48 protein-coding genes and 5 pseudogenes (2 of these 53 running past the window's edge) are annotated in these 57,671 nt (G+C 69.7%); 17 read left to right on the forward strand and 36 right to left on the reverse strand.

All coding sequences use genetic code 11. The annotated features are described in order from the left end of the window. The 4 genes and pseudogenes from AC2XR2_RS42425 to AC2XR2_RS42440 form a co-directional block, all read right to left on the reverse strand. Positions 1–41: the beginning of a hypothetical protein gene (locus AC2XR2_RS42425; protein ID WP_491518086.1), read on the reverse strand. 523 nt of this gene lie to the left of the window's left edge; 41 of the gene's 564 nt are visible here — the first part of the coding sequence; its start codon is at positions 39–41; the stop codon falls past the left edge of the window. Between the two features lie 68 nt (positions 42–109). Continuing rightward, a pseudogene (locus tag AC2XR2_RS42430) lies at positions 110–344 on the reverse strand (ATP-binding protein); the annotation flags it as partial. Between the two features lie 4 nt (positions 345–348). Next, positions 349–1,136 (reverse strand): IS5 family transposase gene (locus AC2XR2_RS42435; protein WP_491518598.1). Its coding sequence is split into 2 segments (ribosomal slippage): positions 349–821 and positions 821–1,136, totalling 789 coding nucleotides; the frame shifts between segments, so codons are not numbered across the junction. A gap of 203 nt (positions 1,137–1,339) precedes the next feature. Beyond that, entirely contained in the window at positions 1,340–1,774 is a 435-nt protein-coding gene (locus AC2XR2_RS42440; protein ID WP_033325690.1) for an Rrf2 family transcriptional regulator, read from the reverse strand. Positions 1,775–1,897: 123 nt separating this feature from the next. On the opposite strand from AC2XR2_RS42440, the gene AC2XR2_RS42445 reads away from it, so the two are divergent. Beyond that, on the forward strand, positions 1,898–2,647 hold the full coding sequence (locus AC2XR2_RS42445) for an SDR family NAD(P)-dependent oxidoreductase (RefSeq protein ID WP_491518087.1): 750 nt from the start codon (positions 1,898–1,900) through the stop codon (positions 2,645–2,647). A gap of 245 nt (positions 2,648–2,892) precedes the next feature. On the opposite strand, the pseudogene AC2XR2_RS42450 reads toward AC2XR2_RS42445, so the two are convergent. Both AC2XR2_RS42450 and AC2XR2_RS42455 read right to left on the reverse strand, forming a co-directional pair. Then, positions 2,893–6,001 (reverse strand): annotated as a pseudogene (locus AC2XR2_RS42450) (Tn3 family transposase). A 227-nt stretch (positions 6,002–6,228) separates the two neighbouring features. Beyond that, on the reverse strand, positions 6,229–6,609 hold the full coding sequence (locus AC2XR2_RS42455; protein ID WP_381297553.1) for a winged helix-turn-helix transcriptional regulator: 381 nt from the start codon (positions 6,607–6,609) through the stop codon (positions 6,229–6,231). Positions 6,610–6,754: 145 nt separating this feature from the next. On the opposite strand from AC2XR2_RS42455, the gene AC2XR2_RS42460 reads away from it, so the two are divergent. Further along, entirely contained in the window at positions 6,755–7,162 is a 408-nt protein-coding gene (locus AC2XR2_RS42460) for a RidA family protein (protein ID WP_491518088.1), read from the forward strand. Between the two features lie 393 nt (positions 7,163–7,555). On the opposite strand, the gene AC2XR2_RS42465 is transcribed toward AC2XR2_RS42460, so the two are convergent. Continuing rightward, entirely contained in the window at positions 7,556–8,419 is an 864-nt protein-coding gene (locus AC2XR2_RS42465; RefSeq protein ID WP_491518089.1) for an NAD(P)H-binding protein, read from the reverse strand. After that, positions 8,416–8,847, reverse strand: coding sequence for a nuclear transport factor 2 family protein (locus AC2XR2_RS42470; protein ID WP_491518090.1), 432 nt, complete (start codon positions 8,845–8,847; stop codon positions 8,416–8,418). The genes AC2XR2_RS42465 and AC2XR2_RS42470 overlap by 4 nt, the downstream gene beginning before the upstream one ends. Positions 8,848–8,981: 134 nt before the next feature. Between AC2XR2_RS42470 and AC2XR2_RS42475 the strand changes: the two genes are divergently transcribed. Beyond that, entirely contained in the window at positions 8,982–9,557 is a 576-nt protein-coding gene (locus AC2XR2_RS42475; protein ID WP_491518091.1) for a TetR/AcrR family transcriptional regulator, read from the forward strand. Positions 9,558–9,696: 139 nt separating this feature from the next. On the opposite strand, the gene AC2XR2_RS42480 is transcribed toward AC2XR2_RS42475, so the two are convergent. Together AC2XR2_RS42480 and AC2XR2_RS42485 are read right to left on the reverse strand one after the other, a co-directional pair. Next, positions 9,697–10,404, reverse strand: coding sequence for a SecDF P1 head subdomain-containing protein (locus tag AC2XR2_RS42480; protein WP_491518092.1), 708 nt, complete (start codon positions 10,402–10,404; stop codon positions 9,697–9,699). Further along, positions 10,401–10,946, reverse strand: coding sequence for a SigE family RNA polymerase sigma factor (locus AC2XR2_RS42485; protein WP_381297565.1), 546 nt, complete (start codon positions 10,944–10,946; stop codon positions 10,401–10,403). The genes AC2XR2_RS42480 and AC2XR2_RS42485 overlap by 4 nt, the downstream gene beginning before the upstream one ends. Positions 10,947–11,158: 212 nt before the next feature. On the opposite strand from AC2XR2_RS42485, the gene AC2XR2_RS42490 reads away from it, so the two are divergent. Both AC2XR2_RS42490 and AC2XR2_RS42495 read left to right on the forward strand, forming a co-directional pair. Then, positions 11,159–11,620 (forward strand): hypothetical protein, encoded by a 462-nt coding sequence (locus AC2XR2_RS42490; protein ID WP_491518093.1) that lies wholly within the window; start codon positions 11,159–11,161, stop codon positions 11,618–11,620. A 961-nt stretch (positions 11,621–12,581) separates the two neighbouring features. Next, positions 12,582–13,717 (forward strand): annotated as a pseudogene (locus tag AC2XR2_RS42495) (IS630 family transposase). Between the two features lie 399 nt (positions 13,718–14,116). On the opposite strand, the gene AC2XR2_RS42500 reads toward AC2XR2_RS42495, so the two are convergent. Further along, positions 14,117–14,758 (reverse strand): hypothetical protein, encoded by a 642-nt coding sequence (locus AC2XR2_RS42500; RefSeq protein WP_491518094.1) that lies wholly within the window; start codon positions 14,756–14,758, stop codon positions 14,117–14,119. Positions 14,759–15,122: 364 nt separating this feature from the next. Here AC2XR2_RS42500 and AC2XR2_RS42505 point away from each other — a divergent pair, with 364 nt between their 5' ends. Further along, positions 15,123–15,269, forward strand: coding sequence for a hypothetical protein (locus AC2XR2_RS42505; RefSeq protein WP_491518095.1), 147 nt, complete (start codon positions 15,123–15,125; stop codon positions 15,267–15,269). A gap of 777 nt (positions 15,270–16,046) precedes the next feature. Continuing rightward, positions 16,047–16,712, forward strand: a complete 666-nt coding sequence (locus AC2XR2_RS42510) for a hypothetical protein (RefSeq protein WP_491518096.1) — start codon at positions 16,047–16,049, stop codon at positions 16,710–16,712. Between the two features lie 153 nt (positions 16,713–16,865). Here the strand turns inward: AC2XR2_RS42510 and AC2XR2_RS42515 are convergent, their stop codons facing one another. The 5 genes from AC2XR2_RS42515 to AC2XR2_RS42535 all read right to left on the reverse strand — a co-directional run bounded on the left by AC2XR2_RS42515 (position 16,866) and on the right by AC2XR2_RS42535 (position 25,340). Then, positions 16,866–20,741, reverse strand: coding sequence for an nSTAND1 domain-containing NTPase (locus AC2XR2_RS42515; protein ID WP_491518097.1), 3,876 nt, complete (start codon positions 20,739–20,741; stop codon positions 16,866–16,868). A gap of 123 nt (positions 20,742–20,864) precedes the next feature. Next, the gene (locus AC2XR2_RS42520; RefSeq protein WP_491518098.1) at positions 20,865–22,157 is read right to left on the reverse strand and encodes a hypothetical protein; all 1,293 of its coding nucleotides are present in this window, start codon (positions 22,155–22,157) and stop codon (positions 20,865–20,867) included. A gap of 513 nt (positions 22,158–22,670) precedes the next feature. Then, positions 22,671–23,327 (reverse strand): DUF1707 SHOCT-like domain-containing protein, encoded by a 657-nt coding sequence (locus AC2XR2_RS42525; protein WP_491518599.1) that lies wholly within the window; start codon positions 23,325–23,327, stop codon positions 22,671–22,673. Positions 23,328–23,718: 391 nt separating this feature from the next. Then, positions 23,719–24,300 carry a snapalysin family zinc-dependent metalloprotease gene (locus AC2XR2_RS42530; RefSeq protein WP_491518099.1) on the reverse strand — a complete coding sequence of 194 codons (582 nt, stop codon included), beginning with the start codon at positions 24,298–24,300 and terminating at the stop codon, positions 23,719–23,721. A 305-nt stretch (positions 24,301–24,605) separates the two neighbouring features. Then, the gene (locus tag AC2XR2_RS42535) at positions 24,606–25,340 is read right to left on the reverse strand and encodes a DUF4232 domain-containing protein (protein WP_491518100.1); all 735 of its coding nucleotides are present in this window, start codon (positions 25,338–25,340) and stop codon (positions 24,606–24,608) included. Positions 25,341–25,740: 400 nt separating this feature from the next. Between AC2XR2_RS42535 and AC2XR2_RS42540 the strand changes: the two genes are divergently transcribed. Further along, positions 25,741–27,339, forward strand: a complete 1,599-nt coding sequence (locus AC2XR2_RS42540; protein ID WP_491518600.1) for an MFS transporter — start codon at positions 25,741–25,743, stop codon at positions 27,337–27,339. Positions 27,340–27,364: 25 nt separating this feature from the next. On the opposite strand, the gene AC2XR2_RS42545 is transcribed toward AC2XR2_RS42540, so the two are convergent. The 6 genes and pseudogenes from AC2XR2_RS42545 to AC2XR2_RS42570 all read right to left on the reverse strand — a co-directional run bounded on the left by AC2XR2_RS42545 (position 27,365) and on the right by AC2XR2_RS42570 (position 33,662). Continuing rightward, a complete protein-coding gene (locus AC2XR2_RS42545) occupies positions 27,365–29,581 on the reverse strand; it encodes an FUSC family protein (RefSeq protein WP_491518101.1) in 2,217 nt (738 codons plus the stop codon). A 560-nt stretch (positions 29,582–30,141) separates the two neighbouring features. After that, positions 30,142–30,657, reverse strand: coding sequence for a DUF427 domain-containing protein (locus AC2XR2_RS42550; RefSeq protein WP_491518601.1), 516 nt, complete (start codon positions 30,655–30,657; stop codon positions 30,142–30,144). Then, positions 30,658–30,939, reverse strand: a pseudogene (locus tag AC2XR2_RS42555) (UBP-type zinc finger domain-containing protein); the annotation flags it as partial. It lies immediately after the preceding gene. 773 nt (positions 30,940–31,712) lie between these two features. Next, entirely contained in the window at positions 31,713–32,465 is a 753-nt protein-coding gene (locus AC2XR2_RS42560) for an anti-sigma factor (RefSeq protein WP_491518102.1), read from the reverse strand. Then, positions 32,449–33,009, reverse strand: a complete 561-nt coding sequence (locus tag AC2XR2_RS42565; protein WP_381297584.1) for a sigma-70 family RNA polymerase sigma factor — start codon at positions 33,007–33,009, stop codon at positions 32,449–32,451. Before AC2XR2_RS42565 ends, AC2XR2_RS42560 begins: the two co-directional genes overlap by 17 nt. 47 nt (positions 33,010–33,056) lie before the next feature. Beyond that, positions 33,057–33,662, reverse strand: coding sequence for a class F sortase (locus AC2XR2_RS42570; protein ID WP_491518602.1), 606 nt, complete (start codon positions 33,660–33,662; stop codon positions 33,057–33,059). Between AC2XR2_RS42570 and AC2XR2_RS42575 the strand changes: the two genes are divergently transcribed. Then, positions 33,655–33,822 (forward strand): hypothetical protein, encoded by a 168-nt coding sequence (locus AC2XR2_RS42575; RefSeq protein ID WP_491518615.1) that lies wholly within the window; start codon positions 33,655–33,657, stop codon positions 33,820–33,822. The genes AC2XR2_RS42570 and AC2XR2_RS42575 overlap by 8 nt on opposite strands. On the opposite strand, the gene AC2XR2_RS42580 is transcribed toward AC2XR2_RS42575, so the two are convergent. The 4 genes and pseudogenes from AC2XR2_RS42580 to AC2XR2_RS42595 form a co-directional block, all read right to left on the reverse strand. Next, on the reverse strand, positions 33,819–34,658 hold the full coding sequence (locus AC2XR2_RS42580; protein ID WP_491518103.1) for a DUF4397 domain-containing protein: 840 nt from the start codon (positions 34,656–34,658) through the stop codon (positions 33,819–33,821). The two genes, AC2XR2_RS42575 and AC2XR2_RS42580, sit on opposite strands and share 4 nt — an antisense overlap. Before the next feature lie 622 nt (positions 34,659–35,280). After that, a pseudogene (locus AC2XR2_RS42585) lies at positions 35,281–35,460 on the reverse strand (AMIN-like domain-containing (lipo)protein); the annotation flags it as partial. 18 nt (positions 35,461–35,478) lie between these two features. Next, the gene (locus tag AC2XR2_RS42590) at positions 35,479–35,610 is read right to left on the reverse strand and encodes a hypothetical protein (RefSeq protein ID WP_491518104.1); all 132 of its coding nucleotides are present in this window, start codon (positions 35,608–35,610) and stop codon (positions 35,479–35,481) included. Positions 35,611–35,614: 4 nt separating this feature from the next. Next, positions 35,615–36,265: a TetR/AcrR family transcriptional regulator gene (locus AC2XR2_RS42595; protein ID WP_491518603.1), complete on the reverse strand. Its 651-nt coding sequence runs from the start codon at positions 36,263–36,265 to the stop codon at positions 35,615–35,617. 219 nt (positions 36,266–36,484) lie between these two features. On the opposite strand from AC2XR2_RS42595, the gene AC2XR2_RS42600 reads away from it, so the two are divergent. Beyond that, positions 36,485–37,945 carry an MFS transporter gene (locus AC2XR2_RS42600; RefSeq protein ID WP_491518105.1) on the forward strand — a complete coding sequence of 487 codons (1,461 nt, stop codon included), beginning with the start codon at positions 36,485–36,487 and terminating at the stop codon, positions 37,943–37,945. A 250-nt stretch (positions 37,946–38,195) separates the two neighbouring features. Continuing rightward, positions 38,196–38,732, forward strand: a complete 537-nt coding sequence (locus AC2XR2_RS42605; RefSeq protein ID WP_491518106.1) for a lytic transglycosylase domain-containing protein — start codon at positions 38,196–38,198, stop codon at positions 38,730–38,732. A gap of 151 nt (positions 38,733–38,883) precedes the next feature. On the opposite strand, the gene AC2XR2_RS42610 is transcribed toward AC2XR2_RS42605, so the two are convergent. From AC2XR2_RS42610 to biuH, 6 genes are all read right to left on the reverse strand, one after another. Continuing rightward, positions 38,884–39,267, reverse strand: a complete 384-nt coding sequence (locus AC2XR2_RS42610) for a hypothetical protein (RefSeq protein ID WP_330262257.1) — start codon at positions 39,265–39,267, stop codon at positions 38,884–38,886. Next, positions 39,264–39,470 (reverse strand): hypothetical protein, encoded by a 207-nt coding sequence (locus tag AC2XR2_RS42615; RefSeq protein ID WP_330262256.1) that lies wholly within the window; start codon positions 39,468–39,470, stop codon positions 39,264–39,266. Before AC2XR2_RS42615 ends, AC2XR2_RS42610 begins: the two co-directional genes overlap by 4 nt. 190 nt (positions 39,471–39,660) lie before the next feature. Then, the gene (locus tag AC2XR2_RS42620; RefSeq protein WP_491518107.1) at positions 39,661–40,059 is read right to left on the reverse strand and encodes an AtzH-like domain-containing protein; all 399 of its coding nucleotides are present in this window, start codon (positions 40,057–40,059) and stop codon (positions 39,661–39,663) included. A gap of 106 nt (positions 40,060–40,165) precedes the next feature. Then, complete coding sequence (locus tag AC2XR2_RS42625) at positions 40,166–41,887, reverse strand: regulator (RefSeq protein WP_491518108.1); 1,722 nt, start codon at positions 41,885–41,887, stop codon at positions 40,166–40,168. 144 nt (positions 41,888–42,031) lie between these two features. Then, positions 42,032–42,772 (reverse strand): cysteine hydrolase family protein, encoded by a 741-nt coding sequence (locus AC2XR2_RS42630; RefSeq protein WP_491518109.1) that lies wholly within the window; start codon positions 42,770–42,772, stop codon positions 42,032–42,034. Between the two features lie 122 nt (positions 42,773–42,894). Next, on the reverse strand, positions 42,895–43,629 hold the full coding sequence (gene biuH, locus AC2XR2_RS42635) for a biuret amidohydrolase (RefSeq protein ID WP_491518110.1): 735 nt from the start codon (positions 43,627–43,629) through the stop codon (positions 42,895–42,897). Between the two features lie 606 nt (positions 43,630–44,235). On the opposite strand from biuH, the gene AC2XR2_RS42640 reads away from it, so the two are divergent. The 6 genes from AC2XR2_RS42640 (at position 44,236) to AC2XR2_RS42665 (ending at position 52,580) form a co-directional block, all read left to right on the forward strand. Then, the gene (locus tag AC2XR2_RS42640) at positions 44,236–46,215 is read left to right on the forward strand and encodes an APC family permease (RefSeq protein ID WP_449350630.1); all 1,980 of its coding nucleotides are present in this window, start codon (positions 44,236–44,238) and stop codon (positions 46,213–46,215) included. A 113-nt stretch (positions 46,216–46,328) separates the two neighbouring features. After that, positions 46,329–47,912: an FMN-binding glutamate synthase family protein gene (locus AC2XR2_RS42645; protein WP_491518111.1), complete on the forward strand. Its 1,584-nt coding sequence runs from the start codon at positions 46,329–46,331 to the stop codon at positions 47,910–47,912. Positions 47,913–47,929: 17 nt separating this feature from the next. Further along, positions 47,930–49,693 (forward strand): thiamine pyrophosphate-dependent enzyme, encoded by a 1,764-nt coding sequence (locus AC2XR2_RS42650; RefSeq protein WP_491518112.1) that lies wholly within the window; start codon positions 47,930–47,932, stop codon positions 49,691–49,693. Between the two features lie 123 nt (positions 49,694–49,816). Next, entirely contained in the window at positions 49,817–50,059 is a 243-nt protein-coding gene (locus AC2XR2_RS42655; RefSeq protein ID WP_391192196.1) for a DUF6411 family protein, read from the forward strand. Between the two features lie 62 nt (positions 50,060–50,121). Then, positions 50,122–51,129, forward strand: a complete 1,008-nt coding sequence (gene ppk2 / locus AC2XR2_RS42660) for a polyphosphate kinase 2 (protein ID WP_491518113.1) — start codon at positions 50,122–50,124, stop codon at positions 51,127–51,129. 299 nt (positions 51,130–51,428) lie between these two features. After that, positions 51,429–52,580 carry an acyl-CoA dehydrogenase family protein gene (locus AC2XR2_RS42665; RefSeq protein WP_491518114.1) on the forward strand — a complete coding sequence of 384 codons (1,152 nt, stop codon included), beginning with the start codon at positions 51,429–51,431 and terminating at the stop codon, positions 52,578–52,580. 211 nt (positions 52,581–52,791) lie between these two features. Here the strand turns inward: AC2XR2_RS42665 and AC2XR2_RS42670 are convergent, their stop codons facing one another. The 4 genes in view from AC2XR2_RS42670 to AC2XR2_RS42685 are tightly spaced (at most 43 nt apart) and all read right to left on the reverse strand, a layout consistent with a single transcriptional unit that may run on beyond the window. Further along, positions 52,792–53,307, reverse strand: a complete 516-nt coding sequence (locus tag AC2XR2_RS42670) for a PaaI family thioesterase (RefSeq protein ID WP_491518115.1) — start codon at positions 53,305–53,307, stop codon at positions 52,792–52,794. A 43-nt stretch (positions 53,308–53,350) separates the two neighbouring features. Further along, positions 53,351–54,325, reverse strand: a complete 975-nt coding sequence (locus AC2XR2_RS42675; protein ID WP_449350636.1) for an LLM class flavin-dependent oxidoreductase — start codon at positions 54,323–54,325, stop codon at positions 53,351–53,353. Continuing rightward, positions 54,322–56,751 (reverse strand): bifunctional acetate--CoA ligase family protein/GNAT family N-acetyltransferase, encoded by a 2,430-nt coding sequence (locus AC2XR2_RS42680; protein ID WP_491518116.1) that lies wholly within the window; start codon positions 56,749–56,751, stop codon positions 54,322–54,324. The genes AC2XR2_RS42675 and AC2XR2_RS42680 overlap by 4 nt, the downstream gene beginning before the upstream one ends. Positions 56,752–56,774: 23 nt before the next feature. Next, positions 56,775–57,671, reverse strand: partial view of an amidohydrolase family protein gene (locus AC2XR2_RS42685; protein WP_449350638.1) — the 3' portion only. 183 nt of this gene lie beyond the right edge of the window; 897 of the gene's 1,080 nt are visible here — the last part of the coding sequence; the start codon falls outside the window, past its right edge; it ends in the stop codon at positions 56,775–56,777.

Consider the following 57,671-nt stretch of genomic DNA (forward strand, 5'->3'; position numbering starts at 1 on the left):
CCCGGATAGTGGTGTGTCACCTGGAAGTTGATTGACCGCATCCTTGCAGGGTAGCAGCGTTCGATGATGCGACTTGTGGTTGCGGAACTCATCCTTTGCCCCGCAGACGTCAGTATTGGCGGCGCTTTTTCTGCGTCTGGGCCAGGCGGAAACTATCGGTGTCGGTCTCGACGATGTGTGCGTTGAAGGTGACCCGGTCCACGATCGCCGAGCAGAGCCGGGGGTCGGTGAATGTCTGCTTCCACTCCGAGACCGGAGCGTTCGATGTCCAGGTCGAGATAGCCGAACTCGTCCAGACAGAGCAGGTCAACGCGCCCGTAGCGGGCCAGCGTCCGGTTCAGCTTTGAGCTACAACCACCTGGCCGTAGCTATTACGAGAACAGGGCCGTAAGAGCTCGTAACACGATCATGGGTGAGCCTTCTTGAGCGTCTCCAGCAGATGAGGCTGCAGGTCAACGAGACGAAGGCGTCGTGGAGTTCGGTTCGGCGTTCCCAACGGACGGCAAGGCGTTTGAACTGGTGGAGCAGGGCGAGGGTCTGCTCCACGACGTAACGGAGTTTGCCCAGGCCCCTGATGTTCGGGGCGCCCTTGCGGGAGATGACCGGCAGGACCCGCCGCTTGCGCAACTCCCGGCGGGCGGGGTTGGAGTCGTAGCCCTTGTCACCGAGGAGCGAGTCGGGGCGGCGGCGGACGTCGTTGACGTTGGCCGCGGTGGTGATGACCTTGAGCGGGGTGCCGCGTCCGTCGCAGATCAGGTGGTGTTTGCTGCCCGTCTTGCGGCGGTCGACCGGCGACGGACCGGTGTCGGCGCCCCCTTTTTCGCGCGGATGTGGGAGCCGTCCACGCACGCGCGAGACCAGTCGAGTTCGCCGGCCGCGTTCAGCTCGGCGAGCAGGATGCGGCGCAGTTGGTCGAAGACTCCGGCCTGCTGCCAGCGGTCCAGGCGCCGCCAGCAGGTCTGTCCCGTTCCGAATCCCATCTCCAGCGGCAGGAGTTGCCAGGCTATGTCGTTGTAGAGGACGTACAGGATGCCCTGCAGACACAGCCGGTCCGGTACAGGCCGTGGGCCCGGCGACTTCTCTGGCCAGGGCGGCAGCAGCGGCTCGATCAGCGCCCACAAGTCGTCGTCCACGATCCATGGCCGGGTGCTCACATCCTCCCGAACGGCGGAATCGTCACATCGGTCACGCCGGATCAGGGCACTACAACAAGATCAAGTTACGAGCTCGTAGGACACGGTCTGATACCGCAACGGTCTTCGGCGTGACTGGTTGGCAGGCTGTTCGCCGGCCTGGGCATGGATGGGGGTCTTGGTGATGTCAGGGCGTAATGGGGAGGCTAGCGAGGTGCCGCGAGTACGTCCCGGAGTACGTTCGCGAGAGTGACGCGGGCCAGCTCGTGTCTCAGGGTCTCCTCAATGCCCTCGTAGATGCTCTGCATCGCCGGCTGGATGCCGTGACCCACCACGCATCCCTGGTCCGGGGTGGTGCGGTGCATTGCGAACAGCGGGCCGGGTTCCACTGCCTCGTACACGTCGAGCAGGGTCATCGACTCCAGCTCGCGTGCTAGCGACCAGCCCGCGCCCACGCCCCGCCGGGACTCCACGAGCCCGGCCCTGCGCAGCTCGCCGAGCAGCCGTCTGATCACCACTGGGTTGGTGTTCGCGCTGGTCGCGATCTGCTCGGAGGTGGCGACCTCATGGCCCTGGCGCTGGTAGAGGCCGATCCAGGCCAGCGCGTGGGCGGCGATGGTCAGCCTGCTGTTGGCGCTCATGGACTTCTCCTCTCGGCCGCAACGCTTCATGTTACGGCAGTCGTAACAGTGAAGGTTGCAACAGCCTGTCGTAACAATTAACGTTTCGACTGCCGGGAAGGGTCAATCAACGAGGTGAGAAGAATGAGCAAGCCACTCACGGGCAAGATCGCCCTGGTCACCGGGGGGTCGCGCGGACTTGGAGCCGCGACCGTACGACTGCTGGCCGAGCAGGGCGCCGACGTCGCCTTCACCTACGTCAGCTCCGAGAAACAGGCGCAGGTCGTCGTCGACGAGGTGCACGTCAAGGGAGCCAAGGCCGTCGCCTTCCAGTCCGACCAGGCGGACACGAGCCGGGCGCCGGCGCTGATCGACGACGTGGTCGCGCACTTCGGCGGCCTGGACATCCTCGTCAACAACGCGGCGATCTCCGTGGCTGGCACGGTGGACGACCCGGATGCCGACACCGCCGCACTGGACCGGATGCACGCCACCAACTACCTCGGCGTGATCGCCGTCATCCGGGCCGCCTCCCGGGTGCTGCGCGCGGGCGGCCGCATCATCACAGTGAGTTCCGGACTGGGCTCCCGGGTCGGCGCCCCCGGTCTTGCCGACTACTCGGCGACCAAGTCCGGAATCGAGAGGTACACCATGGGCGTCGCACGCGACCTCGGGCCCCGGAACATCACGGCCAACGTCGTGGAGGCCGGACTGATGGAGGGCGGCATGCAACCGCCGGATGCCGACACCCTCAATGCCCTGGTCAGCTCGCTGTCCCTGCAACGCATGGGGCACCCCGACGAAATCGCCGCGGCGATCGCCTTCCTGGCGAGCCCCGCCGCGTCGTACGTCACGGGCGCAGTGCTGGACGCCCACGGCGGCTACAACGCCTGAACCCGAACCCCTGCCGCGCGCTCCGAAGGACATCCCGCCTTCGGGGCGCGCACCGCCAACGACCCGCATGTGCGCGGACACGCCTTAAGAAGCCCGGATCGTGATCGTGTTACGAACTCTAAGAGCCGGTGCAGCCCACCGAGGCCGCCGTCATCCCGGCGATCGGCCTGCGAAGGCACTCAGCCGCGGGTCGGCGGCGGTCTTGCGGAGGTACGACGACCCGCCCCGGAGGGCGGATGCGCCTGTCACTCCTCGTCCTCCTCGACCGCGTCCGGGTCCCGCAGAGGACGCAGGCCCTGGCCGGGGCCGCTGGCCTTGATATTGAACAGGTAGCGGCCCAGGAAGTTGATGTGCCTGTCCTTGAGCGGGGAGAGCCTGGCGAGGTCCTCGTCCTGGATGTCGAGGCCCTCGGCGCGGAGCTGGGCCACAGCAGCGTCCAGATAGCGGGTGTTCCACAGCACGACGGCGTTGAGAACGAGACCCAGACTGGCCAGCTGATCCTCCTGGCCCTCGCGGTACGCCTGGCGGATCTGGCCCCGGCCGCCGTGGCAGATCGCGCGGGCCAGGCGGTGGCGGGACTCCTGCACGGTCAGCTGCCGGTTCATCAGCCGCCGGTAGGTGTCGTCGACCGGGTCGACCAGGGCGAGCAGGTGCATGGTCTTGTCGATCCGGGCGTACTCGGCGAACGCGGCACCGAGCGGAGTGGGGTGGCCCTCGCGGCCGAACATGCGCAGCAGGTCGTAGGCCCGGACCTGGTTCGTGATGAGCGATCCGGCGACCCGGAGCATGTCCGGCCAGTGCGTCGTGATCCGCTTGAGGTTGACCTTGCTGCAGGCGACGGCCTCCAGCGGCCCGTACCCAGCGGTCGGCGCCTCCCCGTCGTCGGGCAGGTCGGCCCGCCAGTGCCGCTGGTCCTCCAGGTCCCGGAAGCGCGGGGCGAAGCGGAAGCCGAGCATCTTGTACAGGCCGAAGGCCATGTCGGAGTACGAGGCGTTGTCGGTCGCGACCATCTCCGGCTTCACCCCGCCGTCGAGGTTCAGCAGGGTGTCCAGCGTGAACAGGCTGTCGCGCGGCGTGCCGCGCACCACCATTGCGCCGATTTCTGCCATCTGGTCATTTACCGCGTTGAGCCAGGTCACGCCGCGTTTGTAGCCGTAGTACTTGGGCGAGGGGCCGGTGTTGATGCTCTTGACGGGGACGAGGAAACGCAGGCCGTCGACGGAGGCGAGCAGCCCGCCGCCCCACATCTGGGCCAGTTCGATACGGGACTGGGCGGTGATGAGTGCGGCGTTCGCTGCGGCGATGGTGTCGGCGCGCACGTAGTCCTGGTCGACGTGGGACAGGCGCGAGCGGGTCAGCGCCTTGTTCTCGGTGTCGATGACCGGGGTCAGGCCGATGTTGCAGCTCTGCGAGACCAGCAGCGCGACCAGGGAGACGAGCAGATCCTCCATGCGGGTGCGCCGCTCGGAGACGTGGCCGAAGGCGTCGAGGAACCGGTCCAGGAGTGGACCTCGAACAGCAGGTCCGGCAGCTCGATCCGGGGGAGCATCGCCTCCGTGGTGTTCTTCAGCCAGGTCAGCGACTCCGGTTCGCCCACCGCACCCAGCTTGTCCACCGACAGCTTGGCCCTGCCGCCGCCCTCGGGGACGATGACCTCCACCTTCGCCTCGTCACCGGCCTCCGTGAGTCGGTCGGCCATCTGCCGCCACGCGGCATCCAGGCCGCGGATCAGCTGGTCCAGGTGCTCGGCGGCGTCCTCGGACAGGGACAGGCCCGCCAGTACGTCCGCCTTCATCGTCTCCCACCGTGGACCGTCCAGCAGCCTCGCGCGCGGGTCCGCCCAAGGGTTCGACGGTGAGGCGAACACGTCCCGCCGGTTCAGCGCGCGGTGCAGCTGCTCCAGCACGCACCCCACGTACGCGTCCCGGTCGACCGCGCCCTGCGGCAGCTTCGCGTTGGAGAACACCGCTCGCTTCCACATCGCCGGCACGAGTTCGGCGTCGACCTCGCGGGGCAGCAGCGGCCGGTCCTTGACCCGCCGTCGTGACAGCGCGGGCAACCGGCGCACAGCGGCGAGCACCCGCCGTCCGGCTGGAGCCGCGCCGAGCGCGTCCGACTCACCCAGCAGGGACAGGAAGGGACAGGAAGGGCCGGACGGTGTTGTAGCGCAGGGCCAGCTTCTCCCGCATCGCCGCCTCGGCCGACCCGTCGTTCTTCGGAACCAGGGCTTCCACAGCCGCGACCGCCCCCGCGACCGCCGTACGCGGCACAGCCTCCTCCACCGCAGCCCACAACGCGCCGACGTCCAGGTCCGTCCCGGCCTCGGCGACCAGGTCCAGCTCCTCGGTCAGGACCTTCGACGCCTTCGCCAGGATGTGGGCCGCCTTCTCCAGCTGCGGCAGCATCGACAGCCGGTCCCGGTCCGACGCCCGGCGGGCCGGGCTGATCAGCCGGTTCGCCATCAGCACCGCGAACAGGTCCAGCGCGTCATCGACCGCCTGAGCCTCCAGCTGACGCACCACCGCCGTCAACAGCGCGGTCCGCCGCGGCTCCGGCGCCCGCTCGATCGTCTGCGCCTTGCTCAACTGCCCGTACCGGGCCAGCGTGGACAGCCGGTTCACCGGCACCCGGGACGGGTTCACCCGCCCCAGCGCGAACGCCGATATCTCCTCCACCCGCTCCAGGGCCCGCACCATCGCCGTACCCGTCGACTTCGTCGGAGGAGTACGCAGCCGCTCCAGCTCAGAGACCCGCTTGCCCTCCGGCACCACCAGCAGCTCAGCCAACGCCGGGGCGAGCGACGGATCGGCCCGCAACGCGGCGCGGGCCACCGCCTCGTACAAGCGCCGCTCGGCAACCGTCCGGGCCTCCGACACCTGCCGGGCCAACACCGAAACACCGGGCAGCAGCACCCGGTTCTTCCTCAGCCACGTCACCGCGTGGTTGAACAGCGCCACCGGCCCCTCGGCGTGCGTCCACGCCCGTCCATACAGGAAGCCGCGGAACTCCCGGCCCCACTTCCGGTCGGTGAAGTCCCGGTACTTGAACCGATTCTGGATCTCCGCCGCGTGCTCGTACACCGTCGACCGGCGCTCCGGATACCGCTTCACGCACGAGGCGTCGGCGATGCCGAGCTGCCCGGCCAGGTACTCCACGGCCTCCCACGGCACCGCGAGCGGGTCTGCAGATCTGCACGGCCATGCCCAGGCGATGTGCGTCCGTACGGCGCAGGGCGATCAGGTCGCGGTCGTCATCGTCGAGGAAGAGGAACCGCTCCAGCTCCGGGCGGGTAGGCGCTTCGGTGAACGTCCCGTACGCCACGGCCTGCTCATCAGTCAAGAATTCCACCGGCATGCGGCGGACGGTAGCTATGTCCCGACAGCGATCGGGGATCTTCCTCCGAACCCTCGCACCAGGCCGATCACGTGTGCTAGACGGCCATGATCATTCTGGCCGGGATTCCCTGTACCTCAACTACTCGCACCCGTGTTCGGCTACGGCTACGGCTACGAGCACATACGCGCTCCGTGAGACTCCGAGCCCTCCAGCCGGTCGGCCCGCGGCGGCGACCGCGGCAGCCGTCAGGTGTCGAAGCGGCGGCGGGCGGCCTCGATGTGCGCGAAGTACTGGTGGGTCCAGCCGCACATCCCGTCGACCGTCGCGCGCAGGGCTTGACCCGCTTCAGTGAGGGTGTACTCGACCCGGGGCGGGACAGTGGGGTACACGGTGCGCTCGACCAGGCCGTTGCGTTCCAGCATGCGCAGGTTCTGGGTGAGCATCTTGTGGCTGATGCCCTCGATCTCGTTCCGCAGCTCGCTGAAGCGCAGGGTGCGATCACCGAGACCCTCGACGATGAGAAACGCCCACTTGTTGGCAATGTCGGAGAAGATCTCCCGCGCCAAGGAGTCCGCACGCGCCAGGTCCGCATCCTCGGGCGAGCCCGTGAGCTGCGTGGTCACCATAAGGTTCTCCAGTCACTGAAAAGTGCGTTCTTCCATGTCAGCCCTCACTCTCTTACGGTTTCTGAGTAACCACAAGAGAGTGAGTGTCTTGGTCGCCGCAAGCGAACGCGTGCCGCAGACGCTCAGAACCAGGAGACAAGGCACCATGGCCATCACCTTTGTGAACCCCAGCGGACTGCCCAAGGCCGACGTCTATCAGCAGGTGTCGATCGCCTCCGGGACCAGGCTGGTGTTCGTTGCCGGGCAGGTCGCCTGGGACGCCGAGGGAGTCACGATCGGCGAAGGCGACCTGGCCGCCCAGGTCGAGCAGAGCTATCTCAACGTCGGCACCGCCCTGGCCGAGGCCGGTGGCTCCTTCGACGACGTGGCGAAGCTGACCTTCTACGTCGTCGACTGGACGCCCGACAAGATGTCCCCGCTCCTCGAAGGGATCTCCCGGGCCACCGCGAAGCTCGGCATCACCGCGGCGCCGCCGGCCACGCTGATAGGCGTCGCGGCATTGGATGTCCCGGCGCATCTGGTGGAGATCGAGGCCACCGCGGTCCTCGACTGAACAGGCGTACGGGTGTTCCGCCGGCTATTGCGGCACGCCTGAACGCAGCCGGAGTTACTGATCAGCGACCTCATCGTGCCGACCGACCCCACTGTCCAATTCCACGGCGAGGCGCTGCAGTTGGTCGGCCGACAAGGCACCGACGCGGTTCAGCCATGCATCTTGCCCACCTTCGCGGACAGTCCTCGGGGCCTCAGGAACGGTCTCGACCGCGATGCGTCGATGCTCGGGGATCTCCGGAAACTGCCCGCACACGCTGCGGTCCCTGGTCGACTCCACACCGTCCGCGCTCATCTCGAGCTCCTCCCCGACCCGACCAGACCAGACCATCCAGTTCTGATCCGACGCACTGGTCTCGTCATTCCCTGGGTCGGCCCCTCGCCACCGGATCCATCAGGCCAACGCGACCGGATTTGGGCCCAGGTCCGCCAACTCCCGGGCGACCACCGTACGGAGGTCGTGCGGTGCTCGCCCTGTCACGCGCCGGACCACGTCGGTCGTGCGGTCCTCGGCGCCCTCGGCGATGGCGAGGTCCATGCCGGCCAGCAACTCGGCGAACTCCCGCCCCACCAGCGGCGCGAGGCGGCCGCGGAGCTCCTCGTGGGTCAGGTGGCGGTGGACGACGGGGCGGCCGGTGACCTCGGTGACGATCGCGGCGACGTCGTCGTGACTGAGCGCCTGCGGCCCGGTGAGGACCAGATCGGCGTCGGGGGAGCGGGCGTCGGTCAGCGCGTGCGCGGCGACGGCGGCGATGTCCTCGGCGTCGACGAAGCCGACCCGGCCCTTCCCGGCCGCCGTCCGGATGGTGCCGGTGTCACGGATGCCGAGCGCGTGCATATGCGTACCGGTGAAGTTCTGCATGAACCAGGACGGCCGTAGGACCGCCCACGCGTCGAAGAGGCCCGGCAACTCCCGGTGCACCACCCCGACCGCCGGACCACCCTCGGGGACGGCCGACGAACTGAGCAGCACCGCACGGCCGACACCGGCCGCACGGGCCTGCCGGAGGAAGGGGAGCATGACCGCTGCCGGGTCCGGGTCGCCCACGGGCGGCACGAGGTAGACGCGGTCGACTCCGGCAAGGGCGTCGGCGTGGGTGGCGGGGTCGTACCAGTCGAAGCGGACCGGTTCCGCCCCGGGGACGGGAGTGCCGCGGCGGCTGGCGGCCCTGGCGCGGTGACCGGCGGCGGTGAGCTGTGCGGTGACGCGGCTGCCAGTGGTGCCGGTGGCGCCCGTGACGAGGGTGGTGCCGGTCATCGGTCGCTCTCCCCGAGGCTGGTGCCGTCGAGGGCGAGGGCGGCCAGCGGGTCCCAGTAGTCCCGGTAGGACACGATGAGTTCGTCCCGTACGGTCACCACGGCGACGTACGTCATCTCGAAGGGGCCGTCCGTCGCGACCACGCGGCCCACACCCCGCATCTCCACCACGATCGTCTCGGGGTCGGTGGTCTCATGGATCCGCACCTCGGGGAAGTCGTGCAGGTCGATGTGGTCGGGGTAGGGGCGCATGTACGCGGCGACGGCCTGCTTGCCCTCCAGCCGCCGGGGCCGGCCGGGCGGCGCGAAGGGGAACTCCATGATGCCGTCCTCGGCCCACAGGTCGACCCAGCCGGGGATGTCCTTGTCCAGCAGCAGACGCAGGCTGTGGCGGTACAGGTCCTCCGGTGAGGTGGTGGTCGTGGGCATGGGGATGTCCGTCCTGTCGTACGATACGGACCCGAGGTCCGTTTCAACTGCCCGGAACGATACGGACCCAGGGTCCGCTTTGCAAATGGATCCGGACCCGGAGTCCGCTTCGCTGTCGGAAGGAACCCCACCGCATGACCGAGCGCACCCCACGCAAGGACGCCGTCCGGAACCGGGCGGCCCTCCTCGCGGCCGCCGACGCGCTCTTCGCCGACGGCGGGAGCGCGGAAGCCGTCACCATGGCCGACGTCGCGACCGCGGCCGGAGTCGGCAAGGCGTCGCTCTTCCGTGCCTTCGGCGACCGCACCGGACTGATCCGCGCGCTGTACGAGGCCCGGCTGGAGCCGGTGCGGCAGGCCGTGGAATCGGGGCCGCCGCCGCTCGGGCCCGAAACCCCCGCGACGGAGCGGGTGTTCGCCCTTCTCGACACCCTGCTGTGCTTCAAGCTCGACAACCGCCACCTCGTCCTGGCCCTGGAGGGCACAGGGGACGACAGTCCGTACCGGGCGGAGCACTACGGACACTGGCACGCCCTGCTGGAAACCACTCTGCGCCGGATCCCCGACCTCCAGGACCCCACCTTCACCGCCCACGCCCTCCTCGCCGCCACCCGAGCCGACCTCGTCGAACACCTCGCCGGACACGAGGGTGTCTCCCGAGAAACCCTGCGCGCCCAACTGGCCACCTTCACCGCGAGAGTCCTCGGTTGATGCACCGGCAGAGCCATGGCCGCAACAGCTGGCGCCGGCTGACTCTGTCCGGTGTCCGACAGCGCCCGCGTCCCCTCCCAAAGACCCGCTGCGCGGAGTCGCGTCTCGAACTGCCCTGACCACGGCAGGAGTTGTCCACTCACCTGGCGGGATCCAGTCGCTGGGCGAGGTCGTGGGCCTGGGCGCTGGTGAGGTCACCGGAGTAGACACCGACGATCAGGAAGCGGCTGCCGGTGAGCGAGGCGGCCACGGCGGGGGTGCCCCGGAGTTCGCCGTCGACGACGATGGCGAACTCGTTGCGCGGGGGTGGGGCCGAGACGAGGGAGCCGGTGAACGTGGCGAAACGGGTTCGGTCGGCGGGCGTGAGGGTCACCTCCACCTGCCAGTTGCCGTCGATGTCGCCCTTCTGGGCCTTCGCGGAGGAGACGCGGACGTCGCTCATGCCGCCGGCCGGGTCGGCGTGGATGCACATCGCCGGATGGTTCGCAGTGGCGCCTACGGTGTAGCCGCCGCCGGCCTGGGTGCAGGCCCGCTCCGTGGCCGAGGTGACCGGCAGGAGGGAGACCGTGGCCGCCTTCGGGGTGCCGCTTCCTTCGGCGGGCTGCACCACGTGCGCGCGTAGCGGCCCGTCGTCCGCGACTGCCACCCAGGCGGTGGCGACCGCCGCGGCGAGAGCGACCCCGACACCGGCACGCGCCAGCCGCTGCCGCCGCCGGGCGACCCGCAACGCGCCGTCGGCCAGGCCGACAAGACGGGGGCCGGCGTCACCGTCGCGCTCCCGGACATGGGCGTGCAGGGTGTCGTGCAGCAACGTTTCGGGCAGCAGGTTCTCGGTCGAGTCGTTCATGCGGTCACGCCCCTTCCGGAGGCGGTGGAGGAGGCGGACGGCCCTGCCTCGGCCAGGGCGGTACGGAGAGTGGCGAGGGCTTTGCGGGTCTGGCTGCGGACCGTGCCCGGGGCGACGCCCAGGATCGCGGCGATCTCCTGGTCGGGCCGGTCCTCGAAGTAGCGCAGCACGATCACCGCTCGCTGACGCTTGGGCAGCCGCCGCAGCGCGGCCATGATGTCCTGCCGCTGCACGACGGTGTCGGCCAACGCGGCGCCCTGTGCGGAGGGTCGGTCCGGTAAGGAGTCCGTGACCGTCTCCCGCCCCCAGCTGAGCAGCCGGAAGCGGTCCACCTGGGCGTGGTAGAGCGCGCGGCGCACATAGATTTCCGGCTGTTCCCGGTTGCGGAGCTTGGACCATCGTCTGGCCGTGGAGGCAAGCGCGGTCTGGAGCAGGTCCCGGCCCTGTTCCCAGTCCCCGGTCAGCAGGTAGGCCGTGTGCAGCAGCGATCTCGACCGCGCCGTCACGAACTCGCGGAACTGGCGTTCCTCGTCGGCGTTCAATGCGCCCTCCCTCGTTCCCCTGTAGAGACGGGTGCGGACACGCGATCGACTGCCCTGCCGGACACACTTTTTCCCTCTGGTTCTTTTCCCTCTGGTCCGCCCGACACCGACGCCGAAGGTCATGGAGGCGTTCCGGGGGTTAGCCGTCGGTGGTTGGGAACCTCGGCATGACGAGGTCCGGGCTTGCCTCATCCTGATGTTGAATGACGGTCATGTTCAGTATCACCGTGTCTCGGTCGCTGACCGTTGACCACGTGGTCGACGTCTTCGAGGACTTGATCCCGACGGGCCTGCGGCTGGTGGTCCAGCCGGACGATGCCGATGTTCCGGACAACACGGGGGACCTGTGGATACGCCTGGTGGACAACGAAGACCCGAGGTGGCCGCTTTCCTTGGACGTGGTCGGCGGGTACGACTGCGGCCTCGGGCCGCACCCTGACCTCCGTGTCGCGGAGCACATGGGAGAGCGACTCGGTGTGGACGTCTTGTGCGGCGTCGATCCGTCCGTGAGCGATGTCGACCCTTTGGATCCGTACTACAGGCTGGCGCTGGTCGGTGGCCGGTGGTACTTGGCCAGCGTTGCTTTCACCCGGCTCACGGGACCGGACACGGCTGACTCGTTGCACGACGAATCCGTGAAGCTGATCCGACCGGTCGTGGTCAGGACACGTTGAGTGCGTTGAGCTGCGCCGCGTCCTCGTGAACAGAGACTGTTCGATGTCGGACCGCCGGCTTCGGGCGGCACTGGTGGACTTCCCCTGCGTGAGCACCGACAGGCACAACCGGCTGGAGAGGATCACGTCAATGGCGTCTCCGAAGACGTCCTCGACACGGTGACCCGCACCTGAAGTGGCTGCCCGGCAGCGGACACCGCCGCACCACGGCGAGCTTGCCCCTCCCCGAAGTCACGGGGAAGGAGCGTGGCTGCACTGTTGACCGGCTGCTCGGCGTCGGCTGTCGTGGCTGCCCGGCTGGTGAGGAGCTGGAGCCTGTCTGCGTCGGCGGTGCCCGGCTCGGCGGTGTAGATGGTCAGGGAGTGCGCCTGGGCGGTGGAGACCTGGAGGCCCAGGGGCTGGTAGGGGTGCGCGGGCCCGGCCCCGATCCGGGTCCGACACCCGCATGGGGACGGCCGGAAACCGGTGCACCGAGGACGGCCCTGCGCTCGCTAGTGCCGCATGAGGCAACGTTCGCCTCGTTATGATGCCCCTGCCGTTTGGCCGTGTGTTGGACTCCGTCTTGGCCGGACGGAGCTTTGACAGGGAGGTTGGTGATGGCTCTCAGCCAGCGACACTCACGGCTGATCACGATGGACGGCGCTGATTACCGCTGGCAGGTGCGTAGGGATTCGGAGTGTGTGTACTGCAGAGGTGGGCTGGGGGCTTCGTTCGTGGTCCAGCACGTCGATCCCCAGGGCTCTGTTCTTGTCGTGGGGCCATCGCACTCGATGTCCCCGATCGTGCCGGCAGTGGTCCGGGCCCGTGTCCGCAGTGCTCTGAGCCAGGGATGGATGCCCGCGCGCTCCGGCACACCGTTCCATCTCGGCGAAGCAGTCAGCCGGTGAGGGGCTGCGGGTAGAAGCTGGCCGGGTCTGCGCGTACCGGCCACATCATGCGTGGTGGCGGGCATGCTGTGCGGGTGGCAGAGCGCGTGCGGGCGCGGGAGATCGATGACGACGAGGGCCGGCGGCTGTTGCGGATCATCCGCAGAGGCACGGGGTCGGTGGTGACCTGGCGGAGGGCACAGATGGTGCTGCTCTCCGCGCAGGGCATGCCCGTAACCAGGATCGCTGAGGTGTCGTTCACCAGCGCGGACCGGGTCCGGGACGTGATCCACAACGTCAATGCCGACGGGTTCGCCTCGCTCTACCCGAAGTACAAAGGTGGCAGGCCCAAGACCTTCACCCTCCCAGAACGCCGCGAGATCAAGAAGATCGCCAAGTCCAGGCCAGCCGAGCACGGCCTGCCGTTCTCGACCTGGAGCCTGGCCAAGCTGGCCGACTTCCTGGTAGCTGAGGGGGTGGTCGACGACATCAGCCACGAGGGCCTGCGCCTTCTGCTCCGGGAGGAGGGCGTCTCCTTTCAACGCGTGAAGACCTGGAAGACCTCCCGCGATCCGGACTACGCGGCAAAGAAGGCCCGCGTCGAGCATCTCTGCGCGATAGCCGACGGCCAGGTCATAGCCGAGGACGGTGAGGCCGAAGCCGTTTTCTGCATGGACGAATTCGGGGCCGCTCAACCTGATGCCGCATGCAGGGCGGCAGTGGGCCGAGCGCGGCGGCAGGCACAAAAACCCCGACCGGGAACCTCGCCGCCGACGCCGGGCGACCTACAACCGCTACGGTGGCGTGCGGCACCTGTTTGCCGCCCTGGGCCTGGGCAAGGACAAGCTCTACGGCCACATCAAACCGCTCAAGCGGCGCACGCAGTTCCTGGAGTTCTGCCGCTACCTGCGCACCCTCTACCCGCCGACGGTGCGGATCGCGATCGTCTGCGACAACTTCTCCCCGCACCTGACCACGAAGCGGTGCCAGCGGGTCGGCACGTGGGCGGCGGCGAAACCACGTGGAGATCGCCTATACGCCGACCAACTCCTCCTGGCTGAACCGGATCGAGGCCCAGTTCACCGCCCTGCGCTACTTCACCCTCGACGGCACAGACCACGCCGACCACAAGGAACAGGGCAGCATGATCCGCCGCTACATCATCTGGCGAAACCGCCATGCCGACGACCGGCGCCTACGCGCCGTCGTCGACAGGGTAAACGTTGCCTGACGCGGCACTAGGCATGAAGTACCCCCTCCAACCCGCGTCGGTCACCTGCTCGATGGACGGTCTCCGGCCTTGTCGCCGTCGGCTTCGCACTCGTCGAGCAGGAAGAACACCGGAACTATGTCGCAGCCTTCATCACCGCCACTCTCCGCAACCCGGCTCTGAACCGCGCCTTCGTCCCGACGCGACCCCCCGTCGCCGACGCAGTCACCGCGGTCGCAGCCTCCGTCGGCCCCCGTCATCTCTGAACGGAGAGGCCATACTCATGCCGGCCTGCGTCCCCGGCCCGGCGACTGCGGCCGCGTCGCCTACCCCGTGACCAAGCACGGCGGATCGACCTGACCAAGGGCACCGCCCTCGAGCACGGCTCCCGCGCCAGCCCCATGCTGGTACCGGCTGTTATCAGCGGATCGCAAGCGGCCCATGACCTAGACCCAGCTTGCTCCGGCATGAGTCGACGGCCCGAGAGACCCAGGCGGTCACAGCGTCGCGATCTGCCGCGATCGCATGGAGGTTACGAGCCTTCTCCTGCGCATCGACCATCCACGGGGCCAGTGCATCCTCACGAAGGACGTGCTCGAAGTAGTGGCGGGCCGTGTCTGAGTCTCCAACCAGTCCGGCCGCGATACCAGAGTCGAAGCTGTCCCAAACGAATCCCCGCCGAACCGGCCTGGACGTCAGGTACCGGGCTACATCCGACAGAGCCGGGAACCTATCCCGCAACGCGGTCACGTTCGCAGCCGCCTCCTGACCGAGGTTGAATGCCAGCCGCGTGAACTGGTCCTCGCTGCGAAACAGCTCGGAACCGACCCTGCCTGCGTCCAAATGGAAGGCCAGGTGGTCCACGTCGTGCCACAGCCACATGGCACCGACGTACAGACCACTGCCGGCAAGCCGCGGCGGGGTGAACTCCACAATCCCGAGCCACCATCCGTGATCATCGATCCACAGCCGCGACCGCCCCCGCTGGATGAGACCGAGCGGCTTCAGAGAGTGCCGAGCCGCCGAGTTGATGATCCGGGGCACCGGACTGCGATCTGGCATGACCAGTATTATCGACTGCAGTAGACGCCGTGATTGCCAAGGATGAACATCGCCGCACCCATGCGGAGGACGAGGATCTTCTGTCTTCGCACACCGATGATCACCGGTGGCCTCACTCATTCTCGGATTAGCCCCGACCAGCAAAGTCAGGACCTGAGCCCGAGCATCACCCCTGGAGTCGATCGGCTGATGGACATGTCCTCCCGAGAGATCCGCATGCCCCTCAATGACGTCGTCGCAGTACTGCAAGACCTGAACGAGTTCGTCGTTTCCCTCGACCGGCTCCGGATCCCGACAGGCATCCGGAGCCGTCGACGAGTACACCGTCGGCAAGTTCATCGCGGACTGGGATGTCGCTCGGCGATTGGCTCACGCCCGACGCGTCATCAGCGTCGAGCTGGAGGCACAACTGAGCGAGGAAGACAACGCCGAGATCGACGCACTGTGCGAGCAGGGCCGCTTCTACGGCACGGACAGCGCTATCAGCCCCTTCACTGACCAGTCCAGCTGAAACAGTAGGCACATCGGACCGGACCGATCGAGGCGGGACATCTGTTCAGCCCCGGAACCGACCACCAAGTTCGCGATCTGCAGAGGGAGTATTGGCAGTTGATACCCTGTGCAGCTTGCGCTTCCAGGGAATTTACTCGAGCGGGAAGCCCCGATTCCAAAACATCCACGTTGATGCCGACCAGCGGACTCGTCGGATCTGGCACCAAGACGGCATCAGTGCGCCGGACGGCTTGGTGCGAAGAGCGGAAGAGATGCATGAGCGGGATCCCGAGACATCCCACAGCTATCCCGTTGGGCAGAGTTGGATCTGCGACGACACCCCCTTCTGTTCAGACACCGGTCATGCTCAAAACAGTTGCTGACGGGCCGAGGGCAAAGCCTTACGCATAGGTGGACTTGGCCTGCTCGGTCCACTCACTCGGGTCTTGAAGCATGAACACGGCTGTACACCGCCGTGCGTCCACGGGCGGGCTGCTGCTGAGCTTCAACTCACGCTGTCGCCGGCGTGAGTGACAGGCCGGTTCCGGCGAGGCATCCGTCGATGAGGTGGAGTGGTACGGGATCTTTGGCATGCCCTGGCGGATGGTCTACTTCACCTCGATGCCACGATAGTGCGGCCAGGCGTCTGCAAAAACTGCCTACGTGACAGTGGTGTTGGGAACACCCCTGTTTCGGTGTTCAGGCCCAGCGACGGTGACCACCGTGAGCGGCAGGATTCACACCGTCGGCAATGGGCCGACGCGCATTCCAGCGCACGCATCGAGACGGGGTACCCATGACTGAAATCTTCGCGCGGCGCCTGACCGGCGTCGCGGGCACCGCCGCCGCAGTCGCCTTCATCGTCGAAGTGCCGTTGTATTTCGTCTACTCGGGGCCGCCACCGGACGGGAACGTGCTGAGCAGGCTGCTGATCGGAGTCATCGCCCTCGCCTGCCTGGTCGTGTTCGTGACGGCCCTGCGGGAGCTGGTCAAGAAGGCGAACCCGGCGTACGAGTGGGCCGCCTCCATGGCCTTCGCTGCGGGTCTGGTCTACGCGACGATCACGTTGGTCTCCAGTGGTCTGGAAGCCGGAGCGGTCATCGCCGCCGACCACACGATCGATCCGACCATCGAGGTCAGTGGCACCTACATCCTCTACGGGTCCATTTCCCGCCTGATGCTGGCACTGTTCCTGACCGCAGTGGGCTTTGTGGTCTCGCGTACGAATTTGCTGCCGCGCTGGACCGGCCGGTCGGCCTACGTATTGGCGGGGATCAACCTCGCCTTCGTGCCGTCCCTCTTCTTCGGTAACACTCCCGCGCACTTCTACGCGGCCAACGGCTGGGGCACCACCGCCCTGATGGGGGCGATCTTCAGTTACTGGCTGCTGGCGCTGGGCATCTCCACCTACCGCAGCGGCGCACGGCCCGTTCCGGCCCGGACTCCGGCGAAGGAGCTATGAGCGCCTCCGCAGCGGGTGGTTGTGGTGTCGGCCCAGCACGGGTCGGCACCACACCCACAGCACTCACGGTGTTCGATGAACTGCTATCGGGCCACGCTGGTGAGTTGCGCCGACATCACCCAGGCCAGGCAGCTGGGACTGGTTGGCGTGGTCTCAATCCTTGCCCGGGCACAAATCCCGGTAGGGCGCATCGGGGATGTACGTGTGCCATTCGGCGGTCGTGAGGGTCGTGTCGGTGTGGGCGCAGATCCAGGTGGCGGCATAGGCGGGCGTCACTCGGTAACGCTGGAGGGGGACATGGGGGCTGCTGGCGTAGAGGGACGTGCCGTCCGTCGTGAAGGCCAGGGAGGTGATGATCTCGCCGGGTGTGGTGAGGCCGCTGCCGAGGGGCTGCCGGTTCGCGGTGTCCCAGAGCTGGAGGGTTCCGGAGTCTCCCGCGACGGCGAGGGTGGCGCCGTCGGGGCTGAAGGCGAGCGCGGTCACGGCTTCCGGGGCGCCGCCGCCGACGGGGTCCGGGAAGGTGTTGGGCAGGACACCGAGCCGGTGAGCGAGGTCGCCGTCCCACAGGGCGACCCGGCCGGACGCGTCACCGACCGCCACCCGGGAGCCGTCCGCACTGAACGCCACCGCCTCCGTCTCCTGCCCGAGTCCCAAGGTCCGGGAGGTGCTGCGGCCCGTGGGCGGAGAGGCGACCCGGTCACCGCCGACGAGTAGGCCGCCGTCGGGCCGCAGTGCGAGGGCTGTGATGTTGAGGTCTCCGAGGTGGGTGGGTTTGCGTCGGCCCGCGGTGTCCCACACCTCGGCGTCCGTCGTGCCGGTGGAGGTGTCCCGGACGGCCACGAGGCGGCGTCCGCCGGGGCCCACGGCGAGTTCCTCGACGGCGGCGGACGGTGCGGAGGAGGCCCCGAGGTCCAGCGTCGCCCTTACCTCGGCGTGGCGGACGTCCCACAGCGTCAGCGGCTGCGCCGAGGTACCGCGGCCCAACGCGGAGAGGCCGTAGGCGAGGGTCGTGCCGTCCGTGCCGAACGCCATCAGCGGCTGGGCGTCGGTCGTCGTCACCGGCCCGCCGCCGTCGGCGGCCACGGGGAACGCGGCGGCGGGAAGGGTGCGCAGGGTACGGCCGGTGGCGGGGTCCAGGAGCCGGAAGACGTAACCGCCGGGCCGCTGTTCGGCGGTGGCGAGCGTGCGGCCGTCGGGGCTGAGCAGCGCGTCGGCCAGTGCGGTGGCCCGCCAGGCGGCGGTGACGGCCGGACCCAGGTCGAGGGTGTGGACCGTACCCCCTTCGAGGTACCGCAGTGCGGATCCGCCCGGGTCCCAGGCGAGGTCGCCCTGTATGCGGCGGCCGTCCAGGGAGTGGCGGAAGACGGGCGTGTCGGGTGCGGACAGGCGCCAGACGGTCAGTTGTGCCGGGCCGGCGGCGGCGAGGAAGGCGCCGTCCGCGCTGAAGGCGACCGACTCGGAGTCCGGGGCGTCGAAGCCGGCGACCTCCCGGCCGGACGCGATGTCCCACACCCGCACGTCCGCGCCGGAGACCACCGCCAGCCGGTGCCCGCCGGAGTCGAACACGAGGCGGGAAGTGTCGTCGCCGCAGCTGCCCGCCCCCGCGTTCTTCGTCCAACCGCCGGGCAGCGTACGGCCGTTGGTCGTGTCGTGGATCTGGACGGCGCCGCTGGTGGGGCAGACGGCGACCAGGCGGCCGTCCGCCGTGGTGGCCACGTTCGTCTCGGATCCCGCCGACGCCCGGAACAGCGGGCGGCCGTCCGTGAGGGCGCGCAGTTCGACGCGCGGTTCGTCGACGGAGCTGAGTAGGTAGGCGTCGGCGGCGGCGTCGAAGGTGGCGATCTGCGTACCCGCACCCGCTTCACCCGCACCCGCTTCGCTCTCCGTACCCGAGCGCACGTCGGCACCCGCGCGGCTCTCCGCACCCGAGTCCATGTCCGCATCCACGCCCTGCGTCGCCGTTCCCACCCACCGCCCGGCCGCCAGGTTCCACAGCCGTACGCCCCGCTCGTCGTCGAGGGCCAGGACCTTCCCGTCGCGGCTCGCCGCCTCGATGCTCGGGCCGGCGAAGGGCAGTCGGCCGGAGGCGATCGCCCGGTGGGTGACGGTGTTCCAGGTGTGCCAGGTGCGGCCGCTGACGCTCAGCAGGACCTGTCCCGAGCGGACGAGGAACCGTTCGGCGCTGCCGCCACCGGGCCCGGGATCGGTGAACGCGTCGCGCTCGGGCTGGGCCGGCGCGGCGAGCAGTGCCGCCCGGCTCTCGGGGAGCGCGGCGATCCGCCAGGCGGCCAGGCCCAGCAGTCTGGCGGTGCGGGGATCGGTGGTGCGCATGCTGTCGGCCACCTCGGCGACCCGTTGGGCGGCCGCCGCCCGCTCGTCCCGCACCTCGGTGTCGTGCTGCTGCCAGGCGACGAGCCCGATCACCAGCGCGACCGCGAGCAGCGCCGCGGCGGCGGTGACCAGCCGCCGGGTTCTTCGCCGGGTACGGCTCACCGCGTGCCGCTCGTCGTCGCGGGCCCGCAGGGCAGCAGCGAGGAAGTCGCGTTCCGGAGCGGTGAGGACGGGTTTCCATCCCGTGTCCGGCGTCCCGAACAGCTCCACCGCCCGCTCCAGCCGCACCCCCCGGTACAGCGCCCCGCCGTCATGTCCGAGATCCAGCCACGCCCGTACGTCCTCGCCGAGGCGCCGATGGGCGATCAGCCGCCCCCGGTTCTCGTCGATCCACCGGCCGAGCCGCGGCCAGCTGCTGATGAGCGCCTCGTGGCCGAGTTCCACCGTGTCGCCGTCGAGGGCGAGCAGCCGGGCCGCGGCCAGCCGCTCGACGACCGCGGGGAGTTCGGGGTCGCCCCAGTCGTCGAGTTCCGCGCGCGTGACCGAGCGCCGGGTGTCGGGTGCGCCCTCGCCGGGCTGGATCAACCGCAGCAGCAGTCTCTGCGCGATGTCCGCCTGGCCGGGAGACAGTGCTCCGTACGTGCGCTCCGCGGTCGCGGCGATCGCGCCCTGGACACCGCCGGCCGCCTCGTAGGCGGCGAGGGTGAGGATACGGCCGCGCCGGCGCCGCCAGGTCTCCAGCAGGGCGTGCGAGAGCATGGGCAGCGCGCCGGGCCGGTCGACGACCTCCTCGACGATCCGGGCGGTCAGCTCGCGTTCGACGACGAGCCCGGTGACGGAGGCGGGCCCGGTGACCGCCTCCCGCAGCTCGGTCGCGGACATCGGCCCGATGAGCAGTCCGCAGTGGCGCAGCACGTCGGCGAGTCCGGGGTGGTCGGCGCACTGGCCGTAGAAGTCGGCCCGCATGGCGATCACCACGTGCAGCCGGGAGTCCGGCTCCCTGGCCGACAGCAGCAGGTCGATGAAGCGGGTGCGCTCGGCGCGGTCCCGGCAGAGCGTGAAGACCTCCTCGAACTGGTCGACGATCAGCCAGCTGTCGGGGTCTTCGTCCCCGGGCGCCAGCAGGTGGCCGTAGGTGGCGGCGGGCCGCTCACCGGGCGTGAGGATCCTGACGACCGCGGGGCGACCGCGCTGGCCGGCGGCCTCCTGGACGGCGGGGATGAGTCCCGCCCGCAGCAGCGACGACTTGCCGCTGCCGGACGCGCCGAACACGGCGGCGAACCGGCGCTCGCACACGAGGTCGAGCAGCTCGGTGACGAGTCGCTCCCGTCCGAAGAAGAGCTCGCGGTCGCCGGGTTCGAAGCGGGCGAGTCCGCGGTACGGCGAGGTGGCGTCACCGTCGGGCCCGGTGAGAGGGACTTCCTGTGTCTCCGCGGCCTCCTCGGCGGCAGCGCTGCGGCGCGCTTCCCACAGGTCCGGGTCCCCGTCGCACGCCTCGACGTAGGCGCGGACCACGGCGGCCGAGGGCAGCCGGTCACCCGCGGCGGCGCGGGAGAGCGCGGACACCGACAGGCCCGTACGGTGGGCCATCGCGCGGTAGGAGGGACTGCTCGCCTTCTGCCGGAGCAGGCGCAGTTCGTGGGCGAACAGCTGCACCGGGCCGGCGGCTGGATCGACCGGACGTTCTGGACGACCCAATGGAACTCCCAGGAAATCCCCTCAAAAACAATCTTGGTCAGGAACTATGACCGACCGGGCGAGGGGACGACAATGCCCGGCCCGGTGACGTTGGTCACCGGGCCGGGAACGGCACCGCGGGGGTTACGCGTGCTCGTACACCGAGATGTGGCTCTTCCAGTTGAAGACCGTGTCCGGGATGTACGTGCCGCCGGGCGGGGTGATCAGGAACTGGTCGTCCTTGTTGCCCGGGTTGGCGGAGTAGGTGAGTCCGTCGCAGGAGACCGCCCACCGCTGCTGGTGGGTGCCGTCCTCGGACAGGCACTTGCCGTTGGAGGACATGAGCTCGTCACCGTCGGCGTACCACACCTGGCGGGAGTCGTTGTAGTTGCAGGGGGTGAGGGCGACGTTGTAGCTGGTGTTGGTCAGGCACTTGCTGCCCTGGCCGATCAGGTAGCCGATGGCGCCGTCGCTGTTGATGTGCGGGGTCTCGGCGACGTCCCAGTTGTAGTACGGGGTGTTGTAGCTGCCCGAGTACAGGTCGTCGTGCACGTCGCTGCCGGAGGCGTGGGAGGGGATGCGGAACTGCACCCCGTCGGCGATCGGCTGGCCGCGCTTCTCGGCGATGACCGGCTCGATCGAACCGCCGCCGGTGTAGGCGATCGGGAAGGCGCCGAAGTTGTGGCCCATGACGTAGTTCAGCGCGCTCTGGACACTGCCGACCATGTTCGGACCCGCGCTGCCGATGCGGGCGCCGATGGACTTCAGGGCCTGCCCGGCGCTCTTCAGGGTGGCGCGGACGCCCTTGCCGACGTAGGACTCGTCCAGCTTGTCGAGTCCGGAGAAGGTCAGCATGGAGACGGTCGCGTCGAAGAAGGCACCGCCGACGCTCTTCCAGTTGAGGTAGCCGTCGGTCAGGTACTGGAAGGCCAGCGCGCCGACGAACCCGCCGAGGAAGGACGCGAACCGCACGCCCCACTTGCAGCCGACCGGACCGGTGAGCGAGCAGATCAGTGTGGAGCCGAGGATGGTGATGACCGCGTCCGCGGCGATCTCCACCGCCCGCGCCGACAGGTAGGACCACTTGGCCTCTGTCACCTTGTGCAGCTTGCCCGTGCAGTCGGTGACGGCCTCCTTCTTCTTCGAGGCGAGGACCGTCACCTGGTGCGCGGTGAGGGCGTACGAGGTGGCGGAGACCGTGGCCGTGGAGGAGCCGGAGTCGTAGGCCGCGCTCTCGACGACGGGCCCGTTCGCCACCGGCCGTGCCTGTGCGCGGTAGGCGGCCTCGACCGCGTCGACCGTCCCCTCACAGAGCTGATTGACCGAGGTGGACGTCCTCCGGGCCGCGTCCGACAGGCGGCTGCCGAAGGAGGCGTCGAGGAGGGTGGCGGCCAGGGCGGTGACGAGCACCGTGATGATCAGTGTGCGTATCGGCACCCGTTGAAGCGGACGCCCGGTGAACCAGGTCAGCACGAATAAGCTCCTTATGGATGCTTTGTCCGGATCGGGAACGCGGCGGTGTGTGCGGGTGCCGCCGGAGGAACCGCCCCTGCCGGGCCGGCGCATTCGGGTCGCCGGCTCGCCGGGTGGGGCGGAACGTTTCCGATCCTGTGGTGCCGGATGTTGTTGCTCAATCCCCCCTTCGGGGCGGCAACAACTCGGTGACCTGGGGGAATGCGGGGACGTGCGGGCGCGATCCGCAGCAACGGTCCGGTTGGGACTGGGGCAGGTGCGACCGGTACGGTCGCTGCTCCTGGCGCGGGGCGTGGAGGTACGGCGCGCCTTGCTCGGCTGGTCGGGTGGTAGAGCTGCTGGCCGGTGCCGGTGCCCGGGGTCGCAGTCGGGGACATGGTGCGACCGCCCCCGCAGCCCCTTCGCCCCCCTGGTGGTCTGCGTCAGCAGGAATTGTCGGCGCCGTTTCTGCGCCCCGGCCCGTTCTCGCTGATGGAGTCAGTCGCCTGCGGGTAGGGCGGCGGATGTGCGCCGCAGCCACTGTCCGAAGGTCCGCCGTGCGGGCCGCACCACGACGCGGCCGTGGGCTGCCGTGCCGACCAACTCCACGCGCAGTGCGATCGGTGTCCCGGGGTCTGGGGCCTGACGAATCTTGATCTTGCTGTGTGCGAGGCTCAGGGCGCCGGTATCGACCACGATGCCCGGTTTGGTGATCAACGTCAGTTTCTTGCCCGCCATGTTCATGTCGATCCGCAAGGTGTCCTGTGTGATCACCGCCTGAGTGAAGTCGAGCGTCACCTCGCACCACGCCGTGGCCAGCTCCAGCCTCCGCGGGACCACCCAGCGCCCCTCGCGTCTGACCGCACCACTGTGAATGCCCTCGATTCGGAGTACGTCCTTGACCTCCGCTACGGCGGTGCCGGTCGAAGCGGACACGGCCGGCAGGTCAGCGGTCAGTTCGGTGAGTTCCCTGACGGTGCGTGCCGACAGGGCGACTTCGAGGCGTTCGTCCAGCTCGTCCGCGGTCAGCAGACCGTCCCCCGCCGCGATGCGCAGCACGTCCACCACCCGGTCCCGGTCCGCATGAGAGGCCCTCAGCTCGGGTGACGAGTCGGGGTCGGAACGTTTCCCGGTGGGCGAGATCTCTCCCGGCATACTTCCGTCCTGGTCCTGTCGAACGTCTCCGTGCGACGCAGACAGCGGCGCGAGAAGAAGACTAACGCTATATCGCGACACGGATCCCGGCTGGACCCCATAACGGAGAGACGGTGGCTGGCGTCGATTCACGGCATGCGACGGCTTCCATCGTGCCGAGACCCGGCCTCGACGTACACGGGGGAGGGTCGCATCTGGCGATATCCGGTACGGCGCACCGGGATAAGGTCCGCATGCACCCGCCGCTCGTTGAGCACCTCGCGCGCCGGCGCCGGTAAGCGTGGTCAGCCTCTGGACGACGCGCTGCGCCGTCCATCTGCTTGCGGGCCCCTGCGTCCCGGGGGCGATCGTCGAGGTCCCCGGGACGCACGTCTGCCTGATGCCTGTGTGGTCAGGGCGCGTCGACGAGCATCCGGTTGTCGGCGGGGGCGATCGCGGCGAGTCCGCCGGCGTAGGCGGACTGTACGCGGGAGCGTTCGGTGGCGTTCGGTGTGGCGTTGGTGCAGGCCGTGCCGGCGCTCGACCCCGACATCAGCTGTGAGCACGGGCCGGGCTTCGTGTCGGGCAGGCCGAGGCTGTGCCCGAGTTCGTGCGCGGCGATCCGGGTTTTGTTGTAGCCCTGGTCCACGGCCTGGCTGCCGAGTTCGACGCGGACCTGACGGCCCGGACGAACGGGGCCGAGCGTGGCCTGGGGCCAGCCCGTGGTGGCGACGATCACGATCTCGGCCGCCGTGCCGGGCGCCGCTTCCACCAGACGGACGTTGCTCACGTTCGCGTTCCACGAGGCGACTCCGGCCGCGATCGCGGCCTCCCAGCCGACGGCGCGGCTGTCGTCGTAGCGAAGGGTCACCGCTGCGGCCTGCGTTGCGGGCGAGGCGGTCGCGTGAGCGGGGGCGGCGGTCGCGGCGCCCGCCATGCCGAGGACGAGCGCTGTGGCGGAGGTGCCTGCCTTGAGCCAAGTGCCGAGGGGCATTGCTGCTCCTTCATCCGTGGGGGGAATCCGGCCCCGGCGGGGCCGGGTGGGCGAAGGAGCGGCGCGGGTTGTCCGGTGGGGGCCGGACGCGCTGTCGACCGCCCCTCCGGGGCGTTGCGATGGTATGCCGTGCCATCCCTGTTCGTCATGTACCTGCCATGGTGAATATCCGTCAGAGTCGAGTTTCGGACGGAAGTTGTCCGGCCGGTCTTCGAAGGCCATCCGCCGACGCCGACGCGTCGACTGCTCCGGACGCCGGTTCCACGACCAGGCGCCCGTCGCTCGCCAGGCAGGCTGCACTACGCTCAGGAAGGCCTGACCGCCGATACGGCGGTCACGGTCACGGTGTCGTCGCACTCGGCGAACTGCCCGTCGTCCAGGGCCACCTGGTGCGCCCCGGATCCCGGCAGCCCTACGACCATCGTGGGGTACACGACGGGCGCCGAACCGGACTCGCAGTACCCGTCGCCCTCTCCCTGCACCTGCACGAACGTCAGCTTCACCCAAGCCGTTCCACTGGGAGCCACCTTCACCGACGCCGCCGCTCCGGTCGGCTTGACGGTGAGCGGCACGTTCATCTCGGGAGAGCCGTTCCCGGCGCCGGCCACTGTGGGGTGCCCCTGGAGGACGCATGTCCGTCCGGACACGTTGGTGAACTCGACGACGGCCGCCCCGGTACCCGTACCAGAGGGCCGCACGGCGGCCTGACGGGCGGTCGCCTTCAGGCTGCCCGCGGAACAGGTCGCCGCCGAGCCGCCCGGGTCGGGTGCGGCCGACGCCGGTGCCGAGGCAGCGGGAGCGGGCCGGGAGGCGGAGGGCGTCGGCGCGCCGGAGGCCGTAGAGGAACCGGAGCCGGCGCTGCCGGACTTCGGGGCGCCGGGCGTGGACGAGTCGGCCGCTGAGCTCACGGCCGCGGACGGGGTGACACCCTCCGCGACGTCCGCACCGCCCCCACCGGGCTGACATCCCGCCACCCCCAGCGCCGCCGAAGCCACGACGACCACCATCACCGAACCGCGCATTCCGTTCACGTACCGCATGCCGTCCCCCGACTCCCAGTTGACCGGAACACGGCTCCTTGCCGCCTCCGTCGAACCAGACAGAACAGTGAGGCCAGCAGTTCTCCCGCACTCCGACCTGTAACCCACCGGTGACGAAATCCAGCCACAACCACCGTGAAGCGCACCCGGACAGGCCATCAACTCACCCCTCTACGCAGGGTCGCCGCACGGCCGTCCCAGCCGTAGCTCGTGCGAAGCCCATCGACCTGCTCGGGGGCTCGTTCGCTGCCGTGCACACACCCGCCTCACCCCCGCTCTGCTTCTGCGGGTTCGCCCGCACGGGGGCAGACTGGGCAGAGTGAGTGATACACGTCTCGGAGGTGCCGACACCACGTCGGCCCCTCGCTCGGTGCATCAGCAAACACTGGCTCTCGCGGCCATGATGTTCGCGGTGGCGATGACGTTCATCGATCAGACCATCGTCTCGATCGCCGCCCCGGACATCGTCCGCGAACTGGGCCTCTCCGCATCCGGCATGCAGTGGGTGATCAACGCCTATCTCCTGGCGTTGGCCGCCTTCTTCGCCGTCGGCGGCCGCCTCGCCGACCTGTACGGACCGCGCCGGATCGTGGTCATCGGCACGCTCGTGTTCGTCGTGTCCTCGGTGATGTGCGGCTGTGTCCCCAAGGGGGACGCCGCGCAGGGCTGGCTCATCGGCTTCCGCGCTGTCCAGGGGGCCGGGGCGGCACTGCTCTTCCCCGCCGCGCTCGCGGTGGTCGTGGCGGTGTTCCCGGCCGAGCGGCGCGGCCGGGCCCTCGCGCTGTTCTTCGGGCTGTCCGGTGCGCTGACCGCCGTAGGACCGCTGCTGGGCGGCTGGCTCACGGCGGCCTGGACATGGCGCGCGGTGTTCTGGGTCAACGTCCCCGTCGCCGTGGTGGCACTGGTACTGACCGCGATGGCCCACATCGCCGACCGTAGACGGACCGGCACACTGGACATCGTGGGCGCCGCTCTCATGGCGGCCGGCATGGGACTGAGCGTCCTCGGCTTCCAGCAGGCCTACACCTGGGGCTGGGACAGCCCCGCCACCTGGCTGTGCGTCGCGGGCGGTCTGGCGATCCTCGTCGTCTTCGTCCGCTACGAGCGGGGCGTCCGCCATCCCCTGATCGACCTGCGCGTCTTCCGGGACCGGGGCTTCACCATCGACGCGGTGGTGCTGTTCTTCGCCATGCTCGCCTTCGTCCCGCTGTTCTTCTTCGCGTCCGTGTACGCACAGGTCTCGCTCAGCGCCTCGCCCAACCAGGCGGCACTGTTCCTGCTGTACGTGTTCGCGGGCTTCGCCATCGCCTCGCAGTGGGGCGGCCGGATCCTCGATCAGCGGGGCGCTCGTCCTGCCCTGAAGGCGGGCGGTGTCCTGGGCTGCGTCGGATTCGCCCTGTGGGCGGGCAAGCTGACCGACCTGTCCATGCACGACCAGTGGCCGTACGCGGCCCTGGCCGGCGCGGGCATCGGCTTCATTCTGGCTCCCGCCTCCACGGACGCCGTCAACCGTGCGATCGGGCCGTCCTACGGCGAGGTCACGGGCGTCACCCAGACGGTGCGCAACTACGCGGCGAGCGTGGGCATGGCCGTCTTCGGCACCATGCTCACCCATGTCACGCGCTCGAACGTGACGGACACCCTGCGGGCGCGGGGTCTGTCGGCCGAACAGGCCCGGGACACCGCGCACCACGTCAGCAGCTCCATCACGGGCAGCGGCGACGCCAGCCCACCCTCGGGCACCGGTGCGGCGGCCAGCCAGACGCGCGACCTCGTCAGCACGGTCCGCATGGACTTCGCCGAGGCGAACCAGTGGGTCTTCTACGGCATGGCCGTCGCCCTGGGGATCGCGTTCCTGTTCGCGCTACGGCACCCGGGCGGCACCCCGGCCGAGGCCGCCGCAGACGCCGGAGTCTCCTCCGCCGAGGACGCCGCAGCCCCCGGGGCCTCGTCCGCCGAGGACGCGCAGCACCGGCACACCTCCACGAGGACCGACTGACCGTCACCCACCACGGCCGCCCCTCTCAGGCGGACTCGCGAGAGCCGCTGCCCCCGGCCGCCGCACCGGCGTCCGAGCGGGCGACCACCTCCGGTGAAGCCCCGCGGGAGATCCGTGTCAGATCGGCGGCCAGGGACTCGAGCCACTCGATCACGGCGTAGTAGCGCCGGGGCGCGCCCACCGGCTCGGCGTCGAACTCGGGGTACACCGGATCGATCCGCGGTACCGGCGTGGGCGGGGTGTCCCCGCCGGGATCCAGGGCCGCGGAGACCAGCAGCATCCGCCCGGCCATGCGTTCGCCGAGGGCCTCCACCGCCCGTGCTGTCGCGGTGGACAGCACGGTGACGGGCGGAGCCAGGAGCCGGTCGGATCCCCACAGGGTGTGGTGGCCGGCGATGAGCGTCGCCTGCCAGTCCACCGAGCGAGCCGGGTGACCCTGCCCGGCCCCCGTGAACGGTGCGGGCTCGCTCTGGAACTGCGCGTAGGCCGACTCGGCGAGGACGACCGCGTGGTGCAGGGACCGTTGCCCGGGCGCGGCCGTCGGCACGGCCGTGGCGGCGCCGCCCGCCACCGACGAAGTCGTGGCCACCACGACCTCCGCGGCCGTGCGCAGCAGTTCGGCGGCCGCGCGGCGCAGTTCGTCATGCGCGCCCCGCGGCCACGCGAGCAGCCCGAACACGGCGCCGATCGCGCTGCCGATCAGCACGTCGAGCATGCGCACCTCCGCCAGTTGCCAGGTTGACGGCGCCAGCTGTGCGAACACCAGCGCCACCAGCACCGTGAACAGCCCCTGTGCCCACCCGACACCCCGCACCGGTCCGACGGTGAAGGCGAGCAGCATCCACAGGGGCAGGAGTACGGCGTAGACGTCGGTGTGGGTGCCCACCAGGGTCAGTGTCCCGGCGGTCAACAGGGCCCCGGCCAGCGTGCCCGTGAGCGCGAGCCGGATGGTGTGACGGGTCGCCTCCAGGGTGGTCCTGGTCAGACTGAGCGTGGCGAGCATGGCCCAGAAGCCGTGCGGCAGGGTGTCGATTCCCGCGACGAGCCGCGCCGCGGTAAGGGCCAGCGCGATCCTCACCGCGTTCTGGAACAACACCGACCGGCGCTCCGCATGGCCGCGGACCCTGTGCCACCACAGCACCGGCGCCGGGACGGTCGAGTACCAGAAGCGCTCCGGCGCCACCTCCACCTCGGCGTGCCGTCCGCGTACGGCACGGTCGGCCGCCGCCCCCATGGCCAGCGCGGCATCCGCGATCTCCAGCACGGCCGCATGCCTGCGCAGCACCGCGGGCCCGAATCCGGACGGGCAGACAGCCCCCGAGCCGGACGTCCCCGCGGACAGGGCCGACAGCGCGGCACGAGCCGAGGACAGCTCCTCGGACGACTCCAGCAGCGGGGTCCCTGCGCGCAGACACCGCGCCGTCGCAGTGGCGAGATCCTCCGCCGCACGCAGCACGTCCGCCACCTCGCGCTCCTGCGGCGCCCCGGACGGGCCGGTCAGCCGCGCCAGCCGATTGAGCAGCGTGCGGACGGCGAGGCCGGTGTGGGCGAGCGCCCGCACCCGCACACCGGGACCGGCCGGACGCTCCGCCTCGGGCACCATCAGCGACCGCAGCCCCCGGCCGGCCTCTTCCGCCGCGCTGCGGTCCGCGGCCTTGAGGACGTACGGCCCCACGGTCAGGGTTCGCGCGCAGTGGGCCGCCGTTTCCGCGGCGCGAGCCGTCCGCTCCCGGTACGGCGTGGGGGGAGGCTCGGGGAAGATCAGCGCCTCGGCGGCGATCAGCAGCACCAGCCCGGTCGTCGTACCGAGCAGCCGCTCGTCGAGCGAGCCGGGATCGTAGGGCGGGAACGACGGCAGGATGTACAGCAACTGCAGCCCCGGTGCCACACCCGCCGGGCGCGGTCCACCCACGGCGGAGAAGGCCAGCGCGAAGCCGACCACCAGCATTCCGGCGACGGCGCTCCAGGTGCGCACCGAGAGCCAGGTGCCGACGACCACCAGGACCCAGCACACCGGAAGCACCCGCACCATGACCACCGCGCGCTGCCGTCCGGTCCCCGGGATCCGCGACAGTCCACCCAGAGCCACCGCGCCGAACAGCGCGTATGTGGCCGCGACAGGACTGTCGAGCCCGTAACGGAAGAGGTAGAAGCCGACCGCAGCGGCAAGGGCCACACGCACGGCCCGACGGCCGGAACCGGCGTAGGCCGCCGGGAACACCCCGGCTGGGACACCCCTCACCCCTCCAGGATCACCCCAACACGCCGGGCGCGCGTCCCGAGCCGTTGGCATGGCGGGGAGGTGCGGCAACGTCGAACGAGCCGTCGGCGTCCCTCGATGTGCACGGTGGTGAGGTGGACTGCCGCCCGGTTCCGGGCCCCGGATGTGGGGGAGGGACTTGGTGGGCTCAGCCCCGGCCACCCGCCGGACACCGCGGGATGGGACCTCCTCACCGGTCGCACGATCGTCGACGCGCTGCCCGTCATGGCGCCGCGGCTGCCGCTGAGCCGCACCGCCCGGATGGGGCCGGGACGTCACGTGTGCGGCGATCACGTGTGCCGTCGAACGGTGCGTCGTCCTTGATCGCAGGGTTCGGTAACCGCCTTACGTGGGGTGAACACCGCCGTGGTCACGCGGGGCCCTACGTCGCCGTCTCAAAAGGCAGGGTCGAAGCGGATCGGATGCGGCGAGCCCTGGCCTCGCTGCTGCTGCCGCGGGCGGCCGACGGTCGGCTGGTCCTGTTCTTTCGGCCGGTCGGTCGTCCGAGGGAGCTGCGGCCGTAGGGATAGCTCGTCCCGGTTTCACCACAGGTTGGTGCCGGGTGGGCCTTTGAAGGGTCCTTGCACCTCTGCGGTGATCCAGCCCCCGTAGAAGTCGCCTTCCTGCGCAGTGACGTCTTCTCCGGCCACGGTGCAGCGGTCCATGCGGCTGGGGTAGAAGGCGAGGAAGTCGGTGAGGGCCGTGTAATCGGGTTCGGGGTGGGGGTAGCTCCAGGCGGCGCGAGCGCGTACGTCGTTTCCGACGATGATGTCCCAGTAGCGGGCGGCTCCCTTCCATTCGCACCACGTCCGGCCCGAGGCGGCAGGGAAGACGAGCTCGGTGCGGATGTCCTGGGCAGGGATGTAGAAGACGGGGGGATGGCTGGTCTCCAGTACGCGGATCGCGCCGCGGGTCTCGGCGACGACCTGCCCGGCGCATTCGACGCGTACGAGGCGGTCGTCGTCCTGGAGGGCCGGTGGCCGTGGGTAGTCCCAGACAGACTCGACAGGGCGTGAAGCGGTCGGTGGCCGATGGTCGTCCAGCGGATCGAGGTACACCTCGTCCTCATAGCACCAGGCCCATGCCTGGCCCGCTGTCAGAGTCCGGGCCGCGGGATGATCGCTGGAATCGAAGTGTGCCGTGGCGTGAGCGCCGGGGGAGCTGTCAGTGCAGCCCACGTGCCCGCACGTCAGGCACAGCAGCAGGTCGCCCGGCGCACGTCCGCGCGCCGCGCATGGCAGGCACGTCTCACTCAGCGGGGTGGGGTCGGCCGTCCAGACGTGGGAGCAGTGCTTGCCGGACGGCCGTCCGGCATCGTGTCGAGGCGTCCATCTGGTCATCGGTGGGCACCGGCCCGGCTGCCTGCGGCCTGTGCGTGCATCTTCGGCTCACCTGCCCGCGGGCCGATGCCTGTGTCGGTCATGAGTGCTCCTCCGGCCTTGTGCGTCCTACCAGGTGCTTCGGCGCTGCATCGGGGTAGGGATGCACGCGGGGGGACGCCGATCACTCCTGCCCACGGCAGCCCCCACCAAAGATCAGGATCGTTGGCCGGGTAGGGGCGGCCGACTCGGCGTCGCAGATCAGAGTCCTTCGAACAGCCAAGGCGTCCGGAGGCGAGGCTGCACCACGTCCGTGCTTCGGTCGCGAGCGTGCGGGGTTTGCCCGCAGTCCCGTGCCAGGAGGACAGGTGCAACGCGGCGAAGTCCAGGTGGGTCGCGTTCGACGAGCGGCGGCCGGTCGTGGTCCTGTCGGGTGACGAGTCGCGGGGGTTCCGGGCGATGCAGGTCGTCGCTCCGGCTGGCGTCGACATCAGTGGTCTGGGATCCGAAGTGGCCGTAGGAGCCGCTTGCACCTGGCTGACCACACTGTCCCGGGACGACCTGATCAACCAAGCGGGGGTCCTGTCCTCCGCGAAGCTCAGCGACATGAGGGACGCTCGGCAATTCGGACGGGGTGGTAACGGTCCAGGCGGGGCCCCGTGGTGCCCGCCGCTAGCGGATCGCGTGCTGCCAGTGGCAGGGTCGTCGATCGTGGACGGGACCGTGCAGACACCCGGTCCTGACCTGACCAAACCAGGTCGCGTCGCGCGCTCTGAACGGCTGACCAACCGTGATCAGCCGGCGTAGGGGCCGCGGACGAGGCTGTCTCCCGAATGGTCGGGCTTGCCGTTGTAGGGCTGAACGGAGACGTCGACCACGGAGTATTCGCGCAGGTCGATGTTGTCCGGCACCGGCAGTGTGGCGCTGCCGTCAGGGCCGAGCACTCCCATGGAGACGAGCTTGGTGTGGGAACGGTCCATCAGCCATACCTCGAAGTAACCGGAGGTCTTGGGGAGTCCCTCGACTGTGATCTTGAGGAGGCGGTGTCCATTGTTGCCGCTGAGCCGGGCGTATCCTGCCGAGCTCGCCTGGAGCGAGTCCAGGCGCCTGCCGTCGACGGCGGACACGCTGGAGTTGTCGCGGGTGATCCACCACGTGATGGTGCTGCCCGCCGCTGCCCCCAGAAGTGCGGCGCAGGCGGCGAGTGCCACGCCGAAGCGGCCCAGCCGCCGGGCCTTCGGCCGCTTCGGGCGGCTGTCGTCGCCGGGGTGCGAAACCGCAGTCTCCGGGAGGTCGCTCCCGGCCGGGGCGAGGCGGGACTGTGTGGACAGGTGCAGTTCGCTCGCGATCGAGTCCCACAGGTCTGCGGGTGGAGTGAGCAGATCGCGCTCGTCGGGTCCGGGCGCCTTCATCGTCGAGGCCACGTGGCTGAGGGCTTGGAGTTCCCGTGAGCAGCGGGCACACGTGCGCACGTGCTCGTCGTCGGGAGCGGACGGGCTCTCCCCGATCGCCATCAGCGCGAGTGTCTCCTCATCCGTGTGCTCCACCGTCCACCTCCAACCGGTTCTTCATGCGCAGCAGCCCGCGCCGTGTGTTGCTCTTGACGGTGCCCAGCGGCAGTCCTGTGCGCTGTGCGATCTGCGCCTGAGTGAGATCCTCGTAGAACGCCATTTTGAGCACAGTCCGTTGCTGTTCGGGAAGCTTTTCCAACTCGTCCGTCAGCAACACGAAGTCCAGTACGGAATCTGCCGCGCCGTCCTGCTGATGGCTGCTTGCGGCGGCTTGTGTGGTCACTGCTTCGACGTCTCTGAGGTGTCGAGAGCGTCGGGTGAGCTGGTCGGCCACCTTCTTGTGGGTGACGCCCATGAGCCATGCCTTGAGCGATCCACGCTTCGGATCGTAGTTCTCGCGGCCTCGCCACGCTCCCACGAAGACCTGCTGGGTGACGTCCTTCGCCTCCTCCGGATCGCCCAGCTTCCGCAGGGCCACGGTGAAGAGCAGTGCACCCCAGCGCCGGTACGCCTCGTTGAGGCACGACTCGTCGCCCTCGGCGAAGCCATGGCCCAGGTCGTCGTCGGAAGGGGACTTCACGGACGCCACGCTAGCCGCCAGAACCTGTGAGCCGCCCCATATTGTGCTCACGTCGGCGCCTCCACGGCCGTGACGACCAGATTGTTCTGATATCCGCCCTCGTCAGGGCGGTAGGGGCCAGTACAGGTGATCAAGGTCAGGACCGCTGGTCCGTCTCTGCGGAATGCTCCCGAAGCCGCCAGGTCCTCCTTGCTCACCGTGCGGCGTGATGCGACCCGGTAGGCGACCTTCTTCCCGTCCTTGCGGACCACCACTACGCGATCGCCTCGGCGGACGTCGTTGAGAGCGACCAGGACGCCCAGGCCGCGACCGTCGGAATCGACGTGCCCCACGACGACGGACGATCCTTCGGCCGATCCCGGTGCGGGAGAGAAGCGGTACCAGCCGACCCGCCGTGGGTCCTCCGGAACCTCCGCCTGCCCATCGGCCGAGACGCCCACCGCTTCGATCACCGCACGGACACCGAGTCGCGGCAGTGACAGCGAGGACGGCGCGGGCACCCGAGCCGCAGTCGTCGGGACGCTGAAGCTCCCGGAAGGTGTGGACAGGGGCGATGCCACCTTCCCCAGGCCGGAAGGCGAGCTGCTGCCCGCCAGGGGACCGAAGTCCTTGCCACCGGCCCCGGACCGTCCGGGCCAGGTGCCGATGATCATCAACGCGGAGACAGCGAGCCCCAACAGCGCGACGACCAACCCGGTGTGCGTCAGATGGCGTGGCGAGGGTGTGCTCATGCAGTACGTCCTCTTCACGGCGAACGACGACGGGGTGCTGCCGACCAGCGCTGACAGCACCCCCACTGGACGAGTGCTCTAGCGAGCCGACGACCGCAGCCGATACAGCAGTCCCGCGGCGCCCAACGCGGACACCGCGCCCAAGGAAAGGGCGCCGAGGGGGATGCCCTCGTTGTGGGTCGCTGCCTCGGCCGCACCGGTCTCGCCGGCCGGAACACCGCCTGGCGCCGAGTGCATGCCGGTCAGGCTCTGCGTCTTCAACTGAAGGTTCTTGTCGTCGGCGCTGCCCCAGGCGTACACCACCGTGTTGGTGCCCTCGGCCAGATCGAGATCGGCCGGACCGATCGCCACGGTGTCGGTCCCGGCCAGTACGACGTCGGCGGACACCGTGCCTGCGTCGACCTCGCCCTTGGCCTCCTCGGGGTTGACGAGGTCCTTGAACACCGGCGTCCCGCCGGCGCGCACGTCGACCGCGGGTGCGGCAGCGACATGGCGGACGGTCAACCGGGCCTTGCCCGCGGGGACCTTGGACACGTCGTTGACGAAGGCGTCCAGCGCAGGCTTGCCCTCGGCCGTCAGGTGCGCGACCAGGGTGGCGCTGACTCCTGCGGGTACGTCGACTGTCTTCTCGATGGCCGGCGTGCCATCAGGGCCTTCACCGTCTTTGAAGATCTTGATGTCGTAGGAGCCCGCGTCGAGCTTCATGGAGTCCGTCAGGGTGCCGGGCTCGAAGTCGGGGATCAGTTCCTTGTCTCCGGCGTAGACGTCGACCGTCAGGCCCGGTATGCCGTGCAGTACCGACACCGAGGCCTGATCACCCCTGTTCTGCTGCTGCGCCAGTGCTGGTGACCCGGCGGTGACGGACAGCGCAACGGCGAATCCGGCGGCCACGGTCGCGCCCACAACACGACTGGTCATGGCGGATTTCCCTTCCGATCGGGGACTTCTCGGGTCTGTGTGGGGAGGTATTCCGCCGGTCCGGAGGGGATGGTTTCATCCGATCGGCCATTTCTTTGTGTGAGGCCTTGGGAGAACCCGTCGGCGGCCGGTGATGCCGACCTGTCCCGTCGTCACGGGGAGGCGGGCCGCGGGTGGCGGGGCAGGCAGAGCCCGGCGTGCCGGTGAACGTGCGAGTCGGGGGCCAGGTCGGAAGGCTCAGCGCACTCTGCACGACCGGCTGTCCGACGCGGCGGCGTCGCCGCCCGTGTTCGGTCGGCGCTGACGGTTTCCGCTCCCGCGAGCACGAATGGTGCAGGCGGAGCCGTCTTCGGCTTCCGGGACGGCTTCAGCCGGCCGGTGGTCGAGGGCAGCGGTGTCGAACCCCTGCCCGGCGACGGACGGCCCATCAGGGCCGGGGAGTTCGTCCTCGGCTACCCGAGCGAGACCGGCGTACCGCCGCGCGTACCGGCTCCGGACGTCCTGGGCCGCAACGGCACGTATGTCGTGCCAGGCGGTGGGCGACCCCAGGATCCGTCGACGCGCCTCAGTGCGAGGTACGGCAGGTGTTGTGGTGGGCGATGCCGAGGACGAAGCGCTCGGGGCGGAGTTCCTTGACACGGGGGACGGTGGTCGGCGGCAGTTTGCCCTTTGCATCGATGACGACCCGGTCGAAGGAGTAGGGACCGGCGATCCTGGCGTTGACGACGAGAGTCGTGGACGGTGCCTGGGATGTGGCGGCCGCGGTGCCGACCGGCAGGAGTGCGCTCGCGGTGACGGCCATGAGGCGACGGCGGGGATGTTAGACCCTGGCGGCCGCCGCCCGCGTACGCCCCTCCCGCAGCCGGGTGACGCGGTCGACCAGATCCTCCTGCCGCACCTTCGCCAGCCGGCGCCGGGTCTGTTGGCTCCACACCTTCGGCGAGATGGTCAAAGGGCTAAGGGGTTCCTGCCTGGAGGCGAAGGCCCGCCAGGGTCAGCTCCAGTGCAGCCAGGAACTGGTCCCGGTCGTCGTGCTCGGCGAAGTCGTCGACGATCTCGTGCATGAACGGGAACTGTGCGGGATCGAGCTTCCGCCAGGACTCGGCGTAGCGGTTGAGGAACTCCACGCGGTTCACCGTGCCGTCCAGCACTTCCTGCGGGGGTTCCGCGCCCAGGTCGGCGGCTGTGCCGACCACGACGCCGAGGATCGCTGACACGGCGTGGAACCGCTGCCGCGGTGTGAGGTCGAGGCGCAGGGTCTGTTGGCCGAGTCTCTCGTACAGCCGTAGTGAGTGGCCCTGGACGTCGGTGTTGCGCATGAAGTAGGCCGATAGCCACGGCCGGTCGATCATGGCGTCGAAGAGGGTGATGGCCATCTCCCGCAGGTCGGCGATCGGGTCGTCGCTCTGCGGCTGTTCTTCGACGGCGGTCAGGATGCCGCCGATCACGTGGTCGGTGGCACGGTCGACCAGTTCGTCCTTGCTGGAGACGTACCAGTAGATGGTCCCGACACCGGTGCCGAGCCGGGCGGCGAGGGCGCGGAAAGTCAGGGCCGACTGGCCCGCTTCGTCGAGCAGGGCCACGGCCGCGCTGAGGACCGCCTCCATGGAGTGCGAGGCCCGTTGGCGGCCCCGGGGGGAGGTCTCGGTGGAAGTACGCGGTCGCGGGCGTGGCATACAGCCATCCAACCACAAGCTTGCCCTTCCATCGAACGATGTTCTACGATCGAACACCGTTCCAGCATGGAACGACGTTCCTTTATCGAATCCCGTTCTAGCGCCGCGTGCGTCTTCGGCGACCGGCGACGTTACGAGAGGAGGCCGGCCATGACCGCGACCACCACTGCCGAGCCCGCTTCAACCCGTACCTACTCATCCCTGCGTGCGGCCTGGATCCCGTTGACCGCTCTCTGCCTGGCCTTCTTCGTCGAGATGGTGGACAACACCCTGCTGTCGATCGCGTTGCCGACCATCGGCCGCGACCTCGGCGGCGGTACCACCGCCCTGCAGTGGGTCACCGGTGCCTACTCGCTCACGTTCGGGGGCCTCCTGCTCACCGCGGGGTCCCTGGCCGACCGCCTCGGACGTCGGCGCGTGTTGCTGATCGGCCTCGCCGTGTTCGGCCTGCTGAGCCTGTGCGTCATCGCCGTCGACTCCGCCGGGCAGCTCATAGCACTGCGCGCCGGGCTCGGTGTGGCCGCTGCCGCCATGGCGCCCATCACCAACTCGCTCGTCTTCAGACTGTTCGACGAGCAGGCGTTGCGGATGCGCGCGATGACCCTGATGATCGTCGTCGGCATGTCCGGGTTCGTGCTCGGCCCGCTGCTGGGCGGCACGGCGCTGGCCCATGTGAGCTGGCAGTGGCTCCTGCTGATCAACGCGCCGATCGCGCTGATCGCCGGCATCGGGGTACGGCTCGGGGTCGCCGCCGACCGCCCTCAGGACCTCACGGACGACAGGCTCGACCTGCCGGGGGCCGTCCTGAGTGTCCTGGCCATCGGCCTCGCCTGTTACGCGCTGACCAGTGGCGTGGAGCACGGCTGGCTCTCCGCCGTCACGCTCGCGTCGATCGCCGGAGCCGTGGCCGCGGGCCTCGGGTTCGTACGGCACGAGCGCCGCAGCGCGGCGCCCATGCTGGACCTCGACGTCTTCTCCAGTGGGACCGTCCGCGGCGCCGCCATCGCCCAGATCGGAACGTCCATCGCGATGGCCGGCGTGATGTTCGGGCTCATCCTCCACTTCCAGTACGCCTACGGATGGAGCCCCGTGCGGGCCGGCCTGGCGAACCTGCCGATCATCATCACGATGATCGTCGCGACCCCCCTGTCGGAATCGCTCGCCAAGAAGTTCGGCCACCGCATCGCCTGCCTGGTCGGCGCGGCCTGCCTGGCGGGCGCGCTCGCCGGGCTGGCCTGGGGCGTCGACCACGGATACGCCGCCATCGCCGCCGCCATGGTCGTGATGACCATCGGGCTGCGCACCGTCATGACCATCTGCGCCATCGCCCTGGTCGACGCCATGCCGGAGAACCGCACCTCGATCGCCGCGGCGCTCAACGACACCGCTCAGGAGGTCGGCACGAGCGTCGGCACCGCCGTTACCGGAACCCTGATCGCGGCATTGGTCACCACTCAGCTGCCCGCCGGCACCTGGAACGGCGACCTCGTGCAGTCCTTCTTCCATGGCGAGCGGATCATCTACGGCGTACTCGCGGTGGTCGTCGGTCTGATCGCGGCGGGCGGAGCAGTCACCCTGACCGACTCCCACGCCGTCGAGGAGTCACCCTGAGCGGGCGAAGCCGGGGACGTCGGGCGTCCTTGGCGGCCTGAGCTCAGGACGTGTCCGGTCCCGGGCGGCCCGCACGGCCCGCAGACAGCCCGGCTCACTGGCCCGGACGGCACCGGAGCGAGCTGGTGGAGCAGTCCCTGGACACCTCGACGGCATCACCGCCGCGGACCTGTCCTGCCGGTACTTCATCGAACGCCCCGGCCGGCGACGGGCGGGATTGTGGTGGGATCTTGAGGGCACATGCAGGTGCATGGACAGTGACAGCGTCCGGGTGCCGCCGCTGCGGCCCGGTGGCTACGATCCCGCCGACTACGCCGACGCGGCGGTGCGCAGTGCCGAGGATGCCGGCGTCTCTCCTCGACTGGTGATGGGCATCCTCTTCAACGAGGCGTACAAGCCCCACCATCCGCTGCTGGAGCGGCTGTGGCAGTGGTGGAAGCCGGAGGCGTCCTTCGGAGTGGCCAACATGCACCGGGCGGCCTTCGAGCAGGTACGACGGACACATGGCCTGTCCGGGCATTGGCAGGATCTGCGGGACGACCCCGCCTTCGCCATCCGCGCCGCGGCGCTTCACCTGAAGGACCTCGAGGACAGGCTTCCGGCGCGCCACGTGCGCCGGTACACCCGCGACGAACTCCTCGCCCTGGGGTACAACGCGGGCGAACGCAACATGCGCGCTTTCGCCCGCGGCGTACCCCCGGGACCCATGGCGCGGTCCTACCTGCGCCGCTTCCGCGCCGGTCGGCGGCGCGCCGCTGAAGCCCTGGCAGGCGCGCATGCGCAGTGACCGGCAGCGGGCGCCTCATCCGTGACGAGCCGTTGGAGAGATGGCAGCACGCGCCTGGACTCTCACGCGACGCGGAGTGAACACCGTCGTGGTCGGGAAAGCGATCCGCCCCCTCCAGAGCCCCGAGAGATGACCGGAGCGCCCGTCGGTGTCACTCGCTGCGCCAGGACTCCAGCCGCTGTGCGATCGTTCGCAGGTCGGCTTCCTGTGCACGGACGGCTTGGGCGAGTTCGTACAGGTCATCGTCCTTGGCCTGCACCGGCTGGCTGGAGACGTGCATGTACTGGCTGGTGCAGGCCCAGCCGATGACCAGGTTGTAGTCGGTGAAGGGCCGCAGCAGCAGCGCGGTGTGCAGAAAAGTCGCGGCCCGGGCGGCGGGCTCCTCGTAGTACAGGACGCCGCGTTCCCGCTCGAACTTGTGCCGGTCGGCCATGAACCCCAAGGCGCCCCAGTCCGCGATCGGCACGTTCAGTGGGGAGATCGCGGACTGGATCTGCAGCACCCAGCCGGCGTCGACCCGGATGACAGGACTCACCGCAGCCCTTCAGGGAAGTGGGCCGCGACCCCGGGCAGAATGCGGGTTGCTTCGGCGACGGCTCCTTCGACGAAGGCAAGCCGGTCGGCCTCCTCCACCGTCACGTCGTGCACGTGCTGCTTCAGACTCCGCCCCGCCAGAGCCGCACGGGCACGCAGACGAGCCATCTCTTCTTCGCTGAATTCCACGTTGAGTGCGGGCATGCACCCAAGGTACCTGTCTCGGTACCACCACGGGTACCCGATGGTGGAAAGCCGGGACACGGGTGTTCTCACGTATGGCGTGGGACAGGTGGCATCCGACGAAAACGCCCCTACGCTCCCGGGGCGATCCGGCCACCGTCCCCGGGAGGTGTCAGGCGGGCTGTCTCCTCGGCATGGTCGCCAAGGCCCTTCACGCGCCCGGACGGGAGGTCTCGTCCGGCACCTCCGACACATGGGCGCTGACAATGCGCCAGCCTACGGGGAAACGTGTCCACGACTGGGTCTGGCGGCCGACGACGGTGCCCCCGGGGTAGGCGAACAGTGTGGTGACCACCGCGTGGTCGGTCCCGAACGTGCTGATTCTGGTGTCGAAGAGTTTCCTGCCCGGAGGAAGCGGCGGTTGTTGCCGTCGCCAGGCCCGGATCTCCTCGATCCCGGCCTGGCGATCGGCGATACCGAAGCGGACCGTATCGGGTGAGGTCCAGAAGTACCCGGTGACGCCTTCGTGGTCGTCGGTGACCAGAGCTTCCTCGTAGCCGGCGAAGGCCGCCGTGACTTCGGCGACCGTCTGTGGCAGGTCCACATCCATCCGCTCTCCGTTCGTGTGGGTCCGATCCGTCCTCGCGGCCGTGCAGCCAGGTGGTCACCCGGCCGCGCGCGAGGCGCCTTCATCGTCGTGAGTTGTCTGAGCTACGTCAGTCGGTGGCCGCCGATTTGTCCGGCTCGACTGTCTCGTCCGGCAGGACGCCGACCCCGGCCGCCACGGTTTCCGGGACCGGGTCAGGTTCTTGCTCTTCCTCCGGCTCTGGCGCCGCGGTCGCGGAGGAGCCGCCGCCGTGCAGCCGCTCGAGTTCCCGTTCCTCGGCGTCCGGCTCGCGGGGCGTCGGTCGGGTCAGGGCGAAGGCTCCGCACAGGACGGCGGCGAAGAGGTAACCGAGGCTGACGCCCCCGCCGGCGTTCCAGTCGATCTTCGGGGCGTGGATCAGCCCGATGAAGGAGAGCGCCGCTCCGGCAAAGGCCACCGCTGCCGCCGGGACGAACCGTTTGTCGATGACGAACGCGACGAGCGCGCCCAGGATCAGGCCCGCCAGGATCGCGCCCTGGCCGAGGACCATCAGCCCGTGGTAGACGACACCTGACGACTCCAGACCCGCTTCCCCGACCTTGGAGGCGTCGGTGCCGGCGGCCGCGAGGGCGTTGTCGATCTGGCCGACGGCCCAGGAGGCCAGGTTCGGCACGAGTGCGGCGACGACGGCCGCGGCGTGTGCCTTGGGTGACAACTGGAAGGCCTGGGCGCCGATGAGCAGGCCGATGTACAGCAGGATGGGCACGATCGCGGCGACCGGGAAGATCGCACCCAACAGGCTGAACATGCCCAGGAAGCACATCAGGGCGATGACCGCGCCGGTGGCCAGCGAGTAGCCGGTGCGCCCGCCGGCCGCCTTCCACCCGGGGTGACCGACGTACACGGCGGGCGGGAAGGGTGAGCCGAGCGCCGAGCCGATGACGGCGCCCGCGCCGTCGGCCAGCAGCACCGCACGCAGGTTGTAGTTGTCACCGGCGGCAGCGGCGCTCTCGACGTTGCTCATGCCCTCGGTGAAGTTGTAGACGCCCAGCGGGATGGCGGTGGCGAGCAGCGGTGCGACGTCCGAGAGACCGGAGAACAGCGTGTCGAGGTGGAGGCCGGGGAGGGCGAAGGTGATGTCGTCGGCCGCCGCCGAGACCGCGGAGCCGTCCATCGCTCCGCCGACCCAGCCGATCGCGGTGCCCACCAGGAGCGCGGCGAGTCCGATGGGGATGTTCCCGGGCAGCTTCAGATCGGTCATGAGGCCGATCAGGAGCAGCAGGAAGACCGGCAGGGCGATCCACAGGTGGTCCCACATCTGGCCGGCGGGCCGCATGGAGATGAAGGAGACGGAGATACCGGCGAGGGTGCCGAGCAGGGCGGCCCGGGGTGCGTACCGGCGTATGTACGGGCCCACGAAGGCACCGATGAGGACGATGACACCGATGATGAAGGCCCAGGCGATACCGGCCTTCCACGCCAGCAGCGGATCCTTGGTCTTGAGGTAGATCGGCAGCATGATGACGAACACGACGATGAACATGTGCGGCACGCTCGGCCCGTAGGGCATCGCGGTGACGTCCTGCCGACCCTCGCGCCGTGCGAGTCGGCGGCCGAGGTAGGCGTAGTAGATGTTGCCCGCGATCAGGGCGATGCCCAGCGCCGGCAGGATGGTGTGGAAGACGTCGTCGTCCGGAATCTTGACGACGCCCAGGCACAACCCGGTCAACGTCAGTACGTTGACCAGGACGTTGACGGCCAGTCCGAAGAACGCGTTGGTGTCGCCGCGTACCCACAGCGGGAGGGGCAGGGGCGGGGTCTCGGCGGGGGTGGTGCGGCGGAGTGACAGCATGGTGGGATCACCCTTCGTCGGGTGGGGCGGTGGATTCCGGCGCGGGGTACGCCTGGTGACGGGACACTGGGGACAGCGAGCACCGTCGGGGCGGCGGTGCGGTCGAGGCGGCCGGGGGACGGCGACCGGGCGCTGGTGGCCCTGTCAGCGCGGCAGTTGGGCCGGTTCGCGGGCGGTTTCCGGAGCGTCGGGGCCGACGGGCGATGCGGTGGCCAGTGCCGCCAGGAACGCGGCCGACTCAGCTGTCCAGCCGAAGATGCCGCCCTGAGCAGCCACCATCTCCAGGCCCGCCTGCTGGAACTGGGGGAAGTAACTGCCCACGCAGTCCGACAGCACCAGGCACTCGTATCCACGGTCGTTGGCTTCGCGGACCGTCGTGTGCACACACACTTCGGTGGTGACGCCGGTGACTACGAGACGGCGGATGCCGCGGGCGGTGAGCAACTCACCGAAGTCGGTGGCGTAGAAGGCGCCTTTGCCCGGCTTGTCGATCACGGGCTCACCCGTCACCGGGTAGAGCTCCTCGATGATGTCGTGGCCCTCCTCACCACGGACCAGTATCCGGCCCTTGGGGCCCGGGTCGCCGATGCGCATACTGGGGTTTCCTCGCAGCAGCTTGCTGGGGGGACAGTCGGACAGGTCCGGCAGGTGTCCCTCGCGGGTGTGCACGACCGCCATGCCCGCGGCGCGGCAGGCGTCGAGTACGGCCCGCAGCGGAGCGATGGTCTTCCGCAGCTGTTCCACGTCATTGCCCAGGCTCTCGCCGAATCCGCCGGGTTCGAGGAAGTCCCGCTGCATGTCGATGAGGACGAGTGCCGTCTCGGCGAGGTCGAAGGTGAACGCGTACGGGGCGGCCTCGACACTGAGCGATTCCGCAACTGCCATGGCGGTTCCTGCTTTCGTCGATGGGAAGGGGAGTCGACGCGGTCGGCTCGGGCGGATTCGGACCGTGCGCCCGGATGCGCAGGACTGGTTGAGCGGTGCAGGGGCCCGTCCGGTGGGTCAGCTCAGGAGGTGGCCTCAGTCGTGGCGGTGATCAGGTCGTCGGCGGTGGAGACGCATCCGAAGACGCCGCCCTGCATGGTCACCATGTGCAGCGCGGCTTCATGGTTCGAGGGGTCCGTCGCGCCGGTGCAGTCGGAGAGGATCAGACATTCGTAGCCGCGGTCGTTGGCCTCGCGCATGGTGGTGTGGACGCACACGTCCGTGGTGATGCCGGTGAGGACGAGATGTGTGATGCCCCGGGTGCGCAGTACGAGGTCGAGGTTGGTGGCGTAGAACGCTCCCTTGCCCGGCTTGTCCACGATCACCTCACCGGGAAGCGGGGCCACCTCGGGCACGATCTCCCAGCCGGGTTCTCCCCGGACCAGAATGCGGCCGCACGGTCCGGCGGCGCCGATCTCGGCGCCGATCTGCGCGGACCGCCAGCGCTTGTTCGCCGGCAGGTCCGCCAGATCGGGGGCGTGCCCCTCACGGGTGTGAACCACGAGCATGCCCGTGCTGCGGGCGTGCGCGAGCAGCTTCTGCGTCGCCGGGAGCCCGGCCCGGGTCAGCGAGATGTCGTATCCCATCGTGTCGACGTAACCGCCGGGTCCGCAGAAGTCCGTCTGCCAGTCGATGCAGAGCACGGCGACACGGTCGGCGGGCACGGACGTGTCGTACGGCCACGCGTAGGGCTTCGCGGTGACCGGGCCGATGATTGCTGTCGGTTTTTGCGGACTTATGGACTTACTATCAGCCATTGACCCCCCAAGCCGGGTGAAGTGGTGCATGGGAAAGTAGCCGCAATATTTCTGGTATTCCGTACACGGTGATTATGTGGAAATTAGTTTCGGCCAGACCATCGCCGCGTTACGCAGGAATGACGCGGTCATGAGGGGGCGCGGGGCCCAGGGCCAGGGCCGGGCGCGGCTACTGTGACCTGATCATCACTGTTCACCGGCCGCTTGATGCCCCGCTTGTGTGGTGCCGGGACAACCTGAGAATAAGAGGCGGGCCTTCCTGGGCACACGATGACGTCGGTCTCGGCTAACCCGCTGGCACCGCGGCCGGGGGCCCGTCGGCGGCATCCCAAGATGCTGCCCGGGCGATCCCGGCCGGAGCTGATGAGCGCGGTGAGCGCCGCCCGCGACGACCAACCAGCCGACGAGATCGAGCGCCTGGAAGACGGCGGAGGATTCCGGCGCCGAAATCAGCATAGGGCAAGCCGGTTGAGCGCGTTGCGGGGAAGAAGGCCGGTGACGCGCGTTCTCCTGCGGGCCTCCGCCCTTGGTGGGGAGAGGGTTGCCGGAGGCCGCATACTCGGTGATCTTTGCGGAGCACTGGGCGGGTTGAAGGGTGTGGGGGACATGACCGACGTGGATGATCTGGCCGCTGTGGACGTGGTGGAGGATCCTGATACGACGGGGCGCCAAGGTGGCGCTCTGGGACAGTGGTTGCTGCGACACCGGGTGCACGCGGTCAATCCGGCGGCGGAGGCGGGCGCCGGGGAGTCTCACGCCTGGTGGAAGGTGATGTGTCTGACCGGCGTCGACTACTTCTCCAGCCTGGCCTACGTGCCGGCGATCGCCGCGCTCGCGGCCGGGGCGGTCTCGCCGCTGGCCACGCTTCTGCTCGTGGTGCTGACCCTGGTGGGGATGCTGCCGATGTACCGACGGGTGGCCGGCGAGAGTCCGCACGGGGCCGGATCGGTGGCGATGCTCGAGGACCTGCTGCCCTTCTGGCGGGGCAAACTGTTCGTCCTGGTCCTGCTCGGGTTCGTGGTGACCTCGTGGATCATCACCATCACCCTCTCCGCGGCCGACGCCTCCGTACATCTGGTGGAGAGTTCCTACGCCCCGCATGCTCTGCAAGGACATGAGGTCGTCATCACCGTGGCGCTCCTGGTGCTCCTCGGCGGGGTCTTCCTGCTCGGGTTCAGCGAAGCGGTGAGCGTGGCCATCCCTCTGGTCGCCGTCTTCCTCGCGCTCAACGCGGTGACCATCGGCGTCGGCCTGGTGGACGTGTTCACCAGCCCGGACGCCTTCTCGACCTGGACCGGCGCACTCACCGAAGGCCGCGGGTTCGGTGACCTGGCCGAGCCCGCGCTGCTGGCCTTCCCCCTGCTGGTGCTCGGTCTGTCCGGCTTCGAGACCGGAGTGAGCATGATGCCGCTCATCTCCGCCAAGGGCGAGACCGCCGAGCAACGGCTCAAGTCCCGCATCCGCAACGCCCGCAGACTGCTCACCACGGCCGCGCTCATCATGAGCGTCTACCTGCTCGCCGCCAGCTTCGTGACCACCGTCCTCATCCCGCACAAGGAGTTCGAGGCGGGCGGAGCGGCCAACGGCCGGGCTCTGGCCTGGGTGGCCCACGAACACGTCGGAGAAGCCTTCGGCACCGCCTACGACATCAGCACCATTCTGATCCTGTGGTTCGCGGGCGCCTCCGCGATGGCCGGACTGGTCAACATCGTCCCGCGTTATCTCCCCGCCTACGGCATGGCCCCCGAATGGGGTCGCGCGGTGCGCCCCGTCGTCCTGGTCTACACGGCTCTGTGCGTCATCATCACCATCGCCTTCGACGCCGACATCGATGCCCAGGCCGGCGCCTACGCCACCGGCATCCTCGCCATGATGGTCTCCGGGGCCTTCGCGGTCACCGTCTCCGCACTGCGCCGCCGCCAACGCACCCTGTGCGGGGGATTCGCCGCGCTCACCGCGGTGCTCCTCTATGCGCTGGGGGCCAACATCATCGACAAGCCGGACGGCATCACCATCTCCGCGATGTTCATCGTCGGCATCATCACCATCTCGCTGATCTCCCGCATCTCCCGCACCACCGAACTGCGCGCGGACAAAATCGTGTTCGACGAGGCCGCCCGCCAGTTCATCAGGGACACCCTCGCCCACGACAACGCCATCAACATCGTCGCCAACCGCCGCGAGGCCGGGGACGGCGCCGAGTACGCCGACAAGGAACGCGAACAGCGTGCCATCAACCCGGTGCCCGGCCTCGCCGACATCCTGTTCCTGGAGATCGACGTCGTCGACCCTTCCGACTTCAGCGAGACTCTCACCGTCCACGGCGTCGAAGTCGAGGGGCACCGGATCCTGCGAGCCGAAGCGCCCGCCGCTCCGAACGCCATCGCCGCGATCCTTCTCACCCTCCACGACACCACCGGCGTCCAGCCGCACTGCTACTTCGCCTGGGCGGAGGGGAGCCCTCTGACCCACATGTTCCGCTACTTCCTCCTCGGACGCGGAGACACGGCCCCCGTCACCCGCGAGATCATCCGCCGCCACCAGCCCGACCCCGCCCGCCGCCCCGGCATCCACGTCGCAGGCTGACACCGCAGCCCGACCGGCCCCACCCCGCGAAGAGGAAGCCCGTAGGCCCTGTCTTGCAGGTTTCTTGACGAAAGGGCAGGACTGGACATCTGACGCAGGGCAATGAGCGAGAAGTGAAACGCATTGCGATCGTTGTCCTCGCTCTGGCCGCCGGCATGGTGGCGGTTGTCGCCGCGGCAGGTCTCTCACCCTGGTGGTGGGCGGCCGCCGTACCGCTCACCGTGCTGGGTCTGCTGGGTGCGGCGGACCTGTCGCAGCGCCGGCATTCGGTGCTGCGCAACTATCCCGTTCTGGGCCACGCCCGCTTCCTTCTGGAGCGGATCCGCCCGGAGTTGCAGCAGTACTTCATCGAGCGGAACTTCGACGGGCGACCCTTCGACCGGGATGTCCGCACCATCGTCTACGAGCGGGCGAAAGGCACCGACGCCGAGCAGCCGTACGGCACCGAACGGGACGTGTATCTGCCCGGCTACGAGTTCCTGGTGCCGTCCATGGCGCCGTGCCCGGTGCCGAAGACGCCTCCGCGGGTGCGGATCGGCGGACCCGACTGCGCCCGCCCCTACGACATGGCACTGCTGAACGTGTCGGCGATGAGCTTCGGCTCCCTGTCGTCCAACGCGATCCTCGCCCTCAACGGCGGCGCGGCGGCCGGGGGTTTCGCCCACGACACGGGGGAGGGCGGCCTGTCGGAGTACCACCTGAAGCCGGGTGGGGACCTGGTCTGGGAGATCGGCACCGGCTACTTCGGCTGCCGCACCCCGGACGGTGACTTCGACCCCGCCGAGTTCGCCGACAAGGCCGCCCACGATCACGTCAAGTGTGTGTCCCTGAAGCTCTCGCAGGGCGCCAAGCCGGGCATCGGCGGAGTCCTGCCGGGCGCGAAGGTCAACGCCGAGATAGCGAAGGTACGGGACGTGCCCGAGGGGCGGACGGTGATCTCACCGCCGTACCACAAGGTGTTCTCCACCCCGCGTGAACTCGTCCGCTTCATCGCCCGGATGCGCGAGCTCTCCGGCGGCAAGCCGACGGGATTCAAGCTGTGCGTGGGCTCGCGCCGGCAGTTCCTCGCCGTGTGCAAGGCCATGCTGGCGGAGGGCACGGCCCCCGACTTCATCATCGTGGACGGGGGCGAGGGCGGCACCGGAGCCGCTCCGCTGGAGTTCGCCGACCACGTGGGAACCCCGCTGACCGAAGGTCTGCTCACCGTGCACAACGCCCTCGTCGGCGCGGGCCTGCGCGACCGGATCCGGATCGGCGCGAGCGGCAAGATCGCCACGGGTACCGATCTGGTGAAACGCCTGGTGCAGGGCGCCGACTACGGCAACGCGGCGCGGGCGATGATGTTCGCCGTCGGCTGCATCCAGGCCCAGCGCTGCCACACCAACACCTGCCCCACCGGCGTGACGACCCAGGACCCCCGACGTGCCCGCGCCCTCGACGTCCGTGACAAGACGCCGCGCGTCCAGCGCTTCCAGGAAGCGACCGTGGCCAGCGCCCTGCAGCTGATGGCGTCCATGGGCGTCACCGATCCCGCCGACCTGCGCCCGCACATGCTGCGCCGGCGCATCGATCCCTACACCGAGCGCTCCTACGAGGAGTTGTACGAGTGGCTCGAACCGGGGCAGTTGCTCGCTGAGCCGCCTGCCGCCTGGGCGGCCGACTGGACCGCCGCCGATCCCGACCGATTCACCGTCTGAGAAACCGGAGGACCCACGTGGCCCGCACCGTCGCCCGCGTCATCGTGGACGCACTGAGCGAACTCGGCGTGCACCAGGTGTTCGGCGTCGTGGGAGACGCGCTGAACCCCTTGACGGACGCCATCCGCACCACAGAGAACCTGGAGTGGGTGGGGTGCCGGCACGAGGAGGCGGCGGCGTTCGCCGCGAGCGCCCAGTCGCAGCTCTCGGGCACCCTCGGTGTCTGCATGGGCACGGTCGGACCCGGTTCCGTCCACCTTCTCAACGGACTGTACGACGCGGCCAAGAGCCACACCCCCGTCCTGGCGATCGCCGGACAGGTACCGCTCGCCGAACTCGGTACCGACTACTTCCAGGAAGTCGACAACGACGCGCTCTTCAGCGACGTCGCCGTCTTCCGCGCGACCATCACCTCTCCCGACCAACTGCCGCAGATGCTCGAGACAGCGGTACGCCACGCCCTCGGCCGCAAGGGCGTCGCCGTCCTGACCGTGCCCGGCGACCTCGGCGAGCGCGAACTGACCTCGGACCGCCCGGCCCGGTTCTCCCTGAACGCTCCGCTCAGCCGACCCGAGGAATCCGCCGTACGGCGGGCCGCCGAACTCCTGGACCGCTCCGAGCGGGTCACGCTGCTCGTCGGACGGGGCGCACGCGCCGCACGCGAGGACGTGCTGGCCCTCGCCGACCGGCTGGCCGCACCCATGGTGCTCACCCTCAAGGCCAAGGAGGGCTTCGAGGGGGACACCAATCGGTTCCAGGTCGGCCAGACCGGGCTGATCGGCAACCCGGCCGCCGCGTCGGCCCTGCGGGACGCGGACACCCTGCTGCTCCTGGGGACCGACTTCCCGTACCGGGACTGGTATCCGGAGGGGAAGACCGTCATCCAGGTGGACACCGAACCCGCCCACATCGGGCGGCGCGTGCCGGTCGACGTCGGTCTCGTCGGCGACACGAGCACGACCGCCCGGGACCTCCTTAGCCACCTCGCCGCCGCGCCCGCCGGGACGGACGGTGCGCGGGACCGCTCGCATCTGGAGAAGGCACGTGAGCGCTTCGAGCAGTGGCGCGAGGGCCAGGCACGGCTGGCCGACCCCGCACACGACCAGGGGCTGCTCGGCCGTGTGCGTTCCTCGCTCGACAACCGCACCCACGACATCCGGCCGGAGGCGCTGGCGGCCGTGGTGGACCGGCTCGCCGACGACGACGCCGTCTTCACCTTTGACACGGGCATGGCGACGGTGTGGTTCTCCCGATTCGTCGAGATGCGGGGCGGGCGGCGGCTCATCGGCTCCTACAACCTCGCTTCGATGGCCAACGCGATGCCGCAGGCGCTCGGGGCCCAGTGCCTGGACCGCGAGCGGCAGGTCGTGGCCTTCTGCGGGGACGGCGGGCTGAGCATGCTCCTCGGCGACCTCATGACACTGAAGACGCACCAACTCCCCGTGAAGCTCGTCGTCTTCGACAACCGCCGCCTGGGCATGGTCAAACTCGAACAGGAACAGGCCGGACTGCCGGAGTTCGGCACCGTCCTGGACAACCCCGACTTCGCCGCCGTGGCCACGGCCATGGGCATCCCCGGAATCCGGGTGACCGACCCGGCCGACCTGGAGGAGGCCGTACGCCGCGCCTTCGACACCCCCGGTCCCGTGCTGCTCGACGTGCTCACCAACCCTGACGAGATCGCGGTGCCGGCCAAGCCGACCGTCGAGCAGGGCTGGGGCTTCGCCGTGGCCAAGGTCAAGGAGATCGTGCGCAGCCACGGAGACGACGGCACGCGCTGAGAGCGCCCGGAGGTGAGTGGACCGACCGGGAAGAACGGGTGCGGCGTGATTGCGGGTTGACGGGGCACGCGGTCCAGCGGAAGCGGAGAAGAGCGAAGATTCCTACCCACCCGGGAGCCCTTGATGGTCATCGCCGTTGTCATCGCCGCATGTGTCCTCCTGGCCGTGCTGGCCTTCCTCCTGCCGCGCCTTTCCCGGCATCCGCAGAACGGTGCCCAGCGTGGTCTCGGGGCCGGCTCGCGAGCCGGGTCCAAGGCGCCCGGGGCCTTGGGGCGGCTGCTGAGCAAACCCTTCAGCTCCAGCTCCCGCGCGGTCGGCCGCAGCGGCTCCGCCGGCCGCCGGGCGCGAGGCCGCCTTCCGTTCTGAGTGGTGCCGGCCGTCGTAACGGTCACCGGCGTCAGCACATGAGGATGATCAGGAGATTGGTGATGTCGGAGCACGACGACAAGACCCGGCCGGACGAGGACGAGGGGGACCAGGTCGAGGCGGACCTGCTCGACGGCCTCCGTGTGGACGAACGCCGGCCCGAGAAACCGATCCTCCTGGACGCGGACGGAAGTCCGGTGGACACATGGCTGGAGAACTACCCGTACGACCGGAAGGTGAAGAGGTCCGAGTACGAGAGGACCAAGCGCGTTCTGCAGGTCGAACTGCTGAAGATGCAGCGCTGGGTGAAGGAGACCGGACAGCGGGTGGTCGTGCTCTGCGAGGGCCGTGACGCGGCCGGCAAAGGTGGCACGATCCAGCGGTTCACCGAGCGGCTCAACCCGCGAGGCGCCCGCGTCGTGGCGCTGGAGAAGCCGACCGAGAGGGAAGCGGGGCAGTGGTACTTCCAGCGCTATGTCTCGCACCTGCCGTCCCGTGGCGAGATCGTCTTCTTCGACCGGTCCTGGTACAACCGGGCCGGAGTCGAGCGGGTGATGGGTTTTTGCACCGAGGCGGAGTACCGCACCTTCCTGGAGCAGGCCCCGCTGTTCGAGGAGATGCTGACCCGGGACGGCATCCTGTTGGTGAAGTTCTGGTTCTCGGTGTCCCAGGCCGAGCAGCGGACCCGTTTCGCGATCCGCACGGTCGACCCCGTACGCCGTTGGAAGCTCTCCCCGACGGACCTCGCCTCGCTTGACCTCTGGGACGAGTACACCGCGGCCAAGGTCGACATGTTCCGGGCGACGGACACTCCCCACGCCCCGTGGACCGTGGTGAAGAACAACGACAAACGCCGCGGCCGGCTGGAAGCGATGCGCAGCCTCCTGGACCGCTGCGACTACCCGACCAAGGATGACGCGGCCGTGGGCAAGCCCGACCCACTGATCGTGGGCGCCGCGAACACGCTGCTGGAGGCCGGTGAGGAACCCACCGATCTCTCCCCGACCCCGCTGGCCGGGTACGGCCTCGGACCCGGCAACCACCCCAGAGCGGACGCCGAGCAGTGCTGAGCCACGGCGTCGGGCTTCGCGTGCGGTAATGCCGTGCCGAGCTTGACGCCGTGTGAGGCCCCGTACGGGGTCTGCCGCCGGTTCCGGGCTGGCCGGCAGGGCGGCCCTCCCGAGGGCCACTGCTATGGGCAGATGATGGGGCGCCTGGTGCACAGCTTTCGTCGCCAGGGGGGCGCCCTGTCCTTCTTCGAGGGCCTCTGCGCAGGTAACCGTGGTGAGACGGTACTGCTGTCGGTGCGCTATCCGCTAACATAGAACAATTAGATAGATGAATAGCCTAGTGCTGGCGAGGAGTAGCCGTGGACTTCGGGCTGACTGATGAGCAGGACCTGTTGCGGGCGACGGCTCGGCAGTTCGTCGCCGACGTGTGCCCGGCCGAGAAGGCCAAGCAGTGGGACGAGGAGGGCGTCGTACCGCCCGAGCTGTTTCGCGGTATGGCCGAACTGGGGTGGTTCTCGCTCCCGTTCGCCGAGGACGAGGGCGGTGACGGCGGCGGGCCGCTGGAGCTCATCCTGATCGCCGAAGAGCTCGGACGGGCCAGCTTCGACGTGGCCATGTGCTACATCGGGGTGCTCATCCCCGGCATCACGGTGTTCCGGTGGGGCAGTGAATCGCAGCGCGACTTCATCCGCGAGCAGGTGATGACGGGCCGCCACCGGCTCGCCGTCGGCCTCAGCGAGCCGGACAGCGGGTCCGACGCCGCTGCGCTGCGCACCACCGCCGAGGACCACGGGGAGGACTTCCTCGTCCGCGGCCAGAAGGCCTGGTGCACGGGCGGTGGCCTGCCCGACACGACCATCGCCACGTACGTGCGGACCGGGCCCCGTGAGCCCAAGCACGGCGGCATCAGCCTGCTGCTCGTGGATCCCTCGACCGACGGCGTCGAAGTGCGCCGGACACCGACTCTCGCCCGGCACATCCTGGGCACCAACGAGGTCTTCTTCAATGACGCCCTGGTGCCGAAGGAGAACCTCGTCGGCCCGCGCGACGAGGGCTGGAAGGTGATGCTCTCCAACATCGAGCTGGAGAAGGTGATCATCAGCGGGGGCTATCTGGGTGCCGCGCAGGCCACGCTCGACGAGATGCTCGACTACGCCCGCAACCGGCACGCCTTCGGCAGGCCGATCGGCAACTTCCAGGCCCTCGCACACGCCATGGCCGACCTTCAGACCGAGATCGACTCCGCCCGGTTGCTGGCCTACCGGGCTGCCTGGCTGCTCGCCCAGGGCAAGCCCTGCACACGGGAGGGGTCCATGGCCAAGCTGAAGGGCTCGGAGACGTACGTGGCGGCCGCCCGGCTCGGGATGCAGGTCTGCGCCGGGCACGGCTTCTCGACGGAGAGCGTGATGAGCTTCCGGTACCGGGAGTCGATCGTGGCCACGATCTCCGGTGGCACGAGTCAGATCCAGCGCAACGGCATCGCCCGCAGCATGGGGCTCAGGTCCTACTGAGCCCCGCGGCCCCCTACGCTCTCCGCCGGCCGGCACTTCGCCGAGGCCCCCGCCGGCGTCCACTTCGACAACATCCGCTCCGATGACGAGTGTCGCCTGTGGGCCGCCGCCCTGGCCGACGGCATCCGCCGCTACGCCCCCGACGGCACCCTCGTAGGCCGCGCCCGAGTCCCCGAACCGGTTGGCCGACGTGACCGCCCGCCGGTCGTTCTCACCGAACCTCGCCGTCCTGACCCGCCAGCCACTCCTGGTGCCGGGCGAAGTGCCCCCGGTCCCGGGTCACCCAGATCCCGGAGACGCGGGCCAGCACGGCCCGCGTCGGCAGCAGGACCATCTCGCCCGCGATGTACCAGCGCCTGCCCTCCCGCTTCTCCACCCAGGCCCGGACCTCCAGCGGCCGCTGCACCGGCACCGGCTTCACGAAGCTCACGGTCAGCTCCGCCGTCACGGTCAACACCCGGTGCAGCAGGGGCAGATGGCCGAGGCAGTCGTCCAGTACGGCCGCGGTCCAGCCGCCGTGCGCCACATCGGGCCCGCCCTCCTGGTCGCGCGGACAGGACAGCTCGAACACCGCCGAACCGTCCTCGTCGAGCCGCTCGTGCTCCACTCCCAACCGGCAGGAACCCGCGGCGCGACAAGCCCCGCACAGAGCCACTCCGCCGGCAGTCCGGGGCGGCTCCTGGAAATCGGCCCCCGCCCAGGGCCCGGTCGGCGGCGTCGTGGACATGGTGTGACTCCTCTTGTTCTCCGACACTTCGACGCCCGCGGCTTCAGACATCGGCAAGCAGCGGGCGCAGTTTCCCCGCGATGAGCTGAACCTGCCGGGCAACCATCTCCTCGGGCATCCCGGCCAGCGAGGCCCACAGGAACACGCCCTCCACCGGCAACCCTGACACGTACGCCTTGACGGCATCGGCGACGTCCTGCGGAGTGCCGTAGAGGAACTGACCGACACCGGTCGCGTTCAGTCCCGTCTCCCGCCACTTCTCGGGGTCGATGGGGCGGGGGAGCGGCTGGTCGGTGCCCTCCACCATGTACCGGCGGTAGCTGTCCCACTGGTACGCCAGGTGCTTGCGTACGACGGGCCAGTCGCCGTCCGGGTCCTCGGTGACGAACGTGGTGAACGAGCCCTGCATCCGGCCCGCCGCGACGTCGTACCCGCTCTCGGCGAGGCCTTCCCGGTACGGCGTCAGCAGGGTGGGGTTGAGGGACAGCAGGCCCGTGCCGAGCCGGCCGGCCCGGCGGGCGCCCTGCGGGCCCTGGTAGCCGAGCCAGATCGGCAGCGGATCCTGCACCGGTCCCGGGGTGACCAGGGATTCGGCCCACAGGCCGCGGATCTCCCGGACCCGCTGATCCGTCGTGGTGTAGCGCTTGGTGAGGTCGGCGCCGTACAGCCGGTATTCGGGCACCCGGTAGCCGGTGCCGAGACCGAGGTCCAGTCGGCCGTCGCTGATGATGTCGACGAGCGCGGCCTGTTCGGCGATCTCGGGGGCCGCGTGCAGGGGTGCGGGGATGACCGCGGTGCCCAGGCGGACCCGGCGGGTACGGGCGGCGGCCGCCGCGGCCATCGTGAGCGGCTGGGGGAGATAACCGTCCTCGAAACCGTGGTGCTCGGAGAACCAGACCGAGTCGAGGCCGAGACGGTCGGCCTCCTCGCACATCTCCAGGGCGAAGCCGTAGACCCGCGACCAACTCCGCTGCCACGGCGGCGGGTTGCGCAGGTCGAAGTAGATGCCCACCTTCACGGGGAACCTCCTGCTGTTGTGGTGCCGGCCAGCCGGATCGTCGCGTGGGCGACGGCCACTCCGTCCCCGGGTGGCAGGAGCCGTACCGGGCGCAGTTCCAGCGCCTCGATCCCGGGGTGGTCCTCGACCATCGCGGAGATGCGCAGGACGGCCTCCTCCAGGGCCGCGAGGTCCACCCCCGGGCCCCCGGTGCGGCCGTCCAGCAGGGGGGCGGCCCGCAACGAACGGACCATCTCGCGGGCGTCGCGGTCGCTGAGGGGGGTGACACGGTGAGCCACGTCCGCCATGAGGTCGGCGTAGTCCCCGGTGAGGCCGAAGGCGACCACCGGCCCGAAGACCGGGTCGGCGCGGACGGTGAGGAACGCGTCCGGACCGGGGCCCGGGTCACCCCCGCGCACGGTGATCCCGTACGCGGCGAGCAGGTCGGCGGCGACCGGCGCGGGGACCGGCCCGGGAGCGCAGGCGGCGATCAGCGCCCTGGCCTGTTCGGCGTCGACTCCCGGGAGGTCGGGCACCACGCCCGCGGGGGTGCTTCGCCAGGTCTGGTAGGCCGCCGCGTGTCCGAGCGAGGTGGCGGCGGCCTCGGGGAACGTGTACGTCGGTACCACCAGATCGCCCCGGTGCAGAAGGTCGGCGACGCCCGCGCCGCCCAGGAAGCTGGCCAGCACGGGTTTGTCGGGCCGGGCCGCGGCCGCGTCGAGGATCGCCGAGGCCACCTCGTCGGGCTTGTCCGCCAGCGGCGGCATGAACAGGACGATGGCCGCGTCGATGCCGTCGTCCGCCAGGGCGGCGTCCAGGGCGTGCCGGTAGTGGGCGGCAGTGGCCGTGGGCGTCAGGTCGATCGGGTTGCGGACGTCGGCATGCGGCGCGAGGAACGGGCGGAGTGCCTGGCGGGTGTGGTCACCGAGCGCGGGCACGGACAGACCGCTCGCCGCGCACGCGCCGACCGTCAGGGCCGCCGGGCCGCCCGCGTTGGTGATCACGGCGACCCGGTTGCCGGGCGGGGGAGGCTGGTGGGCGAGCAGCAGGGCGACGTCGAAGAGCTCCTGGAGGCTGCGCGTGCGGATGACACCGGACTGCGCGAACAGAGAGCCGACCGCCGAGTCCGCGTGGCCGGGATGGACCGCGACGATCGGTTTGCGCGGTGCGATCCGGCGGGCGACGCGGGCGAACCGGCGCGGATCGCCGAAGGTCTCGACGTGCAGCAGGATCACCGAGGTCCCCGGGTCCTCCTCCCACCACTGGAGCAGTTCGTCGGTGGAGACGTCGACGGCGTGGCCCACCGACACGAAGCCGGAGAAGCCGAGTCGCAGCCGCCGGGCGTAGTCGAGCACCGCGAGCCCGAGCGGCCCGGACTGGCTGGACATCGCCACGCGGCCGGGCGCCGGCAGGGCCGGCGAGAAGGTCGCGGCGAGGCGCGCCCCCGGGGTCGTGTTGACCACGCCCATGCAGTTGGGGCCCACGAGCCGCATGCCGGAGGCCCGGGCGAAACGCGCCAGCTCCAACTCGCCGGCCCGTCCTTCGGCTCCGGTCTCCCCGAAGCCCGTCGAGACGACCACCACCGCCTTGACCCCGGCCTCCGCGCACTCCCGTACGACACCGGGCACGGCCTCGGCCCGTACGGCCACCAGCGCGAGGTCCGGCGGCTCGGGCAGGTCCCGGACGCTTGCGTACGCCCGCGCCCCGGCGATGTGGTCGGCCCGCGGGTTGACGGGGAACACGCTGCCCGCGAAGCCGCCCCGGAGCAGGTTGGCGACGATCTCGTGGCCGATGGTCCGCGGGTCGCGGTTGGCGCCGATCACGGCGACGGAACGTGGTTCGAACAGGGGCGTGAGCGAGCGCCGTACGGCCGTCTGTTCGCGGCGCTCGGCCCGCGCCACGGCCTGGGCCTGCGGATCGACGGCGATCTCGAAGTGGATGATCTGGCCGGGCGGACCGGCTTGCGTCCGGTACCCGGAACCGAGGAAGACGTTGATCATCCGGGCGTTGTCGGCGAGGACGTCGGCCTCCAGCACCCGGATGCCCCGGGCCCGCGCGGCGGCGGCGATGTGCTCCAGGAGCAGCCTGCCGAACCCCTCGCTCTGGTGGTCGTCCCGGATGGTGAACGTCACTTCGGCGTGTTCGGGCTCCTCCGGGTCGCGGACGTAGCGCACCAGGCCGGCGATGTCGTCGCCGTCCAGGGCGATCAGCGCCAGTTCGTCGAGGTAGTCCACGTGGGCGCCGCGCCGGATGACGTCGTCGCGGGCGCGGACCACCGGGCCGAGGGAGCGGTAGGCCAGGGTGGCCCGGGACAGGGTGCCGACGAAGGCGACCAGGCGGTCGGCGTCCTCCGGCCGGATGGGCCGGACGAAGGTCGACCGCCCGGTCCTGACGAGTCCGGGCCGTTCCAGGTCCTCGGGATATGAGGGGTGCGGGGGAGTGGTCACCGGAGTGGTTCCGTCGGCGCCGCTCAGACGGCCGCCTCCTGGGGAGTCTGGTCCGGCAGACCGAACAGCTCGTTGAAGGTGCCACGCGTGACGCGGTCGCGAATGTCGTCGGACACACCGTCGAACAGGTCGTGCAGCGTGGACTGGGTGTGGCCGTAAGTGCCCTCCAGATGGGGGTAGTCGTCGCCCCACATCACGTTGCGGTAGCCGGTCGACTCGACGATCTCCACCGAGCTCTTGTCGTGCTGGAAGGAGGCGTACACCTGCTGCCGGATGATCTCGCTGGGCAGCCGGCTCAGCTTCGGCCGGACGAACATGCCGTGCTGGCGGTAGGCCTCGTCCATCCGGTCACCGATGGCCGGCACCCAGCCCGCGCCGCCCTCCGCGATCAGGATCCTGAGGTCCGGGTGCCGGTCGAGCGCGCCGCCGGCGACCAGGTGGGACACCACCCGCATGCCCGGGTAGGTCGTCTCCATGTAGTTGACGACCGCGCCGCCGGGACCGCGGAAGACGACGTTCTGGCCGCCCGTCCCGATATGGAAGCCCAGCACGATGCCCGCCCGCTCGGCCGCGGTCCACAGCGGTTCCCAGCGGTCGAGGGCGTACTCCTCGCCCTCCCGGGTCGAGCACGGCAGGAAGACCGCCTTGAAGCCCATCTCGGCCGCCCGCTCCAGTTCGGCGACCGCGTCACCGATGTCGGCCGTCGAGACACAGGCGGTGGTGATCACCCGCTTGTTCTTGCTGAGGATCTCGTCGTACGCCCAGTCGTTCCACGCCCGGACGGTCTCCCGGGCCAGCTCGCGATCGGTGATCGACACCAGCCAGAACCCCATGGAGGGAAAGGCCAGTTGGGACCAGACGCCCTCCTGGTCGAGGTCCTTGAGCCGGACCTTCAGGTCCCAGGCGCCCGGCGGGCGCAT

The organism is Streptomyces sp. LS-MS-L19 (assembly GCF_058382285.1).

Coding starts and splice junctions, on each gene's coding strand:
- AC2XR2_RS42440 (WP_033325690.1), bottom strand. CDS start 1,774: ATGAGCGCCAACAGCAGGCTGACCATCGCCGCCCACGCGCTGGCCTGG.
- AC2XR2_RS42445 (WP_491518087.1), top strand. CDS start 1,898: ATGAGCAAGCCACTCACGGGCAAGATCGCCCTGGTCACCGGGGGGTCG.
- AC2XR2_RS42455 (WP_381297553.1), bottom strand. CDS start 6,609: ATGGTGACCACGCAGCTCACGGGCTCGCCCGAGGATGCGGACCTGGCG.
- AC2XR2_RS42460 (WP_491518088.1), top strand. CDS start 6,755: ATGGCCATCACCTTTGTGAACCCCAGCGGACTGCCCAAGGCCGACGTC.
- AC2XR2_RS42465 (WP_491518089.1), bottom strand. CDS start 8,419: ATGACCGGCACCACCCTCGTCACGGGCGCCACCGGCACCACTGGCAGC.
- AC2XR2_RS42470 (WP_491518090.1), bottom strand. CDS start 8,847: ATGCCCACGACCACCACCTCACCGGAGGACCTGTACCGCCACAGCCTG.
- AC2XR2_RS42475 (WP_491518091.1), top strand. CDS start 8,982: ATGACCGAGCGCACCCCACGCAAGGACGCCGTCCGGAACCGGGCGGCC.
- AC2XR2_RS42480 (WP_491518092.1), bottom strand. CDS start 10,404: ATGAACGACTCGACCGAGAACCTGCTGCCCGAAACGTTGCTGCACGAC.
- AC2XR2_RS42490 (WP_491518093.1), top strand. CDS start 11,159: ATGTTCAGTATCACCGTGTCTCGGTCGCTGACCGTTGACCACGTGGTC.
- AC2XR2_RS42500 (WP_491518094.1), bottom strand. CDS start 14,758: ATGCCAGATCGCAGTCCGGTGCCCCGGATCATCAACTCGGCGGCTCGG.
- AC2XR2_RS42510 (WP_491518096.1), top strand. CDS start 16,047: ATGACTGAAATCTTCGCGCGGCGCCTGACCGGCGTCGCGGGCACCGCC.
- AC2XR2_RS42525 (WP_491518599.1), bottom strand. CDS start 23,327: ATGCCGGGAGAGATCTCGCCCACCGGGAAACGTTCCGACCCCGACTCG.
- AC2XR2_RS42530 (WP_491518099.1), bottom strand. CDS start 24,300: ATGCCCCTCGGCACTTGGCTCAAGGCAGGCACCTCCGCCACAGCGCTC.
- AC2XR2_RS42535 (WP_491518100.1), bottom strand. CDS start 25,340: ATGCGGTACGTGAACGGAATGCGCGGTTCGGTGATGGTGGTCGTCGTG.
- AC2XR2_RS42540 (WP_491518600.1), top strand. CDS start 25,741: ATGATGTTCGCGGTGGCGATGACGTTCATCGATCAGACCATCGTCTCG.
- AC2XR2_RS42575 (WP_491518615.1), top strand. CDS start 33,655: ATGATCATCAACGCGGAGACAGCGAGCCCCAACAGCGCGACGACCAAC.
- AC2XR2_RS42570 (WP_491518602.1), bottom strand. CDS start 33,662: ATGATCATCGGCACCTGGCCCGGACGGTCCGGGGCCGGTGGCAAGGAC.
- AC2XR2_RS42580 (WP_491518103.1), bottom strand. CDS start 34,658: ATGACCAGTCGTGTTGTGGGCGCGACCGTGGCCGCCGGATTCGCCGTT.
- AC2XR2_RS42595 (WP_491518603.1), bottom strand. CDS start 36,265: ATGGAGGCGGTCCTCAGCGCGGCCGTGGCCCTGCTCGACGAAGCGGGC.
- AC2XR2_RS42600 (WP_491518105.1), top strand. CDS start 36,485: ATGACCGCGACCACCACTGCCGAGCCCGCTTCAACCCGTACCTACTCA.
- AC2XR2_RS42605 (WP_491518106.1), top strand. CDS start 38,196: ATGGACAGTGACAGCGTCCGGGTGCCGCCGCTGCGGCCCGGTGGCTAC.
- AC2XR2_RS42615 (WP_330262256.1), bottom strand. CDS start 39,470: ATGCCCGCACTCAACGTGGAATTCAGCGAAGAAGAGATGGCTCGTCTG.
- AC2XR2_RS42620 (WP_491518107.1), bottom strand. CDS start 40,059: ATGGATGTGGACCTGCCACAGACGGTCGCCGAAGTCACGGCGGCCTTC.
- AC2XR2_RS42625 (WP_491518108.1), bottom strand. CDS start 41,887: ATGCTGTCACTCCGCCGCACCACCCCCGCCGAGACCCCGCCCCTGCCC.
- AC2XR2_RS42630 (WP_491518109.1), bottom strand. CDS start 42,772: ATGGCAGTTGCGGAATCGCTCAGTGTCGAGGCCGCCCCGTACGCGTTC.
- biuH (WP_491518110.1), bottom strand. CDS start 43,629: ATGGCTGATAGTAAGTCCATAAGTCCGCAAAAACCGACAGCAATCATC.
- AC2XR2_RS42640 (WP_449350630.1), top strand. CDS start 44,236: ATGACCGACGTGGATGATCTGGCCGCTGTGGACGTGGTGGAGGATCCT.
- AC2XR2_RS42655 (WP_391192196.1), top strand. CDS start 49,817: ATGGTCATCGCCGTTGTCATCGCCGCATGTGTCCTCCTGGCCGTGCTG.
- ppk2 (WP_491518113.1), top strand. CDS start 50,122: ATGTCGGAGCACGACGACAAGACCCGGCCGGACGAGGACGAGGGGGAC.
- AC2XR2_RS42670 (WP_491518115.1), bottom strand. CDS start 53,307: ATGTCCACGACGCCGCCGACCGGGCCCTGGGCGGGGGCCGATTTCCAG.